This is a genomic window from Kluyvera intermedia, assembly GCF_021440345.1.
In the GTDB taxonomy this organism is placed as follows: domain Bacteria; phylum Pseudomonadota; class Gammaproteobacteria; order Enterobacterales; family Enterobacteriaceae; genus Kluyvera; species Kluyvera intermedia_A.
This window is the reverse complement of record NZ_JAKCNS010000018.1, coordinates 1-57,550: the sequence shown is the minus strand read 5'-3', so window position 1 is coordinate 57,550 and position 57,550 is coordinate 1. Positions and strand designations below refer to the sequence as shown.

General features: G+C 54.8%; 53 protein-coding genes, 5 tRNA genes and 1 pseudogene. 28 read left to right on the top strand and 31 right to left on the bottom strand.

Annotation, left to right across the window (positions count from 1 at the left end; all coding sequences use genetic code 11):
* The first annotated feature begins 16 nt into the window (after positions 1–16).
* From LZ634_RS06115 to LZ634_RS06105, 3 genes are all read left to right on the top strand, one after another.
* Positions 17–472, top strand: coding sequence for a hypothetical protein (locus LZ634_RS06115; RefSeq protein WP_234503126.1), 456 nt, complete (start codon positions 17–19; stop codon positions 470–472).
* A gap of 317 nt (positions 473–789) precedes the next feature.
* Complete coding sequence (locus LZ634_RS06110) at positions 790–2,829, top strand: TonB-dependent receptor (protein WP_414467730.1); 2,040 nt, start codon at positions 790–792, stop codon at positions 2,827–2,829.
* A 12-nt stretch (positions 2,830–2,841) separates the two neighbouring features.
* Positions 2,842–3,852 (top strand): ABC transporter substrate-binding protein, encoded by a 1,011-nt coding sequence (locus LZ634_RS06105; RefSeq protein WP_234503121.1) that lies wholly within the window; start codon positions 2,842–2,844, stop codon positions 3,850–3,852.
* 61 nt (positions 3,853–3,913) lie between these two features.
* Here the strand turns inward: LZ634_RS06105 and LZ634_RS06100 are convergent, their stop codons facing one another.
* From LZ634_RS06100 to LZ634_RS06085, 4 genes are all read right to left on the bottom strand, one after another.
* Positions 3,914–5,020 carry a fimbrial protein gene (locus LZ634_RS06100; RefSeq protein WP_234503118.1) on the bottom strand — a complete coding sequence of 369 codons (1,107 nt, stop codon included), beginning with the start codon at positions 5,018–5,020 and terminating at the stop codon, positions 3,914–3,916.
* A gap of 12 nt (positions 5,021–5,032) precedes the next feature.
* Entirely contained in the window at positions 5,033–7,537 is a 2,505-nt protein-coding gene (locus tag LZ634_RS06095) for a fimbria/pilus outer membrane usher protein (RefSeq protein ID WP_234503115.1), read from the bottom strand.
* Positions 7,538–7,564: 27 nt separating this feature from the next.
* Positions 7,565–8,230, bottom strand: a complete 666-nt coding sequence (locus LZ634_RS06090; RefSeq protein ID WP_234503111.1) for a molecular chaperone — start codon at positions 8,228–8,230, stop codon at positions 7,565–7,567.
* Positions 8,231–8,296: 66 nt separating this feature from the next.
* Entirely contained in the window at positions 8,297–8,878 is a 582-nt protein-coding gene (locus LZ634_RS06085) for a fimbrial protein (RefSeq protein WP_234503109.1), read from the bottom strand.
* Positions 8,879–9,506: 628 nt separating this feature from the next.
* Between LZ634_RS06085 and LZ634_RS06080 the strand changes: the two genes are divergently transcribed.
* The 4 genes from LZ634_RS06080 (at position 9,507) to LZ634_RS06065 (ending at position 11,514) form a co-directional block, all read left to right on the top strand.
* Positions 9,507–9,806, top strand: coding sequence for an ArsR/SmtB family transcription factor (locus LZ634_RS06080; RefSeq protein WP_234503107.1), 300 nt, complete (start codon positions 9,507–9,509; stop codon positions 9,804–9,806).
* 12 nt (positions 9,807–9,818) lie between these two features.
* Positions 9,819–10,340 carry a rhodanese family protein gene (locus LZ634_RS06075; RefSeq protein ID WP_234503103.1) on the top strand — a complete coding sequence of 174 codons (522 nt, stop codon included), beginning with the start codon at positions 9,819–9,821 and terminating at the stop codon, positions 10,338–10,340.
* A gap of 67 nt (positions 10,341–10,407) precedes the next feature.
* Positions 10,408–10,587, top strand: coding sequence for a hypothetical protein (locus LZ634_RS06070; protein ID WP_234503100.1), 180 nt, complete (start codon positions 10,408–10,410; stop codon positions 10,585–10,587).
* Positions 10,588–11,064: 477 nt separating this feature from the next.
* A complete protein-coding gene (locus tag LZ634_RS06065; protein WP_234503097.1) occupies positions 11,065–11,514 on the top strand; it encodes an L-alanine exporter AlaE in 450 nt (149 codons plus the stop codon).
* 39 nt (positions 11,515–11,553) lie between these two features.
* On the opposite strand, the gene LZ634_RS06060 is transcribed toward LZ634_RS06065, so the two are convergent.
* Complete coding sequence (locus LZ634_RS06060; RefSeq protein ID WP_234503094.1) at positions 11,554–11,898, bottom strand: DUF2002 family protein; 345 nt, start codon at positions 11,896–11,898, stop codon at positions 11,554–11,556.
* A gap of 150 nt (positions 11,899–12,048) precedes the next feature.
* On the opposite strand from LZ634_RS06060, the gene LZ634_RS06055 reads away from it, so the two are divergent.
* Positions 12,049–12,375, top strand: coding sequence for a DUF883 family protein (locus LZ634_RS06055; protein WP_234503091.1), 327 nt, complete (start codon positions 12,049–12,051; stop codon positions 12,373–12,375).
* A gap of 67 nt (positions 12,376–12,442) precedes the next feature.
* On the opposite strand, the gene LZ634_RS06050 is transcribed toward LZ634_RS06055, so the two are convergent.
* Positions 12,443–13,792: a PLP-dependent aminotransferase family protein gene (locus LZ634_RS06050; RefSeq protein ID WP_234503089.1), complete on the bottom strand. Its 1,350-nt coding sequence runs from the start codon at positions 13,790–13,792 to the stop codon at positions 12,443–12,445.
* 86 nt (positions 13,793–13,878) lie between these two features.
* Here LZ634_RS06050 and LZ634_RS06045 point away from each other — a divergent pair, with 86 nt between their 5' ends.
* The 8 genes from LZ634_RS06045 (at position 13,879) to emrB (ending at position 22,884) form a co-directional block, all read left to right on the top strand.
* Complete coding sequence (locus tag LZ634_RS06045; protein ID WP_234503085.1) at positions 13,879–14,310, top strand: carboxymuconolactone decarboxylase family protein; 432 nt, start codon at positions 13,879–13,881, stop codon at positions 14,308–14,310.
* Between the two features lie 409 nt (positions 14,311–14,719).
* Complete coding sequence (gene proV, locus LZ634_RS06040; protein WP_234503082.1) at positions 14,720–15,922, top strand: glycine betaine/L-proline ABC transporter ATP-binding protein ProV; 1,203 nt, start codon at positions 14,720–14,722, stop codon at positions 15,920–15,922.
* Complete coding sequence (proW, locus tag LZ634_RS06035) at positions 15,915–16,973, top strand: glycine betaine/L-proline ABC transporter permease ProW (RefSeq protein ID WP_234503079.1); 1,059 nt, start codon at positions 15,915–15,917, stop codon at positions 16,971–16,973. The genes proV and proW overlap by 8 nt, the downstream gene beginning before the upstream one ends.
* A gap of 82 nt (positions 16,974–17,055) precedes the next feature.
* Positions 17,056–18,051 (top strand): glycine betaine/L-proline ABC transporter substrate-binding protein ProX, encoded by a 996-nt coding sequence (gene proX / locus LZ634_RS06030; RefSeq protein ID WP_234503076.1) that lies wholly within the window; start codon positions 17,056–17,058, stop codon positions 18,049–18,051.
* 145 nt (positions 18,052–18,196) lie between these two features.
* Positions 18,197–19,378 carry an MFS transporter gene (locus LZ634_RS06025; RefSeq protein WP_234503074.1) on the top strand — a complete coding sequence of 394 codons (1,182 nt, stop codon included), beginning with the start codon at positions 18,197–18,199 and terminating at the stop codon, positions 19,376–19,378.
* A gap of 135 nt (positions 19,379–19,513) precedes the next feature.
* Positions 19,514–20,044: a transcriptional repressor MprA gene (gene mprA, locus LZ634_RS06020; protein WP_234503071.1), complete on the top strand. Its 531-nt coding sequence runs from the start codon at positions 19,514–19,516 to the stop codon at positions 20,042–20,044.
* 112 nt (positions 20,045–20,156) lie between these two features.
* Positions 20,157–21,329: a multidrug efflux MFS transporter periplasmic adaptor subunit EmrA gene (gene emrA, locus LZ634_RS06015; RefSeq protein ID WP_234503068.1), complete on the top strand. Its 1,173-nt coding sequence runs from the start codon at positions 20,157–20,159 to the stop codon at positions 21,327–21,329.
* A gap of 16 nt (positions 21,330–21,345) precedes the next feature.
* Positions 21,346–22,884 (top strand): multidrug efflux MFS transporter permease subunit EmrB, encoded by a 1,539-nt coding sequence (emrB, locus tag LZ634_RS06010; protein WP_234503065.1) that lies wholly within the window; start codon positions 21,346–21,348, stop codon positions 22,882–22,884.
* A gap of 169 nt (positions 22,885–23,053) precedes the next feature.
* Here the strand turns inward: emrB and luxS are convergent, their stop codons facing one another.
* From luxS to pncC, 15 genes are all read right to left on the bottom strand, one after another.
* Entirely contained in the window at positions 23,054–23,569 is a 516-nt protein-coding gene (gene luxS / locus LZ634_RS06005; RefSeq protein WP_234503063.1) for an S-ribosylhomocysteine lyase, read from the bottom strand.
* Positions 23,570–23,828: 259 nt separating this feature from the next.
* On the bottom strand, positions 23,829–25,373 hold the full coding sequence (gene gshA, locus LZ634_RS06000; protein ID WP_234503060.1) for a glutamate--cysteine ligase: 1,545 nt from the start codon (positions 25,371–25,373) through the stop codon (positions 23,829–23,831).
* Positions 25,374–25,454: 81 nt separating this feature from the next.
* Positions 25,455–25,883 carry a YqaA family protein gene (locus tag LZ634_RS05995; protein WP_061284467.1) on the bottom strand — a complete coding sequence of 143 codons (429 nt, stop codon included), beginning with the start codon at positions 25,881–25,883 and terminating at the stop codon, positions 25,455–25,457.
* Complete coding sequence (yqaB, locus tag LZ634_RS05990) at positions 25,880–26,446, bottom strand: fructose-1-phosphate/6-phosphogluconate phosphatase (protein ID WP_234503151.1); 567 nt, start codon at positions 26,444–26,446, stop codon at positions 25,880–25,882. The genes LZ634_RS05995 and yqaB overlap by 4 nt, the downstream gene beginning before the upstream one ends.
* 121 nt (positions 26,447–26,567) lie before the next feature.
* Positions 26,568–26,882, bottom strand: a complete 315-nt coding sequence (locus tag LZ634_RS05985; protein WP_234503055.1) for a BON domain-containing protein — start codon at positions 26,880–26,882, stop codon at positions 26,568–26,570.
* A gap of 156 nt (positions 26,883–27,038) precedes the next feature.
* A tRNA-Arg gene (locus LZ634_RS05980) sits at positions 27,039–27,115 on the bottom strand.
* A gap of 59 nt (positions 27,116–27,174) precedes the next feature.
* Positions 27,175–27,251 (bottom strand) — tRNA-Arg (locus LZ634_RS05975).
* Positions 27,252–27,311: 60 nt separating this feature from the next.
* Positions 27,312–27,388: transfer RNA gene (locus LZ634_RS05970), tRNA-Arg, on the bottom strand.
* Positions 27,389–27,449: 61 nt separating this feature from the next.
* Positions 27,450–27,526: transfer RNA gene (locus tag LZ634_RS05965), tRNA-Arg, on the bottom strand.
* Positions 27,527–27,529: 3 nt separating this feature from the next.
* A tRNA-Ser gene (locus LZ634_RS05960) sits at positions 27,530–27,622 on the bottom strand.
* 349 nt (positions 27,623–27,971) lie between these two features.
* Entirely contained in the window at positions 27,972–28,157 is a 186-nt protein-coding gene (gene csrA / locus LZ634_RS05955; RefSeq protein WP_000906486.1) for a carbon storage regulator CsrA, read from the bottom strand.
* 241 nt (positions 28,158–28,398) lie between these two features.
* On the bottom strand, positions 28,399–31,026 hold the full coding sequence (alaS, locus tag LZ634_RS05950) for an alanine--tRNA ligase (protein ID WP_234503052.1): 2,628 nt from the start codon (positions 31,024–31,026) through the stop codon (positions 28,399–28,401).
* A gap of 129 nt (positions 31,027–31,155) precedes the next feature.
* Positions 31,156–31,656, bottom strand: a complete 501-nt coding sequence (gene recX / locus LZ634_RS05945; protein WP_234503049.1) for a recombination regulator RecX — start codon at positions 31,654–31,656, stop codon at positions 31,156–31,158.
* A 70-nt stretch (positions 31,657–31,726) separates the two neighbouring features.
* Positions 31,727–32,785: a recombinase RecA gene (gene recA / locus LZ634_RS05940; RefSeq protein ID WP_234503046.1), complete on the bottom strand. Its 1,059-nt coding sequence runs from the start codon at positions 32,783–32,785 to the stop codon at positions 31,727–31,729.
* A gap of 80 nt (positions 32,786–32,865) precedes the next feature.
* Entirely contained in the window at positions 32,866–33,363 is a 498-nt protein-coding gene (gene pncC, locus LZ634_RS05935; protein WP_234503044.1) for a nicotinamide-nucleotide amidase, read from the bottom strand.
* A 200-nt stretch (positions 33,364–33,563) separates the two neighbouring features.
* Between pncC and LZ634_RS05930 the strand changes: the two genes are divergently transcribed.
* Positions 33,564–33,797 carry a hypothetical protein gene (locus tag LZ634_RS05930; RefSeq protein ID WP_234503042.1) on the top strand — a complete coding sequence of 78 codons (234 nt, stop codon included), beginning with the start codon at positions 33,564–33,566 and terminating at the stop codon, positions 33,795–33,797.
* A 29-nt stretch (positions 33,798–33,826) separates the two neighbouring features.
* Here the strand turns inward: LZ634_RS05930 and LZ634_RS05925 are convergent, their stop codons facing one another.
* The 4 genes from LZ634_RS05925 to mltB all read right to left on the bottom strand — a co-directional run bounded on the left by LZ634_RS05925 (position 33,827) and on the right by mltB (position 37,551).
* Positions 33,827–34,705, bottom strand: coding sequence for a metal ABC transporter substrate-binding protein (locus LZ634_RS05925; RefSeq protein ID WP_234503039.1), 879 nt, complete (start codon positions 34,703–34,705; stop codon positions 33,827–33,829).
* Between the two features lie 10 nt (positions 34,706–34,715).
* Positions 34,716–35,579, bottom strand: coding sequence for a metal ABC transporter permease (locus tag LZ634_RS05920; RefSeq protein WP_234503037.1), 864 nt, complete (start codon positions 35,577–35,579; stop codon positions 34,716–34,718).
* Positions 35,576–36,286, bottom strand: coding sequence for a metal ABC transporter ATP-binding protein (locus tag LZ634_RS05915; protein ID WP_234503034.1), 711 nt, complete (start codon positions 36,284–36,286; stop codon positions 35,576–35,578). The genes LZ634_RS05920 and LZ634_RS05915 overlap by 4 nt, the downstream gene beginning before the upstream one ends.
* Before the next feature lie 194 nt (positions 36,287–36,480).
* Positions 36,481–37,551 carry a lytic murein transglycosylase B gene (mltB, locus tag LZ634_RS05910; protein WP_234503031.1) on the bottom strand — a complete coding sequence of 357 codons (1,071 nt, stop codon included), beginning with the start codon at positions 37,549–37,551 and terminating at the stop codon, positions 36,481–36,483.
* Between the two features lie 265 nt (positions 37,552–37,816).
* Between mltB and srlA the strand changes: the two genes are divergently transcribed.
* From srlA to gutQ, 7 genes and pseudogenes are all read left to right on the top strand, one after another.
* Complete coding sequence (srlA, locus tag LZ634_RS05905) at positions 37,817–38,380, top strand: PTS glucitol/sorbitol transporter subunit IIC (RefSeq protein ID WP_234503029.1); 564 nt, start codon at positions 37,817–37,819, stop codon at positions 38,378–38,380.
* A pseudogene (locus LZ634_RS05900) lies at positions 38,377–39,338 on the top strand (PTS glucitol/sorbitol transporter subunit IIB). Before srlA ends, LZ634_RS05900 begins: the two are co-directional and overlap by 4 nt.
* 11 nt (positions 39,339–39,349) lie before the next feature.
* Positions 39,350–39,712 carry a PTS glucitol/sorbitol transporter subunit IIA gene (srlB, locus tag LZ634_RS05895; protein ID WP_234503026.1) on the top strand — a complete coding sequence of 121 codons (363 nt, stop codon included), beginning with the start codon at positions 39,350–39,352 and terminating at the stop codon, positions 39,710–39,712.
* Positions 39,713–39,728: 16 nt separating this feature from the next.
* Complete coding sequence (gene srlD, locus LZ634_RS05890; protein WP_234503021.1) at positions 39,729–40,508, top strand: sorbitol-6-phosphate dehydrogenase; 780 nt, start codon at positions 39,729–39,731, stop codon at positions 40,506–40,508.
* A 101-nt stretch (positions 40,509–40,609) separates the two neighbouring features.
* Positions 40,610–40,966, top strand: coding sequence for a transcriptional regulator GutM (gene gutM, locus LZ634_RS05885; protein ID WP_234503149.1), 357 nt, complete (start codon positions 40,610–40,612; stop codon positions 40,964–40,966).
* A 71-nt stretch (positions 40,967–41,037) separates the two neighbouring features.
* Complete coding sequence (gene srlR, locus LZ634_RS05880; protein ID WP_234503018.1) at positions 41,038–41,811, top strand: glucitol operon DNA-binding transcriptional repressor SrlR; 774 nt, start codon at positions 41,038–41,040, stop codon at positions 41,809–41,811.
* On the top strand, positions 41,804–42,769 hold the full coding sequence (gene gutQ / locus LZ634_RS05875; protein ID WP_234503015.1) for an arabinose-5-phosphate isomerase GutQ: 966 nt from the start codon (positions 41,804–41,806) through the stop codon (positions 42,767–42,769). Before srlR ends, gutQ begins: the two co-directional genes overlap by 8 nt.
* Here the strand turns inward: gutQ and norR are convergent.
* Positions 42,766–44,292 carry a nitric oxide reductase transcriptional regulator NorR gene (gene norR, locus LZ634_RS05870; protein WP_234503012.1) on the bottom strand — a complete coding sequence of 509 codons (1,527 nt, stop codon included), beginning with the start codon at positions 44,290–44,292 and terminating at the stop codon, positions 42,766–42,768. The two genes, gutQ and norR, sit on opposite strands and share 4 nt — an antisense overlap.
* A gap of 190 nt (positions 44,293–44,482) precedes the next feature.
* Between norR and norV the strand changes: the two genes are divergently transcribed.
* Positions 44,483–45,931, top strand: coding sequence for an anaerobic nitric oxide reductase flavorubredoxin (gene norV / locus LZ634_RS05865; RefSeq protein WP_234503010.1), 1,449 nt, complete (start codon positions 44,483–44,485; stop codon positions 45,929–45,931).
* A complete protein-coding gene (norW, locus tag LZ634_RS05860; protein WP_234503008.1) occupies positions 45,928–47,061 on the top strand; it encodes an NADH:flavorubredoxin reductase NorW in 1,134 nt (377 codons plus the stop codon). The genes norV and norW overlap by 4 nt, the downstream gene beginning before the upstream one ends.
* A 130-nt stretch (positions 47,062–47,191) precedes the next feature.
* Here norW and LZ634_RS05855 read toward each other — a convergent pair whose 3' ends face one another.
* The 5 genes from LZ634_RS05855 to LZ634_RS05835 all read right to left on the bottom strand — a co-directional run bounded on the left by LZ634_RS05855 (position 47,192) and on the right by LZ634_RS05835 (position 54,339).
* Entirely contained in the window at positions 47,192–48,208 is a 1,017-nt protein-coding gene (locus tag LZ634_RS05855; protein ID WP_061284453.1) for a HoxN/HupN/NixA family nickel/cobalt transporter, read from the bottom strand.
* Between the two features lie 9 nt (positions 48,209–48,217).
* Positions 48,218–50,443, bottom strand: a complete 2,226-nt coding sequence (hypF, locus tag LZ634_RS05850) for a carbamoyltransferase HypF (RefSeq protein WP_234503006.1) — start codon at positions 50,441–50,443, stop codon at positions 48,218–48,220.
* 4 nt (positions 50,444–50,447) lie between these two features.
* Positions 50,448–52,598: a formate dehydrogenase subunit alpha gene (gene fdhF, locus LZ634_RS05845; RefSeq protein ID WP_234503003.1), complete on the bottom strand. Its 2,151-nt coding sequence runs from the start codon at positions 52,596–52,598 to the stop codon at positions 50,448–50,450.
* Between the two features lie 36 nt (positions 52,599–52,634).
* Positions 52,635–53,180, bottom strand: coding sequence for an electron transport protein HydN (gene hydN, locus LZ634_RS05840; RefSeq protein ID WP_052282200.1), 546 nt, complete (start codon positions 53,178–53,180; stop codon positions 52,635–52,637).
* 145 nt (positions 53,181–53,325) lie between these two features.
* Positions 53,326–54,339 (bottom strand): LacI family DNA-binding transcriptional regulator, encoded by a 1,014-nt coding sequence (locus LZ634_RS05835; protein WP_234503000.1) that lies wholly within the window; start codon positions 54,337–54,339, stop codon positions 53,326–53,328.
* A 264-nt stretch (positions 54,340–54,603) separates the two neighbouring features.
* Between LZ634_RS05835 and ascF the strand changes: the two genes are divergently transcribed.
* Both ascF and LZ634_RS05825 read left to right on the top strand, forming a co-directional pair.
* A complete protein-coding gene (gene ascF / locus LZ634_RS05830) occupies positions 54,604–56,061 on the top strand; it encodes a PTS cellobiose/arbutin/salicin transporter subunit IIBC (RefSeq protein WP_234502997.1) in 1,458 nt (485 codons plus the stop codon).
* A gap of 20 nt (positions 56,062–56,081) precedes the next feature.
* Positions 56,082–57,506 carry a 6-phospho-beta-glucosidase gene (locus LZ634_RS05825; protein WP_234502995.1) on the top strand — a complete coding sequence of 475 codons (1,425 nt, stop codon included), beginning with the start codon at positions 56,082–56,084 and terminating at the stop codon, positions 57,504–57,506.
* Positions 57,507–57,550: the final 44 nt, after the last annotated feature.

The window sequence follows — 57,550 nt, the reverse complement described above, 5'->3', positions numbered from 1 at the left end:
CTGATGAGGAAGTATTATGAAAAAAACAACTATTGCACTATCCGTCCTTCTGCTGGCTTCTCCTGTTTTTGCTGCGACCACACACGCAACTGACGCTACGGTTGCCGCCGCGCAAGAAAACGCGAATACGGCAAAAGAGAAACTGCATCAGGCACAAAACCAGGGCGAAGAGCTGAAGCTGAAATCTAAGCACGCCGCGGAAGATAAAAGTGACAGCGTAGGCAGTCAGGTCAGCGAAGGCGCACAGAAAACCTGGCACAAAACCAAAGAAGGCACCGAGAAAGGGTGGAACGCCACCAAAGAAGGGACGCAGAAAGGCTGGGATAAGACCAAAGATGGCGCCCAGAAAGGTTGGGATAAAACCAAAGAGACCTCCCAAAAAGGGTGGGATGCCACCAAAAAAGGCGCTCAGGAAGGCTGGGATAAAACCAAAGAAGGTGCCGACTCGCTCGAGAAGAAAATTAGCGAGTAATCCCCTGTTCTTTATCGTAAAAAGCCGGATGGAAACATCCGGCTTTTTTTATTTTTAATCGCCATACTGCCCACTTAGCGCTCACCACCTACCACCTCGCTGTATATTGACATACATAACGAATGCTCTCATCATATTCATCACACAAATAATAATAGCTGTTCCCCTCATGCGTAGATGGTAACTCGGTTGCCACCAGTCTTTCCGCTAACAAATTGAATTTAAAAATGTTTAACAATAAAAAACTTCCGTTCGCCACGGGGTTGCTGGCTTTTTCGTGTCTGGCAATCAGCAAACCCGGCTATGCCGAAGAGACGATGGTCGTCTCTGCCGATACCGCAAGCAACAGCAGCGCCTCCGCAGAGACGCCGGCCGCAGAAAAGCAGGCCACGCTGGGTAGCCTTGGCAAACGCGCATTGATTGATGTTCCGTGGTCAGTACAAACCTTGTCAGCGCCGCTGATAAGCCAGCAGCAGCTCAAAAGTGTGAAAGATGTGTACCGCTATATGCCTTCCGTACAGGGTGATGGGGTTCGTCCGCAAACCCGCGGTATGCAGGGCAGCGTGGTACAAAATCACATGATTGATGGCCTGAACGCCGTCTCTACGACCGAATACGCCGCCGAGCAATTCCAGAGCGTAGAAGTGTTAAGCGGGCTCGCCGGTTCGCTATATGGCCCCGCAAACCCGGCCGGGATGTTTAACCTGGTCTCCAAACGCCCGACCGATACCCCGCTACACCGGGTGACCGTAGGGGCGAGTACCGGTAACGGCACGCTCACCGCCATGGACTTCAGCGGCCCTATCGATGACGGCGATCGCGTGAAATACCGTCTCAATCTGCTCAATGACGAAGGCCACGGCTACACCAGCGGTAGCCACAAACGCCGCCAGTTGGCGAGCCTGGGGCTAGACTTCCAGCTCACCGACAAAACGGTGCTGGAGAGCAATTTCAGCTACTACCACTACTATGAGAAAGGCATGCCCGGCTCCTTTGCGCTAGCAAAAGGCGTGCACTTCCCTTCGCCGCTGGACCCAACTAAAGCAAACTACGGCCAGAGCTACGCCGGGAATGACGACGAAACCAGCACCGCCAGCCTGCACATCAAACATGATTTTGACGGCAACTGGCTGCTCGACGTTGGCGTGCTGCGCCAGATAGCCGACCGTGAGTCCACCACCGTCACCAACACGCTGACCGACAATCGCGGCCACTACACCACCACCACCTCAAACTCAGCGGCCAGCCGTTTTACCATCAACAGCTATATGGCAAACCTCACCGGTAGCGTTGACACCGGCTGGCTGGGTCACGATATCAGCGCCGGGGTACGCGGTTTTGTCTGGAAGAACTACAACCCGGTCGCCGGCGGTACCTTCACGCTGGGCAAATCATCGCTTGACGAAAATCCGGTTTATCCGCGCCCGCCGTATCCTGATTTTGACAGCCGTTATCAATCCGCGACCACCACGCAGCATGCCTTCCTGCTGAGCGATACCCTGCACTTCAGCCCGCAGTGGAGCCTGCTGCTTTCCGGTAGCGAAAACCTGTTTACGGTCAGTAACTACAATAAAACCGGCAAGCAGACCAGCGACAAAAAAGACAACGGTGCCAGCGGTTCTGCCAGCCTGATGTATAAGCCCGTGGATAATGTCACCCTTTACACCACCTGGGCCGACAGCATGCAGCAAGGCGATACCGCCCCGGCGGGTGCCAGTAATTCAGGTGAAGTACTCTCTCCATACCGCAGCCAGCAGATTGAATTCGGCGCGAAATACGCCCCTATCAACGATCTGATGCTCTCGGCCGCCGTATTCCAGGCCAAACGTCCGTTTGCCTATACCAACGATGACGGCATTTTCGCCGAGGACGGCACGCAGAAAAACCGGGGGCTGGAGCTGATGGCCGATGGTCACGTCACCCGCAATTTGCGCCTGTTTGGCGGTGCGAGCTGGCTTGATCCGCGCCTGCATGATACCGCCAGCGAAACCGCTGACGGCAAACAAGTCGTTGGCCTGCCGCGCTTCACCGCGAGCATGCTGGCGGTCTACAGCATTGAACAGTTGCCGGGTGTCGATGTGGATACCAACGTGCGCTACGTTGGCCGCCGCGCGACGGATAACGCTAACGACAGCTGGGTTGGCAGTTACACCACTGTGGATGTAGGTAGCAGCTATGCCACGCGTCTGTTCAGTACCCCAGTCACCTTCCGTCTGGACGTCACCAACCTGACTAACCGCCGCTACTGGACCAACGTGGTGCCGGGTGCGCTCACCGGCTACACCGGTGCAGGTAATGCCAGTGCCCAATTGGGTGCGCCGCGTCAGGCACAACTGTCGATGCAGATTGATTTTTAAGGAATCCAAAACATGAAACGTCGCCATGCGTGGTTGCTCTGCGCGTGGCTGGCCTTCCCCACTCTGGCCTCGCGCCAGGTGGTGGATGATGCCGGTCATACCGTTACCGTGCCCGACCAGGTAAACGCCATCGCCGATGGTTGGTTCGCCCACCATTCGGTGCTGATGACGCTGGGTGCGGGGAATAAAATCGTCGCCACCGTCAATCACCCGGACAGCCAGCCATGGATGTTCAAAATCGCGCCAACGTTAAATCAGGCGCTACAGGTTCGCGGCACCGCCTTTAACCCGGAGAGCTTGCTCGCTAAGCGGGTAGACGTGGTGTTTACCTCAAAGGGCAACGATAAAGCGCAGAGCTACCGTCAGGCCGGGCTGCCAACGCTGGAAATGGCGTTTACCGATTACCCGTCGCTGATGAAATCCGTCACCACCACCGCCGAGGTGCTAGGCACTGCCGATGCGCACGCGCGGGCAAAAGCCTACAACCAGTATTTGCAAACGACGCTGGATACCGTCCAGCGTAAAACGCAAAATTTGACTCAGACACAACGCCCTACCGTACTGCATATTCAATCGCTAAAACCCCTGAAGGTCGACGGTAGCCATACGTTGATTGATACCTGGATAAACCTTGCCGGCGGCAAAAATGCGGCGGAGGGAATTGAAGGCAATATGAAAGAGGTATCAGCGGAGCGGGTACTGGCCTGGCAGCCAGACGTTATTATCCTTGGGGCCAACTGCGGCTCGCTGGCGGACTCGCCGTATGCGGAATTGTTCTCGGGGCTCAACGCGGTCAAAAACGGCAAAGTATTGCAAAACCCCGCCGGGGTTTTCCCATGGGATCGCTATGGCACTGAAAGCGCGCTGCAAATCCAATGGGCGGCGCAAATGCTGCACCCGAATCTATTTCCCGGCGTAGAAATGGTGAAGATGACGCAGGATTTTTATCGACGCTTCTTTGATTACCCGCTGAACCACGACGAGGCGCTTCGCATTTTGCGCGCCCAACCGCCGGTGAAGTAGCTTCTGCAAATCAGCAGGCCGGATAACGACATGACCTTATCCGGCACCTAAGCTCATGACCTCAGTTATATACCAGCGTAAAGGTCGCCATGCTGTTAGCTATCCCTGCTCCCACCGAATTTCCTGTCTGCACATACTGCGCGGTGAAATTAATGCGTTCGGCGCTGGCGGCATTGCTGGCCGTGACCTTTTTGAGTAATGGAAGATTGGTCGCCTCGTTTATTTTTACCGCCGTCCCCGCCGCAGGTGCCGGAGCCGGATTACTGCCGTAGCTAAGCTTCACCCCTACGCCGCTAGCGGCACCGCTGACCTGAGTCAGCACCAGGGTATCGGGAAACCCGGGCCCCACTTCCAGGCCAAAGAAACCAATCCGCACATCCGTCGGTTGCGAACAGTAAACCGGAATCGCAAAGCTCTGGGCGCTACCGCCGGTCGTATTCACGCCTTTAAACTCCATTTTATTCACCGAGCCAAGCCCGACGTTAATGGTCGGCGTCGTGACCTGACAGCTGCCGCTGGCACCAATATCGACGTTCAGCGCCGACAGACCAAGAAACGTTGGCGCCGTCGTGGTCGTGCCGTTGCCGGTTGCCGACGACAGCTCCATAAACAGTTTCCCGATCTGTGCCTGCGCATCGACGTTGGTATGATTCCCCCCGGATAACTGAATTTCGCCGGTCTTGTAGAAAGTGACGTAGGCTTTGATAACGATCTCTTTTTGCGTCAGCAGCGCTGGCATATCCGCACTGTCACAGATGGTCGCCGACTGATTCCCCGCCGGAGAAGAACTGCCGTCAATATAGTGCACCGCCCCACCGTTACACTGGAAACCAAGCGAGTAGCCAAGCCCGTCTAGCTTAGTGGAAAAAATGTGGATGCCGTTGATGGCTATCGCCGCACCAGTGGTATCAACCTGCTGATACACCAGACGTTTCCAGCCAGCAGCGGGAACCTGTAAATCACAGGTAAAACGAATACCGCTGCCGTTATCCGCCATGGAGTGCGACATCTGCGAATTGACCGGCAGCGACGGCAGATACTGGATATTCTGCGTGTTGATCGTCATCTCACCCACGGTATTGCTACAGTTTTCCGCCCAGACGCGCGGGCTGCAAACCGCCGCCATCAGCAGGATAAGAGAACAAATAAACCGATAACGTCTGAGCATACTCATGACCTTTTATAAACAGACCGCATTCACCGTTTTCACCGGATTACGCTGTTGATTGCTGGGAAGGTGGAAGTGGACGGTACAGCTCTGCGCAGCGTTGCTGACATCCCAGCGCACCACTATCGCCCCCTGTTCAGGAATACCGCTGAGATAAACCTGCCCCTGATCGGCGACAATACCGGACGCCGCGCCGTCGTCACCCAGCAGTTGAGCGCTGGCACCAAACGGCAGCGGGCCACGAGCACCGCGCAGCGTAAACAGCACGCGGTTGCCGATATGGGTCTGATAATTAGCCTCGACAATAGCGCCACCGCCGGGGATCACCGTTTGTCCTTGCAGTTCAACATCGGTATCGTCCGGCATTGATTCGGTATCAAGACTGATATCGTTTTTACGATAGGCCGTGAGCGTTGGCACGATGGCGTAACCGCGCCAGTCGGTGTGCAGATCGGTACCGTTCTCAATCGCCACATTGTCAGCGCCGGGTGCGCGAACAATGGCAAAACTATCGCCGGTATACTGGCCCAACGTAATGCCGTGCGGATGAGCGACAATAGCCCCTGACGCGCCCCAATTGACCTGATTGCTGGTTTTATCCCGTTGATAACCAAGCTGAGCTTCACCATAGCCACCGCGATAATCGAGCGAGACGCCGCTGTTGCTGCCCTGCCCGTTGTTGCCATAACCCTGCTGCACGCTGTAGTAGAGATTATTTTTCTCCAGCGCCGAGCCATAGAGTGAAACCTGCTGCGAGGTGTAGCCGTTGTTATCCGATGTGGTGCTGTAGCTGACGGAGCTGTCTGGCAGCAGGTCGCCCAGCGGAATATTGATGTTAAAAGACAAAGAACGGTCGGTTTTGTTATTTTCCGACGATTGAGTGAAGTAGTAGCCCAGCCCCCAGGAAACCCCTTTCCACGCGCTGTAAAACCCCACGTGCACCGTGCGATCGCGTCGCGGTGAGCGCCAGTACGTTTGTGCCCAGGCGGAAGCAGACACGCTCCCCATTCCCCCTAGCGGTTGCGAAAACGAAACCTCTTCGCGGCTGCGTTTACTCTCCGTTTCTCCATAGCGCCCTTCCAGCGCATTGGCCTCGCTAAAATCATAGTAACCGAGGGAAGAATAGCGGTAGCTCGCAAGGCTGAGTGTCGTACCGGTGGTGGCGAAGTTTTTTTGATACTGCACGCGCGCCGAGTGCCCGCTGTAGCGCTTCTCTGATGGCGTGCGGGTGATAGCATGGGTGTAATCCACGCCCAGCGAGCCCAGTTCACCAAACCCGCGCCCCAGCCCACCTGACCAGGATTGATAATCCTCTGCCACCTGCATGCCGCCGTAAAAAGTTACATCCGCAGGTAAACCATAGAACAGCGTCGACTGCATAAACTGCGGCCTGCGGGTCTCTGACTGCGTGGAGTAAAAACGGCCAATGCTGACGCTATATTTTATTCGCCCCTGACGCAGCATAAACGGCACGGCGGAAAATGGCTGGGTAAACTTACGCTCGGAGCCATCGCTCTCTTTCACCGTGACTTCAAGGTCGCCGCTTTGTGCGGTGGGATAAAGATCGTTAATAGCGAACGCCCCCGGGGCGACAAACGTCTCATAAATAACGTAGCCATGCTGGGAGACAGTGACTTTGGCATTGCTGTGCGCCATACCGCGAATTATCGGCGCAAACCCGCGCTGACTATCCGGCAGCATCTCCTCATTGGACATCAACTGCGCGCCGCGAAACTGCACGCTGTCGAAAACATCGCCGCTAGTATAAGTGTCACCGATTCGCAGCTGGCTCTTTAGCGCGCGCACGTCATGCTGTAGATAGGTACTTTGCGAACGCCAGCGACGGGTTTTGTCATATTGCATCGAGGCAATGTTACGTAACCGCCAACCGCCAAGATTGATGCCGCTGCGTAAATTCAAATAGTTAGACTGGTAGCTGCTGTTAGTCTGCTGCGTTTGCGCGCCGGTAAGGTTGTAGTCAACAAAAGCCGCCGGAATGCCATCATCCCAGCGGGCCGGATCGACGTAGCCACGGCTTTGGAGGTTCATTGCCGCCTGCGGAATGCTCAGGTTGAGCCGCTGCTCCACAAAATCAAACTGACTGGTGGCATCGGGAATAAATCGCTCAATATGCGTGAGCGTTTCGCCTTCATGCAGCGTATTGAAGGCGGGAAAAGCGCTGATATTCACGCCATACTCGGCAAGCTGAGCCGGGGTTAGGCGCGGCTTTAACGCACCACTGTCCTCAACAAACTCAATGGTTGCCTGACCAACGGGCTCATTATTCACCCACACAGAAACCGGGTAGCTGCCCGGCTGTTGACCACCTGATTTGGCGAAATAGTGCAAATCGGCAGTTTTTTGCTGTGGGTCGGAAAGCTCCACCGCGGCAGGGTCAAAATAGTCGTCCGCCTGCGCAGCGTTTTGATATCCCAACAGCAATAATGCCGTTGGCAGGCAGGCCAGGAGCGCGCAGGCGCTGCGGGAGGCATCATCACCCTGAGCGTCTGAGATCATCTTTTTCACCGTGATAGTCAGCATGGTTTAGCGTTGAGCAAAGTCGGTAACACCGCCGAAATCGTTAATCGCTCGCCACTTCACCGTGCCTGCATGGTGGGCTGGCCATGATTTATTGCTAAAAGGTGCGATCATTCCCGGTTCATCCAGCTCTTCGTTCCCCACCGAGAGGGAGAAAAAGGAGACAAAATAAGGCGTTGGGTTATGCGCTACCAGGCTTGAGCCAAGGGTCTGGAAAGTCAGTTTTTGCCATGCCTCTTCGGCATCCCCGGGTAGATTTTTAGGTCGATAGAATATTTTGAACTTCGACTTAATATTGACCTGAAGTTTATTGGCATCGTCTTTATTTGACGGAGAAATACTCTTTACATTCAGCCAGAATACCGACTCGCGATCCATTGGCAGCGTCGCACCGGTAAAGTTAATACGCAGAACATTTTTTTGTTCAGGGTCAAGGCGAAACAGTGGTGGCGTAACAATAAACGGCGGGGCGTTGTTTTTCGTGGCTGAATAATTATCAACCCACGATTGCACTAAATAAGGAACAGCACTGTCAGCATTTGTCACTGACATGGATGCTTCACGCTTACCTTCTTCATATATTACGCGGGTACCGCCCATGACGATACCCGCCTGAGCCGTTGCTGATAATAAGAGTAGAGAAAGAGACAGGCTCGCGATAAAACGCTGCATAGGAATAACCCATATTACGAAATAGAGTTGAATTTGAGCAGAAGTAATCTTCTGCTCAGGGTTTAATTAGTTATAAACCATATTAAAATCAGCCACGCCGTTGGCGTCGCCGGTGGTTACGACCGCACCGGTAGAGGCGTAATCGGCGAAGAAGGTCAGATCGGCAGTACCTTCAGTCCCGCCAGAAGCTGGCGTAACATCATGCTGTTTACTCACAGAACCCAGTTTGATCACTTGATTCTGGTCATCTTCAAACAGTTTGATACCTACGCCGGTAGCTTTACCTGTGCCCGTATCAACGGCAAGAAGAGAAGCGTTGTTGCTGTCTTTCTTACCATCAAATAGGACTGCAACATGGGAAACTGAATCAGGGCAACCTTTGACTTTAATATGGAAAGCGGTTTTTGTGGTTTCAGTACCCGCGCCGGTAAAATAGCTTTTTGCCCATTTGCCGAGATCGACGGTTTGATTTGCGCTACCGCTATCCACATTGCAGGAAGCATCGGTAATAGAGCCGGTAAAGTTGACCTGACCACCCGGGCCCTGAGTCCCTGCAGAAGAGCCTGGATTGGTCGTCACCGCAGCCGCGGCTACGCCAGATGCCAGTGCGGCGATGACGCATGCCATAACGCGAAATTGTGTTTTCATTCTCACTCTCTTATTGACGTTCATTAGTGCAGATTGCTGGCGCAAAATATTATTTACGCGCCTGCCTGCCGTAAAACCCTCCGTGTTTGTATGGCCTTTATTCCTTTGCAGGGTATTAAATGCGTAACCGTTCCCCTCCGTTTAATTTCCATAAACAGAAAGCATTTGATATTAATTTATTGAGTCAACGGCCAATGCCATTAATGCATTAGAAATACGACGCTAATGATATTCTTATTAAACAGCGATGCAACGCATCCATTTAGTAAAGTAGCAGTGAAAAAATTTAACCTGTTTAAATAAAAATCAACAAGGGTTGTGACATGTTAGTAGTCACCCACAGAAAATAAAACATTAAAAGCATATATCACGAAATAAACTTAACAGTAATAGCATTGCAGTAACGAAATTAACCTTTCCATGCATAGTATTGCATTCGATTTATAACAAAAAATGCGCTGGCATAAATAAAACTAAGAACAATCTCATGAGCAATAGCTCACCATACTGCCGCCAAATATACAATCAGCCGATAAATCAACATATTCATTAACAAATTGATCTTTTGCTGGCGATCTTAATGCATTCAGTTTAGATTTTACTTAATTAAGGGAATACTAAACTAAAGATGAACGACAGCGAACTTCTCCAGACACGCGCCAGCGAAGCCGCCACGCTACTAAAGGCAATGAGCAACCCTAACCGACTGCTGATCCTCTGTATGCTGTGCGATGCCCCAGGAACCAGCGCCGGTGACTTAGCAAAAATCACCGGGTTAAGCCCATCAGCGACCTCTCAGCATCTCGCCAGAATGCGCGAAGAAGGGCTCATTGACAGTCAGCGCGACGCGCAGCGCATTCACTATTTTATTAAAAACGACGCGGTGAAGCAGATCGTCGCCACGTTAAAAACGCTCTACTGCCCCTGAGAGAAACATAAAATGACCGTTGAACACATTTCCCCAGCCGCGGCGCTTGCGCTCATTGAGCAGGGTGCCAGTCTTATCGATATTCGTGATGCCGATGAGTATGCACGTGAACATATTCCTGTCGCCCGGCTGTTGCCGCTGTCTGCACTGGAACAAGGCGCAACGTTGCAGGCAAGCGCTGACAACGTAGTGATTTTTCACTGTCAGTCCGGCAACCGGACGCGCAATCATTTGAGTAAGCTGATTGCCGCCGCCGCACCGGCGCAGGTGAAGGTCGTCGAAGGCGGTATCGAGGCATGGCGAAAAGCGGGTCTGGCGACCGTGGAAGATAAATCGCAGCCTCTACCTCTTATGCGCCAGGTACAGATTGCTGCCGGCGTGTTAATTTTACTGGGCGTCGTGCTCGGGTATAGCGTCTCCAGCGCATTCTTCCTGCTTAGTGCGTTTGTTGGCGCTGGATTAACCCTGGCTGGCGTCACCGGATTTTGCGGCATGGCGCGGCTGCTTGCCATCATGCCGTGGAACCGACGCTGATTTCGTCTCGCGCGAGTCCGCTTCCGACGAGTGTGTTAATGACAATGGATAACAAAGGAGCATCTTGATGTTTGCACCGGGCGATCTGGTTCAACCGAAAATGGGTGGACCAAAATTAAAGGTTATTGAAGCGCACGAAGAGAGCATCGTGGCCGTACAGGCTAGCGATGAACAGGGTAAACAATACACGCTGAAGAACAGCGACGTTGCCCCGTATCAAGAAGACGGTGATTTCGGCGTCTGCTGATATTTTCCGGCGGTGGGCGCAGCTCACCGCATATCCTTTCTCTTATCCCGCCTAACAATGAATGATTACTCAGAAATCACGCATACTTTCAAATAAAAGACAGCAGAATTAAATACTGATCAACCGGCATAAAGTCGGATAAAAAATCCAAACGTGATTAAAATCACAATAAAAACACCAAACTCTCCGTCACGCCAAAAATACCTGCGTTCCTGTCTTTTAACACTATTGCAAAACAATACGCAATATCATGATTTATAAATAAAAAACAAACATAAAAAACAAAAATAGCGCGGCATCAGACAAACAATCTGCTACAGAGTATTTTATCGACAAAAACGTCTTAAATAAAAATTTTTCACTAGTTGTTTGTTTTATTGCAGATAGATAACCTATACACGTCAAATAAACCAAACCAAAACGCCAGTAAACACGATTTTCTCTGTGTTAACCGTCCATTTTTCGAGGAGCATACCGATGTTCTCTGCGCAGTCACGCCTGCGTCATGCGGCAGCAGACACTTTCGCCATGGTTGTCTACTGTTCCGTCGTGAACATGATGATTGAAATTTTTCTCTCAGGAATGACCTTCGAGCAGTCACTTTCATCCCGTCTGGTGGCAATCCCAGTCAACATTATTATTGCCTGGCCATACGGTATGTATCGTGACTTCGTGATGCGACAAGCGGCGAAGATTACCCCGGCGGGTTGGATGAAGAGAGTGGCAGATCCGATTGCGTACATCACCTTCCAGTCTCCGGTGTACGTGATGATTCTGCTGAGTGTCGGTGCTGACTGGCACCAGATAGCGGCAGCAGTCAGTTCAAACGCGGTCATCTCGCTGGTGATGGGTGCCGTTTACGGCTACTTCCTCGACTTTTGTCGTCGCCTGTTCCGTGTCGAACAGTACGCGCAGGCGAAAGCCTGATTGCAGTGAAATAAATGACTGGCCAGGCCAGTCATTTATTTATACGTTCTCGCCAAATAGCCCATCTAAAAACCGCTCTAGCGCCATACGCGAACTAAAGCCATGCGGAATACCGTAATGCTGCTCAACGGCGCCACCAACGTACAGTGGAAATTGCTCATAGTGATCGCACGCTTTAATATCAGAAGCCGGATTGGCATATTTAAAGCTGCGCTCTTTTAATGCCGGATGAATGATCAGCGCCGTGCGCCCCATTCGCGCTTCGCGGTTAACGTAAACGTAATCCTCGCCACGGCAATAGCCGTATGCTTTTGGCGTTACCGCATCCATGGTAAAGCCCGCTTTTTCAAGAACGCGCGCCACCTCGTCAGGTCGTAAATACATATTTTATCCTCGTCATCTTTTACTGCATCGCCACCTTACCGTAATCAGTATTCGCCTCGCTTTCAGATAATTCCACAAACAGTCTCATTCCCGGCAAATTATGTCGAATGGCCTACACTTAAGGTTCTATCAAATTTCGGGGAGACCGTAATGATTAAGCCATTTAACCGCAATGAAGCAGATGAAGAGGCACAGGATATTCATAATGATGTCAGCCAATTAGCTGATAGTCTCGAAGGGATCCTCAAGAGCTGGGCCAGCGATAATAAGGATGAAGTTGAGACCGCCCGCCGCCAGGCGAAATCTCTGCTCAGTGAAACCCGCGCGCGCATTCACGGACGCAGCCGCTTGCAGCAAAGCGTCCGCGATGTTGCCGACACCGCAGATAGTTATATTCACGATAAACCGTGGCAAAGTGTGAGCGCTGCCGCGGCGGTGGGGATATTTATTGGCATATTATTAGGATGCCGTCGATAATATAACCACAATGATGTAGATAATAAAAACGCGTCTGCCCCGGATTATCCCTGATAATCCGGGGTTTTTATTTAATCGCCTCTTTCAACGCCGCAACCTGCTGCTGCGCCATTTTCTGCGAGATAATATTGGTAAAGCTCATAATCAGGCCAGCCTGACCGCTATTGGCGATACGCCAGTCGTTCACCGCCTGTACCGCCAGCCCGGCACACCGGGCCTGATACGCCATCGCCCTGTCATCGCCCTCAACGGCCACCACCATTTGAATTCCCCCTAACTGCTCCACCACCTGAAATCCATTCGCCGCTAGCGCCTCTTCGAGCCAGCGTCGACGCTGCGCATAGTGCACGCGCATTTTCTTCAGATGCCGCCAGAAATGCCCTTCACGCATAAAGTCCGCCAGCGTCTGCTGCCACAGCAGCGGTACCGGGCAGGCCAGGCGCTGCGCCTGGCGACGGAACTCGGCTACCAGCGGCAAAGGCACCACCAGCCACGCCGTGCGCAGCGCCGGGAACAGCGATTTACTGAACGTTCCGGCATAAATAACCCGCTGCGGCGCATCTAGGCTTTTCAACGGCGGCAGCGGCTTGCCAAGATAACGAAACTCGCTGTCGTAGTCGTCTTCGATTATCCATGCCTGATGATGTGCGGCCCAGTCCAGAAGCTGTCGACGCCGGGGTAGCGAAAGCGCAACCCCGGTAGGGCTTTGGTGCGCCGGGGTCAACAGGGCAAAGCGAGCGTCAGGAACCTGCTGCATCGCCCACTCAACGTCCATACCCTCCACGTCCACTGGCACCGGAGAAAGCGTCACGCCCTCTTGTTCGACCACCGGACGAATAAGCGGGAACCCCGGATCTTCTACCCACATTGTTTCGCCGCGTCCGCCCAGCGATTGCAGAATCAGACTCATCGAGGAGGCATACCCTGACGTAATAAATACCTGCTCAGCCTCGCATTCGATACTGCGCGAAAGACGCAAATACTCCACCAGCGCCTGGCGCAACGTGCTTTCTCCGCGCACATCTCCCAGCGCAAGGTCAAAACGCGTCTGGGTTCGTAATCGCCGTCCCATCACCCGGGCCCACAGGCCACGAGGAAAGAGATCCAACGCGGGCAGCCCAAGCTGAAAAGGCTGAGGCTCGGACTGTTCGCCACCAAATCCAAGCGGCGCTGCAGTCACCGGCTGAACGGTTAAGTGATCGCTTACAAACGTCCCCGCCTGCCCGCGTCGCTCAAGCCAGCCCTGGGCCACCAGCTCGCCATAGGCGTTCTCCACCGTCACTCGGGAAACGCCCAGTTCCTGAGCATAAACCCGGCTGGAAGGCAGACGCCTGCCGGAGGCCAGCTCCCCTTGTTCAATTGCGGCCTTAAGCTGTCTGGCTATCTGCTGATAACGCGGGGCATCTTTTGCTTTCATGGTCTTATTTTTTACTCTTAATATGGCTATCTTTTTAAGACCATTATAGTGCTATTTTTGCCCCATCTTGAACGAGGAGTGACATCATGACTGAATTACGCCAACCCTATAGTGAACTGAGTCCAGCCGTCTATGCCGGGCTGGTTCAGGCCAGTATCGCACTGGAAAAAAGCTCGCTGGAACGCACGCTGCTTGAACTGCTGTATTTGCGCGTTTCACAAATTAACGGCTGCGCATTTTGCCTTGAGATGCACAGTAAGGCGCTGCGTAAATCCGGTGTCGATCAGAGCAAACTGGATGCGCTGGCAGGCTGGCGAGTGAGTAATCACTTCAGTGATGCAGAGCGTGCGGCGTTGGCCTGGGCGGAAGACCTGACCCACATTGCCGAAACGCATGCCGAAGACAACGTCTATCAACCGTTGCTGGCGCACTTTAGCGCTGAGCAGATAAGCGATATAACTTTTGCTGTCAGCCTGATGAATGCCTTTAACCGCCTGGCTGTCGGTATGCGAATGTAAGCCATCACCGCCCGTAAATAATCGCTATTTACGGGCGTCATTTTTTGATAATTACCCCATCTATTTCTGGTAAAATATCCCCTGATTTTCACCCGGATATTTCTTTTAAAATCACCATCATCATACAAATACCTCACGGCATTTTTGGTTGAATTATCAGGCAATATTTATAGTGATAATTAGATCTCCACCAGATTTCTTATGCTAATTTGTAAAAAAATCAACCATCCACAATTCGCCCTCAGCCCTTATATCATGGGAAATTCAGCCATAATCACCTTGTCCATATTTCAGATGAGAACAGATTGAGGGTTGTCACATCGTCTCAGTATGCTAGGGTATAAAACAGGTCATTATTTTCATCAGGTAACATATCGACACAAACTAAAAATAGGAAATCTCATATTGCATGGCAGTTAAATTAGAAGTGAAGAATCTTTATAAAATATTCGGCGAACACCCACAGCGAGCATTCAAATATATCGAGAAAGGTTTCAACAAAGAACAAATTCTCGATAAGACAGGGTTATCACTTGGCGTAAAAGACGCCAGTCTGGCCATTGAAGAAGGCGAGATATTTGTCATCATGGGGTTATCCGGCTCCGGTAAATCCACCATGGTACGCCTTCTCAATCGTCTGATTGAACCCACTCGCGGGCAGGTGCTGATTGACGGTATTGATATTGCCAAAATATCCGATGCCGAGCTTCGCGATGTTCGTCGTAAAAAAATTGCGATGGTCTTCCAGTCATTTGCGCTAATGCCGCACATGAGCGTGCTGGATAATACCGCTTTTGGCATGGACTTGGCCGGTGTACCGGCGCAGGAACGTCAGGCCAAAGCGCTGGATGCGCTGCGTCAGGTCGGCCTTGAGAATTATGCCCACGCCTACCCGGATGAACTCTCCGGCGGGATGCGTCAGCGCGTAGGCCTTGCCCGTGCTCTGGCGATTAATCCCGATATTCTATTAATGGATGAAGCCTTCTCGGCGCTCGACCCATTAATTCGCACAGAGATGCAGGATGAACTGGTAAAATTACAGGCCAAACATCAGCGTACCGTGGTCTTTATTTCCCACGATCTCGATGAAGCGATGCGAATTGGTGACCGCATTGCCATTATGCAAAATGGTGAAGTGGTACAGGTCGGTACTCCAGATGAAATTCTGAATAATCCGGCCAATGATTATGTCCGCACCTTCTTCCGCGGCGTCGATATTAGCCAGGTATTTAGTGCCAAAGATATTGCTCGCCGTAATCCGGATGCGCTTATCCGAAAAACGCCAGGGTTTGGCCCTCGCTCGGCCTTAAAATTATTACAGGATGACGATCGTGAATATGGCTACGTCATCGAACGAGGTAATAAATTTGTTGGCATCGTATCCATTGATTCACTGAAAGAAGCGTTACAGGCAAATCAGGGAATTGAGGCTGCGCTTATTCATGAGCCCGTGGCCGTTGATGCACAAACCCCGCTCAGCGAATTACTCTCTCAGGTGGGCCACGCCCCCTGCGCCGTACCGGTTGTTGGAGAAGAACAACAGTACGTCGGCGTTATTTCAAAAAGAATGCTGCTACAGGCATTAGATCGCGAGGGGGCAAACAATGGCTGATCAATCCAATCCGTGGGATACCACACCGGCCGCAGACAGTGCAGCAAATTCTGCTGACGCATGGGGTTCATCAACGCCCGCAGACGGCGGCGGTGCAGACTGGCTGCACAGCGCGCCCGCACCGCAGGCCGAGCACTTCAATATTATGGATCCGTTCCATAAAACGCTGATTCCGCTCGATAGCTGGGTCACTCACGGGATCGACTGGGTGGTGACTCACTTCCGCCCGGTGTTTCAGGGGATACGCGTTCCCATCGACTATATCCTTAGCGCGTTCCAGCAGCTGTTGCTGGGGATGCCGGCGCCTGTGGCTATCGTGCTGTTTGCCTTGATTGCCTGGCAAATCTCCGGTGTGGGAATGGGAATTGCGACCTTAATTTCATTAATTGTCATCGGTGCCATTGGTGCCTGGTCACAGGCAATGATAACCCTCGCGCTGGTGCTTACCGCATTGCTGTTTTGCGTGATAATCGGCCTGCCGCTTGGCATCTGGCTGGCGCGCAGTCCGCGGGCGGCAAAAATTATCCGCCCTCTGCTTGATGCCATGCAAACGACGCCGGCGTTCGTTTACCTGGTGCCTATCGTCATGCTGTTTGGTATCGGCAACGTACCGGGTGTGGTGGTGACCATTATCTTCGCCCTGCCGCCGATTGTGCGTCTGACGATTCTGGGGATTAACCAGGTGCCGGCTGACCTGATTGAGGCCTCGCGCTCTTTCGGCGCCAGCCCGCGCCAGATGCTGTTTAAAGTCCAGCTGCCGCTGGCGATGCCAACCATTATGGCCGGTGTCAACCAGACGCTGATGCTGGCGCTGTCGATGGTGGTTATCGCCTCGATGATTGCCGTCGGCGGTCTTGGCCAGATGGTACTGCGCGGTATCGGCCGTCTCGATATGGGTCTTGCCACCGTGGGCGGCGTGGGGATTGTTATCCTCGCGATCATTCTTGACCGCTTAACCCAGGCCGTTGGTCGCGACTCCCGCAGCCGTGGCAACCGCCGCTGGTTCCATACCGGCCCTGTGGGTCTGCTCCTTCGCCCCTTCACTAAGTAACCATCGTATTGGGCCCGCGCGCGCCCGGGCCAAANNCGCCCCGCCCCAATGCTCCGCAACAATCACTATTAAAGGAACAACGATGCGACACTCATTAGTTTTTGCTACCGCTTTCGCCACTTTGGTTTCCACCAGCGCTTTCGCCGCTGACCTGCCGGGGAAAGGCATTACCGTACAGCCGATACAGAGTACCCTGTCAGAAGAGACCTTCCAGACCCTGCTGGTCAGCCGCGCGCTGGAAAAACTGGGCTACACCGTCGATAAGCCGAACGAAGTGGATTACAACGTTGGCTATACCTCGATTGCCGCCGGTGATGCCACCTTCACCGCCGTAAACTGGATCCCGCTGCATGACGATATGTATGAAGCCGCAGGCGGCGACAAGAAATTCTATCGTGAAGGCACGCTGATCAATGGCGCCGCTCAGGGCTACCTGATCGACAAAAAAACCGCCGACCAGTACAACATCACCAATATCGAACAGCTTAAAGATCCGAAGATTGCCAAATTGTTCGACACCAACGGCAACGGCAAAGCCGACCTGACGGGCTGCAACCCCGGCTGGGGCTGCGAAGCGGTCATTAACCACCAGTTGGACGCCTATGACCTGACCAAAACGGTCGAGCATAATCAGGGGAACTATGCGGCGATGATGGCCGACACCATCACCCGTTTCAAAGAAGGTAAACCGATTATCTACTACACCTGGACGCCGTACTGGGTGAGCGACGTGTTGAAACCGGGTAAAGACGTGGTATGGCTGCAGGTACCGTTCTCCTCCCTGCCGGGCGTACAGAAAGATATCGATACCAAGCTGTCTAACGGTGCCAACTACGGTTTCCCGGTAAGTACCATGCACATTGTGGCCAACAAAGCCTGGGCTGAGAAAAACCCGGCAGCGGCGAAGCTGTTTGCCATCATGAAGCTGCCGCTGTCCGATATCAACGCGCAGAACGCGATGATGCATGACGGTAAATCATCCGAAGCCGACGTTCAGGGTCAGGTTGATGGTTGGGTGAAAGCTCACCAGCAGGTATTTGACGGCTGGATTAAAGAAGCGCTGGCTGCGCAGAAGTAAATTAACGAGCTCCACTACTCCCGGCGCACAAGGTGCCGGGAGTTTCCCCACAATCGCAATGGCACATTCCGCTACGCAACATTTTCCCCCTCCCCGCCGCCTTTCGTTATGATTGCTAACATTCTCCCCAACAATTTCTTAAACAATGACCAAACCTTCGCATGGGCTTAGCCCAGCACTTATCGCCTTAATGTCGATTGCCACGGGGCTGGCTGTTGCCAGTAACTACTATGCTCAACCGTTGCTGGAAACCATCGCCCGCAACTTTTCGCTGAGCGCCAGCCAGGCTGGGTTTATCGTCACTGCCGCCCAGCTTGGTTATGCCTGCGGGCTGCTGTTTCTGGTTCCGCTGGGCGACATGTTTGAGCGTCGTCGGCTGATTGTCACCATGACGCTGCTGTCGGCAGGCGGGATGCTTATCACCGCCAACAGCAGCTCTCTGGCGATGATGATTCTGGGCACCGCCCTCACCGGCCTGTTCTCGGTTGTGGCGCAGCTGCTGGTCCCGCTGGCCGCCACTCTCGCCGCGCCCGAAAAACGCGGTAAGGTGGTCGGGACGGTGATGAGCGGACTGCTGCTGGGCATCTTGCTGGCACGTACCGTCGCCGGGCTTCTGGCAAGCCTCGGTGGCTGGCGTACCGTTTACTGGGTTGCCACCGTGCTCATGGTGCTGCTGGCGCTGGCCCTGTGGCGCGGTCTGCCAACGCTCAAACAGCAGAACCACCTCAACTATGGGCAACTGCTGGGGTCGATTTTTAGCCTCTTTACTCGCGATAAACTGCTGCGCACCCGCGCGCTGCTGGGCTGCCTGACCTTTTCCAACTTCAGCATTCTGTGGACTTCGATGGCATTTTTGCTGTCCGGCGCACCGTTTAACTACTCGGAAGCCACCATCGGCCTATTTGGCCTGGCGGGTGCCGCAGGGGCGCTGGGCGCACGTCCGGTTGGCGGGCTGGCCGATAAGGGTAAAGCGCATCTGACCACCACGTGGGGGCTGGTGCTCCTGCTGCTGTCATGGGTAGCTATCTGGTTTGGACACACTTCGGCAATCGCGCTAATTGTCGGCATTCTGGTGCTCGACCTGATGGTGCAGGGTGTACACATCACCAACCAGACGGTCATTTACCGGGTGCAGCCCGATGCGCGTAACCGTCTGACGGCAGGCTATATGACCAGCTACTTTATCGGCGGCGCGGCAGGTTCACTGCTATCGGCCTCAGCATGGCAGCATGCGGGCTGGCTGGGCGTTTGTCTGGCGGGTAGCCTGATGGCAGTGGCCAATTTGCTGGTGTGGTGGTGGGGCTATCACCGTCAGGAAGCGGAATAAAGCAGCGAACGCCGGGTCCAGTCGCCCGGCGCGCGTATGTCATAGATTATCTACATAAATTACGGCAATTAATTCATTTACTTTATTTGTCACTCTCGTTACTATATCGACTGTAACTAATGAGGTAATGCCCAGATGGATAGTTCGTTTACGCCCATTGAACAAATGCTAAAATTCCGCGCCAGCCGCAGCGAAGATTTTCCGTTCCAGGAAATTCTGCTGACCCGTCTTTGCATGCACATGCAAGGCAAACTGCTGGATAATCGCAATAAGATGCTGAAAGCACAGGGGATTAACGAGACGTTGTTTATGGCGCTAATCACGCTGGAGTCTCAAGAAAATCACAGTATTCAGCCCTCCGAACTCAGCTGCGCGCTGGGCTCATCGCGTACTAATGCCACCCGCATTGCCGATGAGCTGGAAAAACGTGGCTGGATCGAACGCCGCGAAAGCGACAATGACCGCCGCTGTCTGCATCTGCAGCTCACCGACAAAGGTCGTGAGTTCCTGAACGAGGTTCTGCCTCCTCAGCATAACTGCCTGCATCAGCTTTGGTCGTCATTAAGCCACGCAGAGAAAGACCAGCTCGAACATATCACCCGCAAACTTCTTACCCGTCTGGACCAGATGGAAGAGGATGGCACAGTGCTTGACGCCCTGCGCTGATACTACCGCGATAAAAACGAAAACAAACAGGCCAGCAGATAATCCCTGCTGGCTTTTTACGGTAAACAAGTCGGCTTAAGCCGATATAAATAATAAGAATGTGGAGAATCACATGAGCGCAAATGCGGAGACTCAAGCCCCGCAGCAACCCGCCAACAAGAAAGGCAAGCGTAATCGCATCCTCATCTTGTTGACCTTGCTCTTTGTTATTATTGGCATTATCTATGGCAGCTACTGGTTTTTAGTCTTGCGTCACTTCGAGGAAACCGATGATGCATACGTGGCTGGCAACCAGGTTCAAATCATGTCGCAGGTATCCGGTAGCGTCACCAAAGTCTGGGCCGATAACACCGACTACATCCAACAAGGCGACGTGCTGGTGACTCTGGACCAGACCGATGCTCAACAGGCTTTCGAAAAAGCACAGACCACGCTGGCCTCCAGCGTACGTCAGATGCGCCAGCTGATGATCAACAACAAGCAGCTGCAGGCTAACATCGAAATTCGTAAAACCACGCTGTCGCAGGCGCAGACCGACCTTAATCGTCGTATTCCGCTGGGCAGTGCCAACCTGATTGGCCGCGAAGAACTGCAGCACGCCAGAGACGCCGTCACCAGCGCTCAGGCAGCGCTGAACGTCGCGGTTCAGCAGTACAACGCCAACCAGGCGATGATTCTCGGCTCCACGCTGGAAGAGCAGCCTACCGTTCGCCAGGCGGCGACCGACGTGCGTAACGCATGGCTTGCGCTGCAGCGTACCAAAATCGTCAGCCCGATGAGCGGCTACGTTTCCCGTCGTTCCGTGCAGCCAGGTGCGCAGATTAGCCCAACCACCCCGCTGATGGCCGTTGTGCCAGCAAGCAACCTGTGGGTTGATGCTAACTTTAAAGAGACGCAGCTTGCGCACATGCGGATTGGCCAGCCGGTGACCGTCATCAGTGATATTTACGGCGATGATGTGAAGTACACCGGTAAAGTGGTCGGTCTGGACATGGGTACCGGTAGCGCCTTCTCCCTGCTGCCGGCGCAAAACGCCACCGGTAACTGGATCAAAGTCGTCCAGCGTCTGCCGGTGCGTATTGAACTGGATGCCAACCAGCTGGCGAAACACCCGCTGCGTATTGGCCTGTCGACATTGGTTAAAGTGGACACCTCCAACCGTGAAGGGCAGATGCTGGCTAACCAGATCCGCACCAGCCCGGTATACGAAAGCAATGCGCGTGAAATCAGCCTCGAACCGGTGAACAAGCTGATTAACGACATCGTCCAGGCCAACGCCAACTAATGCTGGGGTGCGCGTAATGCAACCGCAAAAACCGCTAGAAGGCGCGCAGCTGGTCATTATGACCATTGCGCTGTCGCTTGCGACATTCATGCAGGTGCTTGACTCCACCATCGCCAACGTGGCTATCCCCACGATTGCCGGGAACCTTGGCTCGTCATTGAGCCAGGGGACATGGGTTATTACCTCATTCGGGGTGGCCAACGCCATCTCGATCCCGATTACTGGCTGGCTGGCGAAGCGCGTCGGTGAGGTCAGACTTTTCATGTGGTCAACCGTCGCCTTCGTCATCGCGTCGTGGGCGTGCGGGATGTCCAACAGCCTCAGCATGCTCATCTTCTTCCGCGTCATCCAGGGGATTGTCGCCGGGCCGCTGATTCCGCTGTCGCAGAGTCTGCTACTGAGCAACTACCCACCGGCCAAGCGCTCTATTGCGCTGGCGCTGTGGTCGATGACGGTGATTGTGGCACCGATTTGCGGGCCAATCCTCGGTGGCTTTATCAGCGATAACTACCACTGGGGCTGGATCTTCTTCATCAACGTGCCTATCGGTGCTCTGGTGGTGTTATTGAGCCTTCAGAGCCTGCGTGGACGCGAAACGCGAACCGAGCAGCGTCGTATCGACGGCATCGGCCTGGCGCTATTGGTGCTGGGGATCGGTAGCCTTCAGGTCATGCTCGACCAGGGGAAAGAGCTCGACTGGTTTAACTCAACCGAGATAATCGTACTGACCGTGGTGGCGGTCGTCTCGCTAAGTTTCCTGATTGTCTGGGAACTCACCGACGACAACCCGATAGTCGATCTCTCGCTGTTTAAATCGCGAAACTTTACCATCGGCTGTTTGTGTATCAGTCTGGCCTACATGCTCTACTTCGGTGCCATTGTTCTGCTACCGCAGCTATTGCAGGAGGTCTACGGCTATACCGCCACGTGGGCAGGTCTGGCGTCTGCGCCGGTTGGGATAATCCCCGTCATCCTGTCGCCGATTATCGGCCGCTTTGCCCATAAGCTGGATATGCGCCGTTTGGTAACGTTCAGTTTTATCATGTATGCCGTCTGTTTCTACTGGCGTGCTTATACCTTCGAGCCGGGGATGGACTTCGGCGCGTCGGCGTGGCCGCAGTTTATTCAGGGCTTCGCCGTTGCGTGCTTCTTCATGCCGTTGACCACTATCACGCTCTCCGGGCTACCGCCTGAGCGTCTGGCGGCCGCATCGAGCCTGTCTAACTTTACGCGTACGCTGGCAGGCTCTATCGGCACATCGATAACCACCACGCTGTGGACCAACCGCGAGGCTATGCACCACGCGCAGCTCACGGAATCCGTGACGCCGTTCAACCCTAATGCTCAGCAGATGTACGATCAGCTGCAAAGCATGGGGATGACGCAGCAGCAGGCTTCCGGCTGGATAGCCCAGCAGATAACCAATCAGGGGCTGATTGTTTCTGCCAACGAGATCTTCTGGATTTCGGCAGGGATCTTCCTGGTGCTGTTGGGGCTGGTGTGGTTTGCCAAGCCGCCGTTCGGTGCCGGGGGTGGTGGCGGAGGCGCTCACTAACGAAAAGCCAGCTCAAACGAGCTGGCTTTTTTTATGACTTCAGCCAAAAATCTGTGGCCAACGCCTCCATCGGCAATCAATGCCCGCCCCTTCGCGTCATCCGTACACATCGCCAATAATAAAAAAACCCGGGGAAAGCCCCGGGTTTTATCTGTCTCTGGTTGAGAAACTAGATGTGCAGTTCCTGCAGCGTCTCTTTTGGCAGCGCCAGTTCATCATTGCTGTTGATGCGTACACCGCGGTCAATAATGTGACGAGCAATGTCCTGCGCTTCGCTCAGCGAGTGCATTTGGTAGGTGCCACACTGATAAACGTTCAGTTCAGGGATCTGGTTTTGATCCTTCACTTTCAGGACATCGGCCATAGCCGCTTTCCAGGCATCCGCGACGCGTTGCTCTTCCGGCGTGCCAATCAGGCTCATGTAGAAGCCAGTACGGCAACCCATCGGCGAGATATCGATAATTTCAACGCCGTTACCGTTCAGATGGTCACGCATGAAACCTGCAAACAGGTGCTCAAGAGTGTGGATGCCTTTTTCCGGCATCACTTCCTGGTTTGGTATGCAAAAACGCAGGTCAAAAACCGTGATTGCGTCGCCGTGCGGGGTATTCATCTTCTTCGCCACGCGAACGGCTGGGGCTTCCATACGGGTATGATCGACTGTGAAGCTATCTAACAACGGCATTTCGTAACCTCCGATATCACCTTCATGCTCCCGAACGTTGCACTTTTTTCTATCAAGTTATAAACACAACTCATTGAGTAGAATCAACTTTATGCAATACGTCTCGTTCTGCTTCAGGATAATGTGATTTTTTTTAAAATAAACTGAACTCTTTGTTCCAATGCCAGTCTTAGTATATGAAAGACGCGCATTTGTTATCATCATCCCTGATTTAGAGATGTATATTTTGGCCACAGTGATGTGGCCTTTTTCTTTTGTATCAAGCGTGTCTCGCCAGCAGCGCTTCAAACGATTCGCTATCCGCTGCTTCAATCTGACGCTGACGCTCTCTGGACGCATCACGCTCTTTCGCGAAATCCTCTTCACTCAGCACTTCTAACGGCTCTTCACGCAGCATCGTGCGGTACTGTTCCGCCAGCGCTTTACCGGTACCACCAATTCCACTCTCAAGCATAGAACGCAGAATGCGCGCGGAGAAGGTTAAATCTGGGTTATCAAAGCTGGCCACCAGTTCATCACAGACTTTTTGATACTCAGTACCGCCGTTCATGCCGTCCAGCGTCTGTGCAACGCGTTTAAGGTCATGGAACAGGTCTTTACCAACTTTGGTCAGCGGGAACTGCGCGGTTTCACAACCAATGCCCAGCGTCAGACCCGGTTTACGCCCTTCCAGAATCACGCGATTCCAGTTGGTACGGGTACACAGCAGTTCATCGCTGCTCATTTCCGGCGCATCGGCCAGCACGCACCACACCATAAACAGGTCCAGGAAGCGGATCTGTTGTTCGTCAACGCCAATCGGCGAGAACGGGTTGATGTCGAGCGAGCGCACTTCGATGTACTCGATGCCGCCGCGCAGCAGCGCATCAGATGGTGTTTCGCCGTCGCGGGTTACGCGTTTTGGACGAATCGGCGCATACAGCTCATTCTCAATTTGCAGAATGTTGCTGTTGATCTGCAGATGCTTACCGTCTTTCTCAAGACCAATGCGCGCATACTCTTCCGACGGTGTTTTAATGGCCCGCTTCAATCCTGCCACATATTCATGCAATTCGTTAAACGTAATTCCGAGATTGCTTTGCGACTTATTGGTATAACCCAGGTCGCTCAGGCGCAGCGAGGTTGCGTAAGGCAGGTAGTACATGCCGCAGTCGGTTTTTTCAAACGGCAGCGTCGTCGGTTTGCCCTGCAGGAATGAAGAGCAAATAGCCGGGGAGGCACCGAACAGATACGGAATAACCCAGCCGAAGCGATAATAGTTACGAATCAGACGGAAATAGCCCGCAGAAATCGCCTCTTTATCGTGCACGCCGCATTTCGCCTGCCAGAATGCCATCGGCAGCGAGAAGTTATAGTGAACGCCAGAAATCGTCTGCATCAACGCACCGTAGCGGTTTTTAAGCCCTTCACGGTACAGCGTTTTCAAACGCCCAACGTTAGAGGTACCGTACTGCGCCAGTTCGATATCCTGACCCGGTGCGATATAGCACGGCATGCTCAGCGGCCACATACGCTCATCACCTAGCTGCCGTGCGGTATAGCGGTGCACGTCGCGCAATAGCGTCAGCATGTGGTCAATATCGCCATCAACAGGAGTAATAAACTCCAGCAGCGCTTCGGCAAAGTCCGTGGTTATCCATTTGTGGGTCAGCGTGGAGCCTAACGCCTCCGGATGACCGGTTGTTGCCAATGAGCCATCGGCATTAACACGAAGAGTTTCACGCTCAAGACCGCGCTGGATCCCTTGAAGAGCCTGAGGATGTTTTTCCAGCCAGGACAGCGCCTGTGATACGTCCGGGATCAAATTGACCTCCCGCCTGTCGAATTCATTTTATTAAGCATAATTGTCTTCGCGGAGATGGGGACTCGTCCACCAACCCTCCAATTAGTGCCACCACGTCATGCCCTGGAGCGTCAACGCCGCCACAACGACGTAGCGTAACGCTTTACCAAGGCATAAAAAAAAGAGTACCGGTCCCCAGGAAATGCGCATCCACCCTGCCAGCAGGCACAGCAAATCGCCAATGACTGGCATCCAGCTCAACAGTAGCGTAGCCGCGCCGTAACGACGTAGCCAGCCAACTGCCTTTTCCTGCCAACGCGATGTTTTGCGTAATGGGAAAAAACGACCAAGAATAACGTTAGTTGCCCCGCCAAGGCTATTACCCATTGTTGCTATTGCTACTAAAAGCCAAGGTTTACTGGCCCCGGAAAGCAACAATGCAACCAATACCGCTTCAGAGTTTCCTGGCAGCAGCGTCGCACTGAGAAAGCTGCTTGCAAACAGCGACCCCAGCGCCAGAAGTTCATTCACAGCAGACGCACGTCAACGGCATCCATCCCCGCCGCAGCGGCTGCCTGAAGGCCAAAATCAGCGTCTTCAAATACCACGCAGCGTTCTGGCGCCACGCCCATACGTTCAGCACACAGTAAGAAGGTATCCGGTGCAGGTTTATGCTGCTTGACGTGATCGGCCGCAACGACGGCCGCGAAATAGTGGCGCAAGCCTAAATGAGCCAGCAGAGCCTCAGCAATCGCACTTTCACTCCCCGTCCCTACCGACATCGGGCGGCGACCGTGCCAGGCTTTTACCACCTCAATCAGCGGTAAAGGCGTAACGGAATCCAGCAGCATCTCTTTAACGGCCTGCGTTTTTTCTCGCGCGAGAAGATGGGGATCCAGATCTGCCTCATGGCTCTCAATAATAGCCTGCGCAATGCGCCAGGTCGGCGAGCCGTTAAGCGCCACCATGGCCTGCTCATCAAAACGCATACCGTAGCGACCCAGCACTTCTTTCCATGCCTTACGATGCGTCGGTTCGGTATCAAGGATGGTGCCATCCATATCAAAAATCAATCCAGCGTAGCGCTCGTACATCGTCTTCTCACCCATCGGATAATGTCTTGTTACTTTATCGCAAAAGGTGCGCATTGTCGCTGACAGCCATAGAGACAACAAAGGCGCCATTAGGCGCCTTTCACTTTCTGACTTTCGACAATTATTTAATTTTCATGTCGTTTTCAACGAGCCGTACGCCCTGCACCTGCCGCGTGAGCTCTACCGCACGCTTAGCATCGGTGGATGACGAAACAAAACCACTCAGCTGCACGCGGCCTTTAAAGGTCTGCACATTAATTTCGCTGGATTTAATTTCTTTGTCGCCAAACAGCGCCGTTTTCACTTTGGTGGTGATGACCGTATCATCAATGTAGCCACCGGTACTTTCCTTGGTTGACGAACCCGCGCAGCCAGACAGCGAGACAGCCACCAAAAGCGTTGCGCAAAACGCCGCCATTGCTTTGAACCATTTCATGGATTTCTCTCCTTGCAGTAATGTCGCCGAAAAATGGGCGTATACAGCGATAAATTATAGAGGAAAGAATAGGTTGCCAATGAGAAAAGTGTGAATTTAACGTTCAGAAATAAATGAGATACTGCAGAAAGGGAAGTTTTTGGGATTTTGAGAAGATGGTGCATCCAGGAGGATTCGAACCTCCGACCGCTCGGTTCGTAGCCGAGTACTCTATCCAGCTGAGCTATGGATGCATCAGATTACTGCTTTACTGCCGGTACTCTATACCGCTGACGCCGTACAAAGTAAAAGATGGTGCATCCAGGAGGATTCGAACCTCCGACCGCTCGGTTCGTAGCCGAGTACTCTATCCAGCTGAGCTATGGATGCATCAGGATTACTGCTTTACTGCCGATACTCTATACCGCTAATGCCGTACAAAGTAAAAGATGGTGCATCCAGGAGGATTCGAACCTCCGACCGCTCGGTTCGTAGCCGAGTACTCTATCCAGCTGAGCTATGGATGCATCAGGATTTACTGCTTTACTACTGATACTCTATACCGCTAATGCCGTACAAAGTAAAAGATGGTGCATCCAGGAGGATTCGAACCTCCGACCGCTCGGTTCGTAGCCGAGTACTCTATCCAGCTGAGCTATGGATGCAAATGGCGGTGAGGCGGGGATTCGAACCCCGGATGCAGCTTTTGACCGCATACTCCCTTAGCAGGGGAGCGCCTTCAGCCTCTCGGCCACCTCACCAACACGCCTCTTGCGAGTGCTTCGAGTTTCTCGTTAAGAGCTTCTCGTCGCTGCGTGGCGCACATATTACTTTCTGGGACTTATAAGTCAAACAATTTTCCGCAGATTTTTATCGATTGCACATTTCACACGCAATAAGGCGTTTAAAAAGGCAAAATGGGCGTTTTATCAACAGATAAATTGCGATTAGCGTCGTAAAACGAGATGAAGAAAAAGCGGTACAAAGAGAGATTAGCGTGACGGAAATGGCGAATAGAGAGAAAGAAGAGGAAAGAAGAGGAAAGAAGAGAGAGATTAACGCGAAAAATCTGGAGAGTTGCGTCTCACCCGCTGGGTGAGACGCGAGAACTTAGTAACTGGACTGCTGGGATTTTTCAGCCTGGATACGCTGGTAGATCTCTTCACGGTGAACGGAGACCTCTTTCGGGGCGTTTACGCCAATGCGTACCTGGTTACCCTTTACCCCTAAAACTGTCACAGTGACCTCATCTCCGATCATGAGGGTTTCACCAACTCGACGAGTCAGAATCAGCATTCTTTGCTCCTTGAAAGATTAAATGAGTCGGGTCTCTCTGTATCCCGGCATTCTCCATCATATAACGCCAAAAGGTCAGCGATGACAAACACCTTACGTGTAAGCAGTCACGGCATCACATTCTGTTAAATGTAAGTCTAGCCGATTTACATGACTTCAACCTGACTTTATCGTTATCAGTACCGCATATGCAAGGCGCCGTAACATATAACGTTAAGGCGCCCGCATGCGATTATCATTATTACAATTTAGCGCTTACCCAGCCTTTCACGCTGGCCAATGCAGCAGGGAGAGCAGACGCGTCGGTACCACCAGCTTGCGCCATATCCGGACGACCGCCCCCTTTACCGCCCACCTGCTGGGCGACCATACCAATCAGTTCCCCTGCTTTCACACGGTCGGTCACATCCTTAGACACGCCTGCAATCAGAGAAACCTTACCTTCATCAACCGTCGCCAGGACGATAATCGCAGAACCTAGCTGGTTCTTCAGATCGTCGACCATGGTACGCAGCATTTTAGGCTCAACGCCTTCAAGCGCACTCACCAGCAGATTCACACCATTGATCGTCTCAGCTTTGCTGGAAAGATTCGCACTTTCCTGGGCCGCCGCTTGCTCTTTAAGCTGCTGCAGCTCTTTTTCCAACTGACGGGTACGTTCAATCACGGTACGCACTTTTTCAGTAACGTTATGGCTATCGCCCTTCAGCAACTGAGCAATATCGCTTAAACGGTCGCTCTGCGCGTGCAGAGTCGCAATCGCGCCTTCACCCGTTACCGCTTCAATACGACGCACACCAGCCGCCGTACCGGATTCAGAAACGATGCGGAACAAACCGATATCACCGGTACGTGAAGCGTGGGTACCGCCGCACAGCTCAGTTGAGAAATCGCCCATGCTCAGTACGCGCACGTGGTCATCGTATTTCTCGCCAAACAGCGCCATAGCGCCCTTCGCTTTTGCCGCTTCGAGATCCATGATGTTGGTTTCGATTGGCAGGTTGCGACGAATCTGGGCATTGACCAGATCTTCAACCTCGCGAATTTCTTCCGCTTTCATGGCTTCGTTATGGGAGAAGTCGAAGCGCAGGATTTTGTCGTTAACCAGCGAGCCTTTCTGCGCAACGTGCGTACCCAGTACCTGGCGCAGCGCTGCGTGCATCAGGTGCGTTGCAGAGTGGTTCAGACGGATGCGAGCACGGCGTGCATCATCAACGTCTGCCTGTACCGCATCGCCAACTTTCAGCGCGCCGGTAGACAGCTTACCGAGATGACCAATAGCCTGGCCGTATTTCTGGGTGTCGCTGACCGCAAAGCTAAAGCCCGCGCCTTTCAGTTCACCCTTATCGCCCACCTGGCCGCCGGATTCTGCATAGAATGGCGTCTGGTCAAGAATAACAACCGCTTCCTGGCCCGCAGCGATAGACTCTACCGCTTTACCATCAACAAACAGCGCGGTCACTTTACCGTTCAGTTCCAGATGGTCGTAGCCTTTAAATTCAGATGTTCCGTCAACGCGAATCATTGCGTTGTAGTCAGCACCGAAACCGCTGGATTCACGCGCACGACGGCGCTGTTCTTCCATTGCCGCTTCAAAGCCAGCTTCATCAACCTTGATGTTACGCTCACGGCAAACGTCCGCCGTCAGGTCAACCGGGAAGCCGTAGGTGTCATACAGACGGAAGGCGGTTTCACCACCCAGCGTATCACCAGAAAGTTTAGACAGCTCTTCATCGAGCAGAGCCAGACCGCGCTCCAGCGTACGAGCAAACTGCTCTTCTTCCGTTTTCAGCACCTGCTCAACCTGAGCCTGCTGACGTTTCAGTTCTTCGCCGGCAGTACCCATCACTTCAATCAGTGGGCCAACCAGCTTGTAGAAGAAGGTATCTTTCGCGCCCAGCATGTTGCCGTGACGGATTGCGCGACGAATGATGCGGCGCAGCACGTAGCCACGGCTTTCGTTTGACGGCATAACACCATCGGCAATCAGGAACGCACAGGAACGAATATGATCCGCAATGACGCGCAGGGATTTATTACCCAGATCGGTAGCGCCCGTTACTTTGGCGACCGCGTCAATCAGCTTGCGGAACAGGTCGATTTCATAGTTAGAGTTAACGTGCTGCAGGACTGCGGCAATACGCTCCAGGCCCATGCCGGTATCCACGGACGGCTTCGGCAGCGGTTCCATGGTGCCGTCAGCCTGACGGTTAAACTGCATGAAGACGATGTTCCAGATCTCAATATAGCGATCGCCATCTTCTTCCGCGGTTCCCGGAGGGCCACCCCAGATGTGGTCGCCATGATCGAAGAAAATCTCGGTGCACGGGCCGCATGGACCGGTGTCACCCATCTGCCAGAAGTTATCCGATGCGAACGGCGCGCCTTTATTGTCGCCGATACGGATAATGCGCTCACGCGGGATACCAACTTCTTTTTCCCAGATTTCGTAAGCTTCGTCATCGGTTTCATACACGGTGACCCACAGACGCTCTTTCGGCAGGGCAAACCAGTTTTCACCGGTCAGCAGTTCCCATGCGTACTGGATTGCATCGTGTTTAAAGTAGTCGCCGAAGCTGAAGTTACCCAGCATTTCGAAGAAAGTGTGGTGGCGTGCGGTATAACCGACGTTTTCCAGGTCATTGTGTTTACCGCCCGCACGTACGCAACGCTGCGACGTGGTCGCGCGTGAATAGTTACGTTTGTCTAGACCGAGGAACACGTCCTTGAACTGGTTCATCCCGGCATTGGTAAACAGCAAAGTAGGGTCGTTATGCGGCACCAGGGAGCTGCTATCGACTACCTGATGGCCTTTACTATGGAAAAAGTCGAGAAACGCCTGACGGATCTCAGCGGTGCTCTTGCTCATAATTATCCTGAAATCAAGCTAAGGGATATTCGTCGCAGACGCGAGTGGCTGAAAAAACCACCTGCGCCGGACGGAAAAAGTGGGAATAAGATAAGTTTTCTTTAAAGGGAAGTAAAATCCCCAGTGCGGTCAATCAGCAAAATTTCGCCATATTTCCTGGATATCTTCCATCAGATAGCCGCGATAGAGTAAAAAGCGCTGGATTTTGACCTTTTCCGTAAAGGCGGTCGGTAGCGGGTCGCCATATTTTCGTAACGCCTGGTCGCGCGCCAGCTGCATCCAGTCAACCTCGCACTCGCGCATCGCCTGCTCAATGGCCTCACGGGCAATGCCTTTTTGCCCCAGCTCCTGGCGAATTCGTGCGGGCCCGTAGCCTTTACGGCTGCGTCCGGCCATAAACTGCTGCACAAACCGGCCATCGTCGAGATAGCGATTTTCAAAGCACCAGGCGACGACTTTTTCGACCTCTTCCGGCGGCGCATCAATCGGCTCAGGCCCGTTCTTCCCCATCACCGGGGCGGTCAGTTTGCGCCGCAGTTCCTGTTCACTATGGTCACGCATCGCCAGAATGCGGATAGCGCGATCTAATAGGCGAGCATAGGCAGAACGGCGCGGGGTAGTTTCAGTCATTCTCTTCCAGCCAATAAATGCAAAAGGGCTGCATAAGCAGCCCTTTGTTTAATTCTGATTTCTGAGATTATCAGAAGTCTTCTTTAGTTTCTTCAACGCTGTTGTTATCAACAACGAAGTCTGGCGTAGAGTCCTGGTTGTTGAGCAGCAGTTCACGCACTTTCTTCTCAATTTCTTTCGCCGCAGCCGGGTTCTCTTTGAGCCAGGAGATAGCATTCGCTTTACCCTGACCAATTTTGTCGCCGTTGTAGCTGTACCATGCGCCTGCTTTTTCAATCAACTTCTCTTTCACGCCCAGGTCTACCAGTTCGCCAAAGAAGTTGATGCCTTCGCCGTACAGAATCTGGAATTCAGCCTGTTTGAACGGTGCTGCAATTTTGTTCTTCACAACCTTCACGCGGGTTTCGCTGCCGACGACGTTGTCGCCCTCTTTCACCGCACCGATACGACGGATATCCAGACGAACGGAAGCGTAGAATTTCAGCGCATTACCACCGGTGGTGGTTTCCGGGTTACCGAACATCACGCCGATTTTCATACGGATCTGGTTGATGAAGATCAGCAGCGTGTTGGACTGCTTCAGGTTCCCGGCCAGCTTACGCATTGCCTGACTCATCATACGTGCCGCAAGGCCCATGTGAGAGTCGCCGATTTCGCCTTCGATTTCAGCTTTTGGCGTCAGCGCCGCTACGGAGTCGACCACGATAACGTCTACTGCACCTGAACGCGCCAGAGCGTCACAGATTTCCAGAGCCTGTTCGCCGGTATCTGGCTGAGAACACAGCAGGTTGTCGATATCAACGCCCAGCTTGCGAGCATAAACCGGGTCCAGCGCGTGTTCAGCATCGATGAATGCACAGGTTTTACCTTCGCGCTGTGCTGCAGCGATAACCTGCAGCGTCAGGGTGGTTTTACCGGAGGATTCTGGCCCGTAAATTTCGACGATACGACCCATTGGCAGGCCGCCTGCGCCCAGCGCGATATCCAGTGAAAGCGAACCAGTGGAGATTGTTTCCACATCCATGGAGCGGTCTTCACCCAGACGCATGATGGAGCCTTTACCGAATTGCTTTTCGATCTGGCCCAGCGCTGCCGCCAACGCTTTCTGTTTGTTTTCGTCGATAGCCATTATTACTCCTGTCATACCGGGTGTTACCGGATAGTGAATTCTGTTCTGTTGAGGCAATTATACTGTATGGTCATACAGTATCAAGTGTTTTGTAGAAATTGTTGCCAGAGAAGATTTAGCGCATAAGCCGTTGCCTGTCGGCGCACCGATTCCCGGTCGCCAGAGAAGCATTCGCGCTGAGTAACGCCCTGCCCGTTAGCGCTGGCGACGCCAAACCACACGGTTCCCACCGGCTTTTCTGCGCTGCCGCCATCAGGCCCGGCAATACCGCTTACGGATACCGCGTAGTCGGCGCGCGCTGCACGCAGCGCACCAATTGCCATCTCAACCACCACCGGCTCGCTGACCGCGCCGTGCTGCAAAAGCGTCACCTCTCGCACGCCAATCATCTGCGATTTGGCTTCATTACTGTAGGTCACAAAGCCGCGTTCAAACCACGCGGAGCTACCGGCAATATCGGTGATCGTTTTGGCAATCCAGCCGCCGGTGCAGGACTCTGCGGTGGTCATCGTTGCCCCGCGCGCTTTAAGCGCCAGGCCAACCTGCTCGCTCAGCTGCATTAATTCGGAATCTGTCATTATCGCTCCGCTTTCGCCAGATAAAGAGGCCATCAAAGATAGCACTTTCAGGGGAGATATGGGGACGGGATAACAATTTTACGAGGGGGATTCAGAAAATGGCAACGGTGCGCTAATTCGACGTTTTCAGATAGCAGCCCGCTAGCGCGAGTGGCACAATCAGACGACACAAGGAAGGCTCCGCCATGAGGTTATCAGGAATGATTAGCACAGCTCCCAACACCACTACACTCAATAAGGCCATACGCCTACGCAACATTTTAATTGCCTGCGGTATCTGCATATTGCTGACCGTTGTCATGCATTTTTTCACCCGGCCATTCAATCTATTGTATGAAGGGATAGAAACCCTGCTCGGCATGAGCAGCCTGGTGATGGGTTTTAAGCAAAACAAAATCATCCATGCGCTACGCAATGAACCACACGGGCAATAGAAAACCGGCCCTTTTCGGGCCGGTTGTGCTTAGCGCATGCTGGCCGCGATCAGCTCAACGTTATGACGCAGCATTTTCACATAGCTATCCGCCACGCCACCCGGTTTCGACAGCGCTTCCGGATACAGTTCACCGCCCGGCCGGGAACCCGTCGCCGTGGCAATTTGCTTCACCAGGCGCGGATCGAGCTGGTTCTCCATAAACCAGGTGTGCACGCCGTCGGCTTTAATCTGCGAGATTAGCGCGGCCACCTGTGCGGCGCTGGCTTCGCTTTCCGATGACAGCCCCTGTGGAGCCAGGAAAGTCACACCGTAGGCACGAGAGAAATAGCCAAACGCATCGTGGCTGGTCAACACTTTACGCTTAGCCTGTGGGATGCCATCAAACTGTTTTTTTGCCCAGCCGTCCACCTCATTAAGCTGGCCGATATAGCGCTCACCGGAGGCTTTCAGCGTCGCGCTGTCCTGCGGGTCGGCTTTCACCAGCCCATTAAGGATATTCTGTGCATACAGCGCGCCGTTTGCCGCGCTATTCCATGCATGCGGGTCGGTCACTGCTTTACCGTCTTCATCCAGCATATGAGTCTTCACGCCGGTTGAAGCGACAACCAGCTCACCTTTAAATCCAGAAGCTTTGATCAACCGGTCCAGCCATCCCTCCAGACCCAGGCCATTCACCACCACTACATCCGCCTTGCTGAGTAGCGCGCTATCTTTAGGAGATGGTTCAAACGTGTGCGGGTCGCCGTCCGGGCCGACCAACGTATCCACATGTACGTGCTCCCCTCCCACCTGCTGCACCATATCGCCTAACACCGAAAAACTGCTGACGACGTTGAGCGTTTTTGCCATCGCCCCTTGTGCCACCAGGCCTAACGCCAGCGCCAGAATCATTCCACTACGTTTCATCACTTTCCCCTCATCCCATTAATTTTCGCCAGCCAACGGTCAGGCGGCTATGCGTGCCAAAAAATACCGAAACAAAAACGACGCCGCTGGCGGTAAGGACGATAGATGGCCCGGCGGGCAGATTCGCCGCCCACGACAGGCTCAATCCCAGCCACGCACATACGCTGCCAATCCCCGCCGCCAGTAGCAAAATAGTGGGCAACGTTCGCGCCCAGCAGCGCGCTGCGATGGCCGGCAGCATCATCACGCCCACCGCCATTAGCGTGCCCAACACCTGGAATCCGGCCACCAGATTCAATACCAATAGCGCCAGAAACAGGCCGTGCAGCGCCACCGGCAACCAACGAGCGTTAACCTGCAGCCAGTCGCTGTCGAACGCTTCACTCACCAGCCCACGGTAAAACAGAGCGATGCAGATAAGCGTCAGGCTGGCGACTCCCGCCACGAACAGCGCCGCGTCGTTATCCACCGCCAGAATCGAACCGAACAGCAGATGCAGGAGATCGACGCTGGAACCGCGCAGTGAAACCAGCGTGACGCCCAGCGCCAGCGATCCAAGATAGAAACCGGCAAAGCTGGCGTCCTCTTTGAGCGGGGTACGTCGGCTCACCCACCCTGCCACCAACGCGACAACGATCCCGGCGATAAACCCGCCAACGGTCATTGCTAATAGCGACATCCCGTTCACCAGATAGCCCACCGCCACGCCGGGCAAAATTGCGTGCGACAGCGCATCGCCCATCAGACTCATCCGCCGCAGCAGCAAAAAGACGCCGAGGATCGTGGTACTTAAAGAAAGCGCCAGGCAAACCACCAGCGCCCGGCGCATAAAACCGAACTCAATAAACGGTTGAAAAAAGGTATGCCAGATCATGCCTGCCTCGCGGATTGAAAGGCCGGAAGAACTTCAGCCGTATGTCCCCAACAGGCATGGTTCGGCGTCAGCAGCAGCGTCTCCGGGAAATACTCGGCCACGCGCTTGTTGTCATGCAGAACCGCAAGGACGGTTTGCCCTTGTTGATGCATTTCCTGTATCACGCCCATCAGGTCGCGGCTGGTCGCTTCGTCGATACCGGTAAAAGGTTCATCGAGCATCACCAGCGGCGCTTGCTGCACCAGCACGCGGGCAAAGAGCATGCGTTGAAACTGGCCGCCGGAAAGCGCTTCTATTGGCGCTTTCGCAAGCGCAGCCAGCCCCACCCGCACCAGCGCTGCACGAATACGCTCGCGGACATCGCTGCGCAGACCGCGCAACAGCGAGACCTGCGGCCACGCCCCCTGGCTCACCACATCCAGCACCGTCAGTGGAAACTGCGACTCCAGCGAGTGTCGCTGCGCCAGCCAGCCGATGACCGGCCGCGACGGCATCCAGCGGACAACGCCGCTGACCGGAGGAATAAAACCAGCGAGCGTTTTTAATAAAGTGGATTTGCCGCAGCCGTTCAGGCCAACAATCGCCGTCATACTGCCTTTGGGGATCACGCCGCTCAGGGATGGTGTAATCGCCATCCCTTCATAGCCCGCCACCAGATTATCCAGTTCGATCATGGCAGCACTACCGCCCACCAGACCGCTAACCACAGCAGCAATAGCAGTGCGCAGGCCAGCGCCAGCCGGGTCACAGCAGACGCCATAAAAACAGGAGTAAACATCTTCGCCTCTAAATTAAATGTTATAACATAACAATATGAGATTAACGCGAAGATGTAAACGGCAGGAAATGATGCAAAATGTAACTGGCATCTCTCCGGGCGGAGAGATGCCGAAGGAAGGATTTACTGTCCGCGAGCCTGAGACACCGACAGCCCCAGCTGCCAGACGGCCATCGCGTAGTGGGTACTGTGGTTGTAGCGGGTGATGGTGTAGAAGTTTGGCAGACCGTACCAGTACTGGTATCCGGTACCCACATCCAGACGTAGCAGGCTCGCCTGCTGGTGATTGCCCAGCGACTGCATCGGCGTTAAACCGGCCGCAGCCAACTGCGAAACGCTGTATTTGGTTTTAAAGCCGTTATCCAGCCCCGGCGCCTGGCCCATCGCCTGCACCGCAACCGTATCACCACTCACCCAGCCGTGCTGTTTGAAATAGTTAGCCACGCTGCCAATCGCATCTTCCGGATCCCACAGGTTGATGTGACCGTCGCCGTTGAAATCCACCGCATACTGCTTATAAGACGACGGCATAAACTGGCCGTAGCCCATCGCTCCCGCGAAAGAACCTTTCAGATCCAGCGGGTCATCTTTTTCATCACGCGCCATCAGCAGGAACGTTTCCAGTTCACCGGAGAAGTACTCCGCGCGGCGCGGATAGTTGAAGGAGAGCGTCGCCAGCGCGTCGAGAATGCGCGTTTTGCCCATTACGCGGCCCCAGCGCGTTTCTACACCGATAATCCCGACGATAATTTCCGGCGGTACGCCATAAACCTGCTGAGCACGCTGCAATGCAGCCTGATACTGGTTCCAGAACGCCACGCCGTTCTGCACGTTATCCGGGGTAATAAACTGTTTACGATAGCGCAGCCAGGCGCCATTTGGGCCAGTCGGCGGCAGGCCGGTCGGCGCCTGTTTGTCCATCAGGCGCAAAACGTAATCCAGACGTTTGGCCTGCGAGAGGATTTCGTGCAGCTGCTGCCGGTCAAATCCGTGCTTGCTCACCATCTTATCGATGAACTGCTCTGCCGCCGGGTTATTGGCAAAATCACCGGTCGGAATCAACGCATTATGCTGGGGTTCAAGGAGAAAACCGCCGGAAGTAGTTGCCGGTGATTCAGCCGTTTTCGGCTTGCTGCTACAGGCAGCGAGCAGGACACACAGAGGGAGTAAAGCCAGAACACGACGCTTCAACATGAGACTTCCATTTAACAATATCAGCAAGAGTTAAATATGGTAAAGCATCCGCTGCCACACAAGGAAGCGGTTGTCGTTCCTCCTCGCAGAATTTCTCATTCCCCTTCTTCTTTTTCTCATGTAAGTGCGATGCGCATCGTGAAAACTTTCACAATAAAATATTTATCTTTCAAATTGAGATCAAAATAACACTTTAAAACCTTTCGATCTGATTAAAATGATTCACATCTGGAAAGATAACGATAATTCACTACAGGAGAAAACAATGATCGAAACCATTACACATGGTGCGGAGTGGTTCATCGGGCTATTCCAAAAAGGCGGAGAGGTGTTCACCGGGATGGTGGCTGGCATTATTCCCCTATTGATTAGTCTGCTGGTCATCATGAATGCGCTGATTCATTTTATCGGCCAGCAACGTATTGAATATTTTGCTCAGCGCTGCGCTGGCAACCCCGTATCCCGCTACCTGCTGCTGCCTTGCATTGGTACGTTCGTGTTTTGTAACCCAATGACCCTAAGCCTGGGCCGCTTTATGCCGGAGAAATACAAGCCGAGCTACTACGCCGCTGCATCCTACAGCTGTCATTCGATGAACGGTTTATTCCCCCACATCAACCCAGGTGAGCTTTTTGTTTATCTGGGAATTGCCAGCGGCCTGACAACGCTGGGGCTTCCTCTTGGCCCGCTAGCCGTGAGCTATCTGCTACTCGGTCTGGTAACTAACTTCTTCCGCGGCTGGGTGACCGATCTCACCACCTCTATTTTCGAGAAAAAAATGGGTATCCAACTTGAGCAGAAAGTCAGTCTGGCGGGAGCTACATCATGACACGCATCCGAATTGAAAAAGGCGCTGGCGGCTGGGGAGGCCCACTTGAGCTGGACGTCATCGACGGCAAGAAAATTGTCTATATCACCGCGGGCACTCGCCCAGCTATCGTCGACAAACTGGCGCAGTTAACGGGCTGGCAAGCGGTAGATGGTTTTAAGGAAGGCGAACCGCCGGAGTCGGAGATCGGCATCGCTATCATCGACTGTGGCGGTACGCTGCGCTGCGGAATCTATCCCAAGCGACGTATTCCGACCATCAATATTCACTCAACTGGGAAATCCGGACCGCTGGCACAGTACATCGTGGAGGACATTTACGTCTCCGGGGTGAGAGAACAAAACATCAGCGTCGTTAGCGGGTCCTCAGAAACCCCGCGCCCCGCAAAAGCCAAGGCCGGGCGCGAATACGACGCCAGCAAGAAGATAACCGAACAAAGCGATGGCCTATTGGCAAAGGTCGGTATGGGCATGGGTTCCGCCGTTGCGGTGCTCTTTCAGGCCGGACGCGACACCATCGATACGGTGCTGAAAACCATTCTGCCATTCATGGCATTTGTCTCAGCGCTTATCGGCATCATTATGGCCTCTGGCCTTGGTGACTGGATTGCCCATGGTCTGGCGCCGCTTGCCAGCCATCCGCTGGGATTAGTCACGCTGGCACTCATCTGTTCCTTCCCACTGCTATCGCCATTCCTCGGCCCTGGCGCGGTCATCGCTCAGGTTATCGGCGTGCTAATTGGCGTACAGATTGGCATGGGCAATATTCCCCCCCATCTGGCGCTTCCAGCGCTGTTTGCGATTAACGCCCAGGCCGCATGCGATTTTGCTTATCGCTGGCGGAAGCCCGTCAGGATACCGTCCGTGTCGGCGTCCCATCGGTGCTGGTGAGCCGCTTCCTGACCGGCGCGCCAACCGTGCTCATCGCCTGGTTTGTTTCCGGCTTTATTTATCAATAAGAGATCCCGATATGACCGTGATTTATCAGACAACTATTACCCGCATTGGTCAGAACGCACCGGATGCATTGGATGACCAAATGCTGATTACCTTCCGTGAAGGAGCACCAGCGGATATCGAAGATTTTTGCTTTCTCCACTGTCACGGAGAACTCAAGGGTCATCTGCAACCCGGTGCACAGTTTGAACTCGGCGAACAACGCTATCCGGTCACTGCGGTAGGCAGCGTGGTAGAGGAAAATCTGCGAGAACTGGGGCATATCACCGTGTGCTTTGACGCAATGATCGAAGCGAAATTTCCCGGCACCGTACACGTTGCGGGGCCGGTACCGAGCACTATCGTGCCGGGCTGTACTTTGAAGTTTATGGCTTAAATTTAAGGAGAGAAAAATGAATCAGGTTGCCGTTGTCATTGGTGGAGGCCAAACCCTCGGGGCATTCCTCTGCCGTGGGCTTGCCGCAGAGGGATACCGCGTGGCGATCGTCGATATCCAGAGCGATAAAGCCGCAAACGTCGCGCAGGAAATTAACAGTGAATTTGGTGAGGGTAAGGCATACGGCTTTGGCGCTGATGCCACCAGTGAACAGAGCGTTCTGGCACTGTCACGCGGAGTCGATGAGATTTTTGGCCGCGCCGATCTGCTGGTCTACAGCGCGGGCATTGCCAAAGCGGCGTTCATCAGCGATTTCCAACTCGGCGATTTCGACCGTTCACTACAGGTTAATTTGGTGGGCTACTTCCTGTGCGCTCGAGAGTTCTCCCGGCTGATGATCCGCGACGGTATTGAGGGACGCATTATCCAGATCAACTCAAAATCCGGCAAAGTGGGTAGCAAACACAACTCCGGCTACAGTGCCGCAAAATTTGGCGGTGTGGGCTTAACGCAATCGCTGGCATTAGACCTGGCTGAGTATGGGATTACCGTCCATTCTCTGATGCTCGGGAACCTCCTTAAATCCCCTATGTTCCAGTCTTTACTACCGCAGTATGCGACCAAGCTCGGCCTCAAGACTGACGAAGTGGAACAGTATTACATTGATAAAGTGCCGCTTAAGCGCGGCTGCGACTATCAGGATGTACTGAATATGCTGCTGTTCTACGCCAGCCACAAAGCTTCCTACTGCACCGGACAATCGATCAACGTCACCGGCGGCCAGGTTATGTTCTAAGAGAAGTCATGTTCGATGGCGCTGCGCCAGGAAACCTGCCGATACCGCATCCTGTATCGGCCAGAAAGGCGCAGCGGTCATCTGACAACCAGGAGTTCGATATGATCTCAGCACTGATTACCGTCGCCATTATTGCCTGGTGCGCGCAGCTGGCTTTGGGAGGTTGGCAAATTTATCGTTTTAATCGTGCATTCGATAAGCTCTGCCAGTTTGGGCGAGTCGGCGTAGGACGCTCCGGTGGCCGTTTTAAACCGCGCGTTATCGTCGCCATTGCACTTGATGAGCAACTGCATGTCGCAGACACGCTCTTTATGAAAGGGCTTACCGTGTTTGCCAAGCCGACTAAAATTGCCACCATATTGGGCAAACATATTGATGAATTACAGCCTGATGTGATCTTTCCCCATGATCCGCTATTGCAGAATGCTCTATCATTAGCGCTTAAACTGAAACATTGATAATTTCGTTGTGAATGCTATTAGCTTGCGAAGTTATCATTTCGATAATTTAATTCAGGGTAATCGCATCTATGAAACCTCGTCAGCGCCAGGCCGCCATCTTAGAGCACCTGCAAAAACAGGGGAAATGCTCGGTCGAAGAACTTGCCCTGCACTTCGACACCACTGGCACCACCATCCGCAAAGACCTGGTCATTCTGGAAGATGCCGGAACCGTCATTCGTACCTACGGGGGCGTGGTGTTGAATAAAGATGAATCCGACCCGCCAATCGATCATAAAACGCTGATTAATACCCGTAAAAAAGAGCTGATCGCCGAGGCCGCCATCGACTTTATTCATGATGGTGACTCAATCATTCTTGATGCCGGAAGCACCGTTTTGCAGATGGTGCCAATGCTGGCCCGCTTTCGTAACATCACCGTGATGACCAACAGCCTGCATATTGTTAACGCGCTTGCAGAGCTGGATAACGAGCAGACAATCCTGATGCCCGGCGGGACTTTCCGCAAAAAATCGGCGTCATTTCACGGACAGCTGGCAGAAAATGCCTTCGCGCAGTTCAGTTTTGATAAACTCTTCATGGGCACCGATGGTATCGATCTTAACGCCGGAGTGACCACTTTTAACGAGGTCTATACCGTCAGTAAAGCGATGTGCAACGCCGCTCGCGAAGTGATTCTGATGGCAGACTCATCAAAATTCGGACGTAAAAGCCCTAATGTGGTGTGCAGTCTGGAAAGCGTCGATAAATTGATTACCGATGCAGGTATCGATCCAGCGTTTCGTCAGGCGCTGGAAGAAAAAGGGATTGAAGTAATCATAACCGGAGAAAGCAATGAGTGATGCACTACTAAATGCGGGCCGTCAGACATTGATGCTGGAATTACAAGAAGCCAGCCGTCTGCCGGAGCGTTTGGGCGATGATTTTGTTCGCGCAGCCAAAACCATTATCCACTGTGATGGCAAAGTGATTGTCTCCGGTATGGGTAAATCAGGTCATATCGGCAAGAAAATAGCCGCCACGCTCGCCAGCACCGGCACCCCAGCCTTTTTTGTTCACCCGGCAGAAGCGCTGCACGGTGACTTAGGGATGGTAGAAAGCCGCGACGTGATGCTGTTTATCTCCTACTCCGGCGGCGCGAAAGAACTTGATCACATCATTCCCCGCCTGAAAGAGAAATCCGTCGTGCTGCTGGCGATGACCGGCAAAGCCAACTCTCCGCTAGCGCTGGCGGCTGACGCCGTGCTGGATATTGCCGTCGAACGTGAAGCCTGTCCGATGCACCTTGCCCCAACGTCCAGCACCGTCAACACGCTGATGATGGGTGACGCGCTGGCTATCGCCGTAATGCAGGCTCGTGGTTTCAACGAAGAAGATTTTGCCCGCTCGCATCCCGCCGGGGCGCTTGGCGCACGCCTGTTAAACCGCGTGCATCATCTGATGCGCCAGGATGTCGATACCCCACAGGTGAGCATCCACGCCAGCGTTATGGATGCAATGCTTGAACTCAGCCGTACCGGGATGGGGATGGTCGCGGTCTGCGACGATCAGTCTCAGGTGCAAGGCGTCTTTACCGACGGCGACCTGCGTCGCTGGCTCGTCGGCGGCGGCACGCTGGCTGATATTGTGACTGATGCGATGACCAAAGGCGGCGTGACGCTTAACGATCAGGCGCGCGCTATTGATGCCAAAGAACAGCTGATGAAGCTGAAAATCAGCGCCGCTCCGGTGGTCGATGAACACCACCGTCTGGTCGGCGCCATCAATTTACACAACTTCTACCAGGCCGGAATTCTTTAATCCTTCAGCCCCAGACGTTTCGCCAGCCGGTGCAGGTTGGCGACGTCTGTCTCCAGCGCCCGCGCGCTCGCCGCCCAATTATGCTGATGCGTTTCCAGCGCGTTGCGAATCATCTCCCGCTGAAAATGCTCCGTAGCGTCACGCAGATTGTTGACCGCCGCGATAGGCGTTGACGCAGGCATTTCGGCAACCGCCGTACTCATTGCCCCTTCCTGGAACGCAAAGTGCTGTACCTCCAGCACCACTTCTCCGCTGCTGCGGGCCGCCCGCGCCAGAACCACCGCACGGTGCACCGCATGTTCCAGCTCGCGCACATTTCCCGGCCAGCCGTAGTTTTGCAGATGCACCCGCGCGGCCGTGCTTAGCACCACACGCGACAGCCCCAGGCGCAGCCGACACTGCTCGCAGAAATAGCCCGCCAGCAGCACCACGTCGTCACCACGTTCGCGCAGCGGCGGCACAAACAGCGGGAATACGCTCAGACGATGGAACAGGTCAGCGCGGAAATTACCCGCCAGCACTTCATCACGCAGGTCGCGGTTGGTAGCAGCCAGCACCCGCACGTCCACGCGCAGGCTGCGATCGTCACCCACGCGCTGAATATCGCCATATTGCAAAACGCGCAGCAGCTTGGCCTGCAGGGCCAGCGACAGTTCGCCGATTTCATCGAGGAACAGCGTCCCGTTATCCGCCATTTCAAACTTGCCGCTACGGTTGCTGATGGCACCGGTAAAGGCGCCCTTCACGTGACCAAACAGCTCGCTTTCGGCGACGCTTTCCGGCAGCGCGGCGCAGTTCAGGTACACCAGCGGGCTAACCGCGCGCGGCGAACCTTCGTGAATCGCTTTCGCCACCAGCTCTTTGCCGGTGCCGGTTTCACCGCTAATCAGCACGTTCAAATCAGAGGCTGCGACAATCTCAATCTCTTTTTTCAGCTGCATCATGCCCGGCGACAAGCCAATCATCTGTGTCTCTTTGACCTGTTCAAAGTCACTCGCCGAACCGGGCAGCATGTTCTGACTTTCCAGCTGTTCTATCAGCAGCGCATTGCTCAGCGCTCCCGCCGCCAGCGCGGCAATCAGCCGCAGCTCTTCATCGCTGAACACGTCGAACTGGTCCGGCGACATGCCGTCGAGGGTCAGCGCGCCAATTAAATTTTGTCCGGCAAACAGCGGCAGGCCGATACAGGCGTGGACTTTTAAGCTCTCCTGGCCGGGAATCAGGCCATCGTAGGGGTCGGGCAAATCGCTATCCGCCGGGAAGCGAACCACATCACCGGCGCGGGCGATAGCCTCCAGACGCGGATGCCCTTCCAGCGTGAAGCGTCTGCCGAGAACATCTTTGGCCAGCCCATCAATCGCCAGCGGAATAAACTGCCGCGCGTCATAGCGCAGCAGCGCCGACGCATCGCACTCCAGCACCTGACGCAGCGTGGTGATCAGCCGCTGAAAACGGTCCTGATGACCGACACCGCGTTGTAATTCAATGGCGATGCCTGCCAGCACGTCTACGGAAAAGCTCATGGCAACCTCACAGTCATTTTGACAATGCATGATGTCATATTGACAATATTTAGCATAGTCATTTTGACTAACAACAAAGAGGTATAAATTATTAATATTATATAAATCAATAAATTAAAAAGTTGGCACGCAGCCTGCAATAAGCAAAACATCTTTTTTGAAAAACGCTGAATTAATTATTGAGGTTGCTATGTCTATTCTGGTTAAAAATAACATTCATTGGGTTGGCCAACGTGACTGGGAAGTTCGTGATTTCCACGGCACCGAATATAAAACACTGCGCGGCAGCAGCTACAACAGCTACCTTATTCGTGAAGAGAAAAACGTCCTGATCGACACCGTCGACCATAAGTTCAGCCGCGAATTCGTGCAAAACCTGCGCGGCGAAATCGACCTCGCAGACATTGACTACATCATCATTAACCACGCGGAAGAAGACCACGCGGGTGCGCTGACCGAACTGATGGCGCAGATCCCGGACACGCCAATCTACTGCACCGCCAACGCCATTGACTCCATCAACGGCCATCACCATCACCCGGAATGGAACTTCCACGTGGTGAAAACCGGCGACTCGCTGGATATTGGCAACGGCAAACAGCTGATCTTCGTTGAAACGCCAATGCTGCACTGGCCAGACAGCATGATGACCTACATGACCGGCGATGCGGTTCTGTTCAGTAACGACGCCTTCGGCCAGCACTACTGCGACGAACGCCTGTTCAACGATGAAGTTGACCAAACCGAACTGTTTGAACAGTGCCAGCGCTACTACGCCAACATTCTGACGCCGTTCAGCCGCCTGGTGACGCCAAAAATCACCGAGATCCTCGGCTTTAACCTGCCGGTCGATATGATTGCCACCTCGCACGGCGTGGTATGGCGTGAAAACCCAACCCAGATCGTTGAGCTGTACCTGAAATGGGCCGCCGACTATCAGGAAGACCGCATCACCGTCTTCTACGACACCATGTCCAACAACACCCGCATGATGGCGGACGCGATTGCTCAGGGCATCAACGAAGTTGACCCGAACGTGGCGGTGAAAATCTTCAACGTCGCCCGCAGCGATAAAAATGAAATCCTGACCAACGTGTTCCGCTCAAAAGGCGTGCTGGTCGGCACCTCAACCATGAACAACGTGATGATGCCGAAAATCGCCGGCCTGGTCGAAGAGATGACCGGCCTGCGCTTTCGTAATAAACGCGCCAGTGCCTTTGGCTCCCACGGCTGGAGCGGCGGCGCGGTAGACCGTCTGTCCACCCGTCTGCAGGATGCCGGTTTTGAAATGTCGCTGAGCCTGAAAGCCAAATGGCGCCCGGATCTCGATGCGCTGGAAGTCTGTCGCCAGCACGGCCGTGAAATTGCCCGCCAGTGGGCGCTGGCACCGCTGCCGGAAGCGACGGCGAAAACTGACTCAGCAAAAGACGACTGCGCCTGTGCCGCAGCGGCAGCCGCCGACCTTGGCCCAAGCATGCAGTGCAGCGTTTGCCAGTGGGTATACGACCCAGCAAAAGGTGAACCGAACCAGGACGTCCAGCCAGGTACACCGTGGAGTGAAGTCCCGGATAACTTCCTGTGCCCGGAATGCTCGTTAGGCAAAGATGTCTTCGACGTGATGGCAACGGAGGCAAAATGAATCATGGCATCGTGATCGTTGGCTCGGGCTTCGCCGCCCGCCAACTGGTGAAAAATATCCGTAAGCAGGATATGAGCGTCAAATTGACGCTCATCGCCGCCGACAGTATCGACGAATACAACAAACCGGACTTAAGCCACGTGGTCAGTCGCGGGCAAACCGCGGCCGACCTCACCCTGCAAACCGCCGGTGAGTTCGCCGAACAGTACAACCTGAATCTGTTTCCGCAGACCTGGGTGACCGGAATCGACGCCGAGGCGCACGTGGTCAAAAGCCAAAACCACGAATGGCACTACGACAAACTGGTCCTGGCGACCGGTGCGTCAGCCATCGTGCCGCCGGTACCGGGCAAAGAGCTGATGCTGACCCTCAACAGCCAGCAGGAGTTTGGCGCGGCGCAAAGTACGCTGCGCGATGCTAAACGGGTGCTGATTATCGGCGGCGGTTTGATTGGTAGCGAGCTGGCGATGGACTTCTGCCGCGCCGGCAAAGCGGTCACCGTGGTGGATAACTCGGCCAGCGTGCTGGCTTCGCTCATGCCGCCAGAGGTGAGCAGCCGTCTGCAGCATCGTCTGACCGATATGGGCATTCACCTGCTGCTGAAAAGCCAGCTGCAGGGGCTGGAGCAGACGACGACCGGTATTCGCGCAAGCTTTGACCGCGACCGCCACGTGGAAGTCGATGCGGTGGTTGCCGCCACCGGCCTGCGCCCGGAAACGGCGCTGGCGCGGATGGCGGGTCTGGAGATTAACCGCGGCGTAAAAGTCGATAGCACGCTGCAAACCAGCCATCCGGATATCTATGCGCTGGGTGACTGCGCCGAGATCAACGGCGCGGTGATGCCATTCCTGCAGCCCATCTTGATGAGCGCCATGTGTCTGGCAAAAAATCTGCTCGGCCAGTCCGGCGAGCTGAAGCTGCCGAATATGCTGGTGAAGGTGAAAACGCCGGATCTGCCGCTGCACCTGGCGGGGGAAACCCGCCGTCAGGATCTGAGCTGGACTATTGAGACACGCGCCGACGGTATGCTGGCGCAAGGCTACGACCAAAACCAGCAGCTACGGGCTTTCGTGGTTAGCGAAGAAAGAATGAAAGAGGCCTTTGGCTTGTTGAAGTCGTTGGTCAGTTAATCGGTAAACGCTTTGTCCACTGTTTGATTTAACCTCATGCGCAAGGAAGCGCAAAAGTCGCATGCTTGCCCCGCTGCCCCGGGGCTTTTTTTTGCCTGACGTTGGGCGGGCGCTCGCCCAGACGCAATTTTTAACGCACCACCAGCGCGTCATAGTTGCGCCAACGGTAGTTGACCATCGACACTAGCCAGCACAGCGCAAACAGGCCAATCACCACAAAACCGGCGTTACCAAGATTATCGCTCAGCAGCGCCACGTCGCTCCACAGCCCGCCGGTTAAGGCAAACTTATCCATAATCAGCCCCAGCGCTTCCAGCCCGCCGATAAACAGTGCCACCACCACCGAGGCTCCGGTGATGGTCATATTGTAATAGAGCTTACGCTGCGGCTTATTGAACGCCCAACCGTAGGCGCCAACCATCAGGATATTATCGAGGGTATCCACCAGCGCCATACCGCTGGCAAACAGCGCGGGGAAGACCATAATCGACCACATCGACATCCCGCTGGAAGCGCTGGCCGCCGAGATCCCCAGCACGCCGATTTCGGTGGCGGTATCAAAACCCAGACCGAACAGAAAACCCACCAGGTACATATGCCAGCTTTTGCCAATCAGGCGGAAGGTACGACTAAACAGCGCGCTCATCAGCCCACCGGCAACCGGTGCGTCCGTATCGATGCGCTGCCCTTTTTTCAGCGCCTGGAAACTGCGCCACACGCTGCGCAGGATAATCAGGTTCACCAGCGCCATCGCCAGCAGGAATATCGCCGACACCGCGGTGCCAATAATGCTGCCGGTGTCGTGGAACCAGCTCATCTTATGCTGGAAGGCGGTCGCCGTGGCGGCAATGGCCACCGATGCCAGCACCACAATCGACGAGTGTCCCAGCGAGAACCAGGCACCGACGCCGAACGGGCGCTTGCCCTGCTGCATCATTTTGCGGGTGACGTTATCAATCGCCGCAATGTGGTCAGCATCCACCGCATGGCGCAGGCCGTAGCCCCACGCCAGCAGGCTGGCGGCCATCAGCGCGCCGTTATGACCAAATGCCTGCCACGCCCAGCCCCAGGCCAATAAATTCGCCAGCAGCAAAACCAGCACCAGCAGCGATGCACGCGGCTGCTGGCGAAGCGCATTGAACAACATGAGAACTCCTTACGCCTGAGCTCGGGCAGCGGCGATCACCGCCTGCCCGAATGAAATCGCCCCATCACCGGCGGGTAAACGCTTCGGAAAGAGCAACGTGAAATCGGATAAATAGTGCGAAAGCCGGGCGCGCAGCAGCGCGTTGTGCAGCACGCCGCCGCCAAAGGCGAGCGTAGAAATACCGGCCTGCTGCGCATGTGCCCGCATCATATCGGCCACACCGCGCGCCAGCGCATCGTGAAACGCCCACGCTTTTTCGGCGGGCGCGGCCTGCCAGCTTAGCCAGCGTTGCCAGAAGGTCGCCAGATCCAGCTGATTGCCGACAACCGGCATCGTTACCGGGTGCGCCACGCTATGACTGGTGGCGGCAAGTGCCTCAAGACGACAGGCCGCCTCCCCTTCATAGCTCAGCGTTTCCGGCGCGCAGCCCAGCGCGCAGGCGACTGCGTCAAACAGACGGCCGCAGGAAGAGGCGCGCGGGCTGTTTATTCCACGCGAAATCGCCTGCGCCAGCAGCGGCCAGTTGTGGTGCTGCACGCTTTGAGTTTCGGCGAAAGCCTGCCAGTCCGGCACAAACGCCAGGCACTGTGTCAGCAGATTGCGCCACGGCTGTCGCGCCGCCAGATCGCCGCCCGGCAGCGCCACCGCCGGCAGCCCGCCGAGATGTTCGCAGTGGCGATAGCTCACGCGCAGGCACTCGCCGCCCCATAAAGCACCAGACTCCCCCATGCCAATACCGTCGAGCGCCATCGCAATCACTTCGCCGCCGTCCAGCGGCCAATCGTGCTCGGCAAGACAGGCGGCAATGTGCGCGTGGTGATGCAGCACGCGCTGGACGGGCGGACCGCTGGCCAGCGCCCATTGCGATGAGCGATAGCCGTCATGAAAATCGGCTACCACGGCCTGCGGGGTAAAGTCGTAAATCGCCTGCATCAGGCGCAGCGCCTGCTGCCATTGGCTTTCCACGCCGTCATCGGTCAGGTCGCCAAAGTGCTGGCTGACCACCGCCTGGTCGCCACGCGCCAGACAGAAGGTATTTTTCATATCTGCGCCGAGGCATAGCGTTGGCGGCACATCGTGAAAACCCGGAGGCAGCGGCAGCGCGTCCGGCACATAGCCGCGGGAACGGCGCAGCATTTCGCCGCTCTGGCGTACCACCGAATCATCCATACGCTGGACGATATCGCGATTGTGCAGCAGAAAACCGTCGGCAATATCGGCGAGATCGTGTTGCGCCTGCTGATTGGTCAACGCCGGTGGTTTGCCACTCAGGTTGCCGGAAGTCATCACCAGCGGGCGCCCCAGCGCCTGCATCAGCAAATGTTGAAGCGGGTTGGCAGGGAGCATCACGCCCACTTCAGCCAGATCTGGCGCAATCCCGGCGCACAGGCCGGGCAGCTGATTTTTAGCCACCAGCACAATCGGTGCGGCGGGGGTGGTTAAGAGCGACGCGGCCTCCAGCGGCAGCGCGTCGGCAGTGGGCACCATCACCGCCAGCGGTTTGGCCGGGCGATGTTTACGGGCGCGAAGCGTAGCCACCGCCTGCGAATTCTCCGCGTCGCAGGCCAGATGGAAACCGCCAATGCCTTTCACGGCGACGATCCCACCCGCGTCCAGCATGGCGACAGCGGCCTGCAGCGCCGCTTCTTTTTGCAGTTTTTGCTCAGCACTTTGCCACATGAGCCACGGGCCGCATTCAGCACAGGCCACCGGCTGGGCGTGAAAACGTCGGTCGTAAGGATTGCGGTATTCTGCCTCGCAGCTTTTACACAGCGGGAACGCCGCCATCACCGTCAGCGGCCGGTCGTACGGCATGGCGTTGATGATGGTAAAGCGCGGCCCGCAGTGGGTGCAGTTGATAAACGGATAGCGGTAGCGACGCTCTCCGGGGTCGTTCATCTCCGCGAGACAGGCGGGGCACGTTGCCGCGTCGGGGACAATTTGCGTACTCATCGCCCCCGCGCCGCTCTCGCGAATCACAAAATCGGTAGGGATCGTCGGCCAGTCATAGGGCTCGACGTGGGTACTATCAATGCGCGCAAGCGGCGGGCAGTGCTGATACAGCGCGGCGATAAAGTCCACCTCATCACCGTACAGTCGCAGCAGCACGCCGGCGCTGTCATTACAGACATCGCCAAGACGCTCGCGCCGTTTCGCCTGTTGCCAGACAAAGGGGCGAAAACCCACCCCCTGAACTTTGCCGCAGATGCGGATCTGCACACCGTTTGCACGCATTTGTTTACCCGAGCGCCGCCACTTTCAGACGCGTTTTCATCGACTGATAGCTTTCTTGCGCATAGTTTTCGGCCCAGCGCTGATCGTCAATCGCTTCAACCTTCACCGCGCAATACTTGGTTTCCGGCGTTTTCGAGATAGGATCGAGGTTATCCTGGGTCAGTTCGTTGCAGGCACCAATCCACCATTGGTAGGTCATGTACACGCTGCCGTGGTTGATACGTTCGCTGACGTTGGCGCGGCTAATCACTTTGCCACGACGCGAAGAGACCCACACCAGCTGCTGGTCGCGGATGTTCAGCAGTTGCGCATCCGTTGGGTTTATCTGCACAAAGCCGGGTTCATCAGCCAGCGATTGCAGCGCCGCGCAGTTACCGGTCATTGAACGACAGGAGTAGTGGCCCACTTCGCGCACGGTGCAGAGCACCAGCGGGAAATCCGCATCCGGGATTTCAGCCGGTGCGCGCCACGGTGCGGCAAACAGATGGCCCTTGCCGTCCGGCGTCGCAAACTGGTTGTCTTCATACAGATACTGGGTACCCGGATGGTCGAGCGTCGGACACGGCCACTGCACATGGCCCATATCACCCATTTTCTCGTAGGTGACGCCGTAGAACAGCGGGCACAGCTCGCGCATTTCGTCCCAGATTTGCTGGTTGTCGTCGTAATGCATTGGGTAGCCCATTTCGCGGGCCAGCAGGCTGATGATTTCCCAGTCGCGCTTCACGTTGTAGGTCGGTTCGATGGCCTTTTCAAAACGCTGGAAGCCGCGGTCGGCGCAGGTAAAGACGCCGCCATGTTCGCCCCATGAGGTGGCTGGTAGCAGCACGTCCGCCTGCTCGGCGGTTTTGGTCATAAAGATGTCCTGCACCACCACGAAGTCGAGGGCTTCAAACCCTTTGCGCACCAGCCCTAAATCAGCCTCGGTTTGCAGCGGGTCTTCGCCCATGATGTAGTAGGCTTTCACCTTCCCTTCCAGCGCCAGATGCGGCACTTCGGTGATCCGCACGCCGACTTTGTCGTCCATCAGGCTGGCATCAATCCCCCACGCGTGGGCAAACTTCTCGCGTACGGCAGGGTCAACCACGTCCTGATAGCCTGGGAACTGGTTCGGCAGCACGCCCATATCGCATGCCCCCTGGACGTTGTTTTGCCCGCGCACCGGGCCAACGCCGACGTTTTCACGCCCGAGATTGCCGGTCAACAACGCCAAGCTTGCCAGCCCTTTCACCACGTCAACCGCCTGGCCAAACTGAGTGACGCCCATGCCCCACATAATGGTGGCGGACGGTGCAGCGGCGTAGGTGCGCATGGCTTGACGCACCTGCTGCGCCGGGATACCGGTCAGATGTTCTACCGCTTCCGGGGCGTAGTCTTTGACCACTTCGCGCATCTCATCAAGCCCGGTAGTAAAACGAGATACGTACTCCTGGTCGTAGAGATTTTCTTCCAGCAGCACATGGGCGAAGGCGTTCACCAGCGCCATATTGCTGCCGTTGCGCATTTGCAGATGCTGGTCGGCGATACGCGCGGTTTCAATGCGCCGCGGGTCGCAGACGATAATTTTGGCCCCTTTGTCTTTAGCTTTAATGACGCGACGCGCCACGATCGGGTGCGAATCCGCACAGTTGTAGCCAAAGACCAGCAGGCAGCGCGAGTTTTCGATATCGCCAATGCTGTTACTCATCGCGCCGTTGCCCAGTACATCCTGCAACCCCGCCACCGACGGGCCGTGGCACACGCGCGCACAGCAGTCGACGTTGTTGGTATGCAGCACACCGCGGGCAAATTTTTGCATCACATAGTTGGTTTCATTGCCGGTGCCGCGCGATGACCCGGTGGTCATAATCGCGCGCGGCCCGAATTTGGCTTTGATATCGCCAAGACGCTTCGCGGTGTAGCGAATCGCCTCATCCCAGCTCACGGGAGTGAATTTGCCGCCCTTTTCATAGCGGATCATCGGCTGTGTTAATCGTGGCGTCAGCAGCTTGGTATCGTTAAGGAAGTCCCAGCCGTAGTAGCCTTTCAGACACAGTTCGTTTTGGTTGGTTTGGCCGTCAGCGGCCTCAGCACGGATAATTTTACCGTTATCGACAACCAGCTTCAGCTTGCAACCCGCGCCACAGTAAGGGCATACACTCGTGATTTTTTTCATCAGTAACAGACCTGTTAAAAGAGAAATTAAGGGATTTTAGAAAGAGATCGACGTCGCCACGTCCAGCGCGGTACGACGGCGCTTCTCAGCGCTCAGCTGTTCGAGCTTGTCGCGGTCAACGCAGAACAGCGCGTGGGTCGGGCAGGCTTCCATACAGGCCGGGCCGGCTTCGCGGTGGAAGCACAGATCGCACTTGTTGGCTTCTGCTTTCTCCGCACGAATTTTCAGTCCGGAACCACTGTTACGCACAACGGGACGCACCACCACTTCCATCGCGCCGTACGGGCACGCCACGACGCAGGTTTTACAGCCAATGCAGCGTTCCTGCATGACGTGAATAAAACCTTTGTCGCGGATAATCGCGCCGTTCGGGCAGACGTTGGCGCACGGGGCGTCTTCGCACTGGCGACAAGCGGTGGCGGTGGACACATCCATCCCTTTAATAACGTGGATACGCGGCAGGAAAGATTGTGGCGTCAGGGCTGCGCAGTCCTGATCTTCCTGGTGGGAAACCACACATGCGACTTCGCATGTCCGGCAGCCAATACATTTACTCGCATCAGCAATGATGAAACGGTTCATCAACTTCTCCAGCAATGACAATGAATTGTGCGGGAGAATGCATTAATCGAGCCAACTTTTATTAAGCTGATTATTAAGGATATTTTTTGGCGGTAACGGCAGGAATGGCTGTCATCGACATTAATGACGATGACAGCTGACGAAATTAGGCGTGCGGGCCTGAGACTATCGAATCGCGTTCGATAAGCTCGCCGGGGAAGGTTTGTTGATACTTAAAGTCACCGCCGTCGAGCATAAAAATAAGCCGGTTGATGGTCTCTTTAATCATCTCGGTGACCGGGATACGCACGCTGGATAGCGCCGGAATCATATAGGGCGCCAGCGCAATATCATCGAAGCCAATCACCGACACCTGCTGCGGAACGCTGACGCCATGGGCGTGAAGCTGCTTGATGGCCCCGACCGCCATATCGTCGTTGCTGGCAACCAGCGCGCTAAAGCTGGCCTGACGCTCACGCAGCGTATCCACGCCGGCCGCGCCGGTGGCCGGGGTCCATTTTCCTTCGACAATCAGTTCGTCACGTAGCGCAATACCGTGCTTTGTCAGGGCATCTTTGTAGCCGGAAAGACGCTCAATACCGGTCGGTGAATCCAGCGAACCGGTGATAAAAGCGATATCGCGATGGCCGCGGGCAATAAGTTTTTCCACCGCCTGCTGGCTGGCCGATTTCTGATCGCAATAGACGCAGTGGCTGCTGTTGCGCCGGAGCCGACGGTTAATCACCAGCACCGGCTGTTGCTGCTGTTGAATAATATCGTCAATTTCGTCGACGCTTAAAAAGCGCGGATAAATAATGATGCCGTCGCAGCGCAGGTCGAGCAGATACTGAATCGCCTCGCGTTCTTCCTGCGCGCTGTGTTTACCATCGGCCAGAATCAGCCGCCGCCCCTGCGCTTCGGTCATGCTCGCCGCGTGAAACAGCAGCTCGCTGAAGTAGACGCCGTGGTACAGCGTGTTGGTCACCACCAGCCCCAGCGTTTGGGTCTTTTTGGTCGCCAGATTGCGCGCCAGCAAATTCGGCCGATAGCCGCTTTCTTCTATCGCCAGAAACACCCGGTCTTTGGTCTCCTGGCTCACGTAGCCGTTTCCCGACAGCACCCGGGAGACGGTGGCTTTCGAGACGCCCGCCCGTCGTGCCACCTCCAGCATCGTCGTCATGATAGATATCCTTGAAAAATCATTTGCCCGCAGTGTACTTCACCGTTTGGTGATTTTCAGCAACTGCGGAAAACACGGAAAGTCAGTACCGAAGGGTTTGTGTGATCGGTTTCACGAATAAATTAAAAACAAATTTTAACTCTTGAGATCGCAAAATAAACACATGATGATTATGTGGAACCGGTTTCCTATACAGCGTTTCATTGCGCCTCATTCCCGGCAATGGACGAAAAGTACCCTACTGATAAAACAGGATAAAATCCGATGTCTAAAAATTATGCGGCTCTGGCGCAATCCGTCGTCGGCGCGCTGGGCGGGGTGGATAACATCACCGCCGTCACCCACTGCATGACCCGTCTGCGCTTCGTGCTGAAAGACGATACGCTGGTGGATAGCGCGACCCTCAAAGGCATCAGCGGCGTGATGGGCGTGGTACGTAACGACAATCAGTGCCAGGTGATTATCGGCAATACCGTCTCGCAAGCTTTCCGTGAAGTGGTGAGCCTGCTGCCGGGCGATATGCAGCCTGCCGCGCCGGTTGGGAAACCGAAACTCACCTTAAAACGCATCGGCGCCGGGATCCTCGACGCGCTGATCGGCACCATGTCGCCGCTGATCCCCGCCATTATCGGCGGATCGATGGTCAAACTGCTGGCGATGATCCTCGAGATGACCGGCGTGCTGCCAAAAGGTGCCCCGACGCTCACCATCCTGACGGTGATTGGCGACGGTGCATTCTTCTTCCTGCCGCTGATGGTCGCCGCTTCTGCGGCGGTTAAATTCAAAACCAACATGTCGCTGGCTATCGCTATCGCCGGGGTGCTGGTGCACCCGAGCTTTATCGAGCTGATGGCCAAAGCCGCGCAGGGTGAGCACGTTGAGTTCGCCTATATTCCGGTGACCGCGGTGAAATACACCTACACGGTGATCCCGGCGCTGGTGATGACCTGGTGTCTGTCATACATCGAGCGTTGGGTGGATAAAATCACCCCGGCGGTCACCAAAAACTTCCTCAAACCGATGCTGATTGTGCTGATTGCCGCGCCGCTGGCGATCCTGCTGATCGGCCCTATCGGTATCTGGATCGGTAGCGCTATCTCCGCGCTGGTGTACACCATCCACGGCTATCTCGGCTGGCTGTCCGTCGCCATTATGGGCGCGCTGTGGCCGCTGCTGGTGATGACCGGGATGCACCGCGTCTTTACCCCTACCATCATTCAGACCATCGCCGAAACCGGCAAAGAAGGGATGGTAATGCCGTCAGAAATTGGCGCCAACCTGTCGCTCGGCGGCTCGTCGCTGGCGGTGGCCTGGAAAACCAAAAACCCGGAGCTGCGTCAGACTGCACTGGCCGCAGCCGCGTCCGCCATTCTGGCCGGTATTTCTGAGCCTGCGCTGTACGGTGTCGCCATTCGTCTGAAGCGCCCGCTGATTGCCAGCCTAATTAGCGGCTTTATCTGTGGCGGTATCGCCGGTGCAGCCGGTCTTGCCAGCCATTCAATGGCCGCACCAGGCCTGTTTACCAGCGTGCAGTTCTTCGACCCGTCAAATCCGATGACTATCGTCTGGGTCTTCGGCGTGATGGCGCTGGCGGTGGTGCTGTCCTTCGTGCTGACGCTGATTCTGGGCTTTGAAGATATTCCGCTTGAGGACGCCGCCGCCGACGCGCGCAAGCGTCAGGCCACTCAGCCAGCGGGCAACACGGCCACACAAATTTCCTGATTTTTTAAGCGAGGTAACGCATGTCGACATTTCCGCAAGGCTTTCTCTGGGGCGGCGCGCTAGCCGCCAACCAGGCCGAAGGGGCCTATCTTGAGGGCGGCAAAGGTCTGACCACCGTGGATATGATCCCCCACGGAATCAACCGCCTGCCGGTTAAACTCGGCCAGGAGAAGCGCTTTGCGCTACGTGACGATGAGTTCTACCCGAGCCATCAAGCGATCGATTTCTATCATCGCTACAAAGAGGATATTGCCCTGATGGCCGAGATGGGGTTTAGCGTATTTCGCACCTCCATCGCCTGGAGCCGCCTGTATCCAAATGGCGATGAGCTGACGCCAAACGAAGAAGGCATCGCCTTCTATCGTGACCTGTTCCGCGAATGCAAAAAGTACGGCATTGAGCCGCTGGTGACTCTCTGCCACTTCGACGTGCCGATGCATCTGGTCACCGAGTATGGCTCGTGGCGCAATCGCAAAATGGTGGCGTTTTTCACCCGCTATGCGCGGACCTGCTTTGAGGCCTTCGACGGGCTGGTGAAATACTGGCTGACCTTCAACGAAATCAACATCATGCTGCACAGCCCGTTCTCCGGCGCGGGGCTGGTGTTTGAAGAGGGCGAGAATCAGGATCAGGTGAAGTATCAGGCGGCGCACCACGAACTGGTGGCGAGCGCGCTGGCGACCCAAATCGCCCATGAGGTGAACCCGCAAAACCAGGTGGGCTGTATGCTGGCGGGCGGTAATTTCTACCCGTATTCCTGCAAGCCGGAAGACGTGTGGGCGGCACTGGAGAAAGACCGCGAGAATCTGTTCTTTATCGACGTGCAGGCGCGCGGCGCTTATCCGGCCTATTCCGCGCGGGTGTTCCGCGAGAAAGGCGTGACCATCGCCAAAGAGCCGGGTGATGACGAGGCGCTGAAGCATACCGTCGATTTCGTGTCGTTTAGCTACTACGCCTCGCGCTGCGCGTCGGCGGAGATGAACGCCAATAATACCAACGTGGCGAATATCGTTAAGTCACTGAAAAACCCCTATATCGAGGCCAGCGAATGGGGCTGGGGTATCGACCCGCTGGGTCTGCGCATCACCATGAACATGATGTACGACCGCTACCAGAAGCCGCTGTTCCTGGTAGAAAACGGCCTGGGTGCAAAAGACGTGGTGAATGCCAACGGGCAAATTGACGACGATTACCGCATCAGCTACCTGCGCGAGCACATCCGCGCCATGGGCGACGCCATTGAGGATGGTATTCCGGTGATGGGCTACACCACCTGGGGCTGCATTGACCTGGTGGCTGCGTCAACCGGCGAGATGAGTAAACGCTATGGCTTTGTCTACGTCGACCGCGACGACGCGGGCAACGGTACGCTGGCGCGCACGCGCAAGAAATCGTTCTGGTGGTATAAAAAAGTGATTGCCAGCAACGGCGAAGATTTAGCGTAGGAGCCCGTTTTCCCCTCACCCTAACCCTCTCCCCAAAGGGGCGA

Excerpts from the sequence above, each read along its gene's own strand:
- srlR (WP_234503018.1), top strand. The coding sequence starts at position 41,038 with ATGAAACCTCGTCAGCGCCAGGCCGCCATCTTAGAGCACCTGCAAAAA.
- srlA (WP_234503029.1), top strand. The coding sequence starts at position 37,817 with ATGATCGAAACCATTACACATGGTGCGGAGTGGTTCATCGGGCTATTC.
- LZ634_RS06095 (WP_234503115.1), bottom strand. The coding sequence starts at position 7,537 with ATGATCTCAGACGCTCAGGGTGATGATGCCTCCCGCAGCGCCTGCGCG.
- srlB (WP_234503026.1), top strand. The coding sequence starts at position 39,350 with ATGACCGTGATTTATCAGACAACTATTACCCGCATTGGTCAGAACGCA.
- LZ634_RS06065 (WP_234503097.1), top strand. The coding sequence starts at position 11,065 with ATGTTCTCTGCGCAGTCACGCCTGCGTCATGCGGCAGCAGACACTTTC.
- LZ634_RS05825 (WP_234502995.1), top strand. The coding sequence starts at position 56,082 with ATGTCGACATTTCCGCAAGGCTTTCTCTGGGGCGGCGCGCTAGCCGCC.
- LZ634_RS05920 (WP_234503037.1), bottom strand. The coding sequence starts at position 35,579 with ATGATCTGGCATACCTTTTTTCAACCGTTTATTGAGTTCGGTTTTATG.
- srlD (WP_234503021.1), top strand. The coding sequence starts at position 39,729 with ATGAATCAGGTTGCCGTTGTCATTGGTGGAGGCCAAACCCTCGGGGCA.
- LZ634_RS06045 (WP_234503085.1), top strand. The coding sequence starts at position 13,879 with ATGACTGAATTACGCCAACCCTATAGTGAACTGAGTCCAGCCGTCTAT.
- csrA (WP_000906486.1), bottom strand. The coding sequence starts at position 28,157 with ATGCTGATTCTGACTCGTCGAGTTGGTGAAACCCTCATGATCGGAGAT.
- LZ634_RS05985 (WP_234503055.1), bottom strand. The coding sequence starts at position 26,882 with ATGAAATGGTTCAAAGCAATGGCGGCGTTTTGCGCAACGCTTTTGGTG.
- proX (WP_234503076.1), top strand. The coding sequence starts at position 17,056 with ATGCGACACTCATTAGTTTTTGCTACCGCTTTCGCCACTTTGGTTTCC.
- hydN (WP_052282200.1), bottom strand. The coding sequence starts at position 53,180 with ATGAACCGTTTCATCATTGCTGATGCGAGTAAATGTATTGGCTGCCGG.
- norV (WP_234503010.1), top strand. The coding sequence starts at position 44,483 with ATGTCTATTCTGGTTAAAAATAACATTCATTGGGTTGGCCAACGTGAC.
- mprA (WP_234503071.1), top strand. The coding sequence starts at position 19,514 with ATGGATAGTTCGTTTACGCCCATTGAACAAATGCTAAAATTCCGCGCC.
- LZ634_RS06090 (WP_234503111.1), bottom strand. The coding sequence starts at position 8,230 with ATGCAGCGTTTTATCGCGAGCCTGTCTCTTTCTCTACTCTTATTATCA.
- LZ634_RS06105 (WP_234503121.1), top strand. The coding sequence starts at position 2,842 with ATGAAACGTCGCCATGCGTGGTTGCTCTGCGCGTGGCTGGCCTTCCCC.
- luxS (WP_234503063.1), bottom strand. The coding sequence starts at position 23,569 with ATGCCGTTGTTAGATAGCTTCACAGTCGATCATACCCGTATGGAAGCC.
- LZ634_RS06110 (WP_414467730.1), top strand. The coding sequence starts at position 790 with ATGGTCGTCTCTGCCGATACCGCAAGCAACAGCAGCGCCTCCGCAGAG.
- LZ634_RS06075 (WP_234503103.1), top strand. The coding sequence starts at position 9,819 with ATGACCGTTGAACACATTTCCCCAGCCGCGGCGCTTGCGCTCATTGAG.
- LZ634_RS05930 (WP_234503042.1), top strand. The coding sequence starts at position 33,564 with ATGATTAGCACAGCTCCCAACACCACTACACTCAATAAGGCCATACGC.
- hypF (WP_234503006.1), bottom strand. The coding sequence starts at position 50,443 with ATGCGTGCAAACGGTGTGCAGATCCGCATCTGCGGCAAAGTTCAGGGG.
- recX (WP_234503049.1), bottom strand. The coding sequence starts at position 31,656 with ATGACTGAAACTACCCCGCGCCGTTCTGCCTATGCTCGCCTATTAGAT.
- pncC (WP_234503044.1), bottom strand. The coding sequence starts at position 33,363 with ATGACAGATTCCGAATTAATGCAGCTGAGCGAGCAGGTTGGCCTGGCG.
- proV (WP_234503082.1), top strand. The coding sequence starts at position 14,720 with ATGGCAGTTAAATTAGAAGTGAAGAATCTTTATAAAATATTCGGCGAA.
- gutQ (WP_234503015.1), top strand. The coding sequence starts at position 41,804 with ATGAGTGATGCACTACTAAATGCGGGCCGTCAGACATTGATGCTGGAA.
- proW (WP_234503079.1), top strand. The coding sequence starts at position 15,915 with ATGGCTGATCAATCCAATCCGTGGGATACCACACCGGCCGCAGACAGT.
- norR (WP_234503012.1), bottom strand. The coding sequence starts at position 44,292 with ATGAGCTTTTCCGTAGACGTGCTGGCAGGCATCGCCATTGAATTACAA.
- LZ634_RS06055 (WP_234503091.1), top strand. The coding sequence starts at position 12,049 with ATGATTAAGCCATTTAACCGCAATGAAGCAGATGAAGAGGCACAGGAT.
- LZ634_RS06085 (WP_234503109.1), bottom strand. The coding sequence starts at position 8,878 with ATGAAAACACAATTTCGCGTTATGGCATGCGTCATCGCCGCACTGGCA.
- LZ634_RS06115 (WP_234503126.1), top strand. The coding sequence starts at position 17 with ATGAAAAAAACAACTATTGCACTATCCGTCCTTCTGCTGGCTTCTCCT.
- recA (WP_234503046.1), bottom strand. The coding sequence starts at position 32,785 with ATGGCTATCGACGAAAACAAACAGAAAGCGTTGGCGGCAGCGCTGGGC.
- LZ634_RS05925 (WP_234503039.1), bottom strand. The coding sequence starts at position 34,705 with ATGAAACGTAGTGGAATGATTCTGGCGCTGGCGTTAGGCCTGGTGGCA.
- LZ634_RS06100 (WP_234503118.1), bottom strand. The coding sequence starts at position 5,020 with ATGCTCAGACGTTATCGGTTTATTTGTTCTCTTATCCTGCTGATGGCG.
- norW (WP_234503008.1), top strand. The coding sequence starts at position 45,928 with ATGAATCATGGCATCGTGATCGTTGGCTCGGGCTTCGCCGCCCGCCAA.
- LZ634_RS06060 (WP_234503094.1), bottom strand. The coding sequence starts at position 11,898 with ATGTATTTACGACCTGACGAGGTGGCGCGCGTTCTTGAAAAAGCGGGC.
- LZ634_RS05855 (WP_061284453.1), bottom strand. The coding sequence starts at position 48,208 with ATGTTGTTCAATGCGCTTCGCCAGCAGCCGCGTGCATCGCTGCTGGTG.
- yqaB (WP_234503151.1), bottom strand. The coding sequence starts at position 26,446 with ATGTACGAGCGCTACGCTGGATTGATTTTTGATATGGATGGCACCATC.
- mltB (WP_234503031.1), bottom strand. The coding sequence starts at position 37,551 with ATGTTGAAGCGTCGTGTTCTGGCTTTACTCCCTCTGTGTGTCCTGCTC.
- gutM (WP_234503149.1), top strand. The coding sequence starts at position 40,610 with ATGATCTCAGCACTGATTACCGTCGCCATTATTGCCTGGTGCGCGCAG.
- LZ634_RS06050 (WP_234503089.1), bottom strand. The coding sequence starts at position 13,792 with ATGAAAGCAAAAGATGCCCCGCGTTATCAGCAGATAGCCAGACAGCTT.
- emrA (WP_234503068.1), top strand. The coding sequence starts at position 20,157 with ATGAGCGCAAATGCGGAGACTCAAGCCCCGCAGCAACCCGCCAACAAG.
- LZ634_RS06080 (WP_234503107.1), top strand. The coding sequence starts at position 9,507 with ATGAACGACAGCGAACTTCTCCAGACACGCGCCAGCGAAGCCGCCACG.
- LZ634_RS06025 (WP_234503074.1), top strand. The coding sequence starts at position 18,197 with ATGACCAAACCTTCGCATGGGCTTAGCCCAGCACTTATCGCCTTAATG.
- emrB (WP_234503065.1), top strand. The coding sequence starts at position 21,346 with ATGCAACCGCAAAAACCGCTAGAAGGCGCGCAGCTGGTCATTATGACC.
- alaS (WP_234503052.1), bottom strand. The coding sequence starts at position 31,026 with ATGAGCAAGAGCACCGCTGAGATCCGTCAGGCGTTTCTCGACTTTTTC.
- fdhF (WP_234503003.1), bottom strand. The coding sequence starts at position 52,598 with ATGAAAAAAATCACGAGTGTATGCCCTTACTGTGGCGCGGGTTGCAAG.
- ascF (WP_234502997.1), top strand. The coding sequence starts at position 54,604 with ATGTCTAAAAATTATGCGGCTCTGGCGCAATCCGTCGTCGGCGCGCTG.
- LZ634_RS05835 (WP_234503000.1), bottom strand. The coding sequence starts at position 54,339 with ATGACGACGATGCTGGAGGTGGCACGACGGGCGGGCGTCTCGAAAGCC.
- LZ634_RS06070 (WP_234503100.1), top strand. The coding sequence starts at position 10,408 with ATGTTTGCACCGGGCGATCTGGTTCAACCGAAAATGGGTGGACCAAAA.